Here is a 45,358-nt window from a genome sequence, read left to right on the forward strand (position 1 = left end):
AGCAAGAAATTATGCAGTTCAGTTTGCGGGATCATACAAGCCAAATAGTTTAAATCATTCTATTAGTTTATTGCCGAATGTTAGAAGATTAGTTGGAGAATTAGAACTTGAGCTTATGCAAGCTCGCGTCTTTTTATATCAAATTGCGAAAAAGTACGATGAGGCAGAGGATAAACTATCATTGCAAGCCGAACTAGCAGCAGTGAAATATGCTGTAACAAATGCGGCAATATCTATTGTAGATAAAGCAATGCGCATCGTAGGAGCAAAAAGTTTATCAGAAAAAAATCCGCTTCATCGTTACTATTTAAACGTCAGAGCAGGATTGCACAATCCGCCGATGGATGATGCAACACTATCTATGTTAGCGGATGCGGCGTTTCGGTCGTAGTTTTTTTAACTTACATTTTATTGTTTATGGACAATATAGTTGTTTTGAAAGCACGTGTTTGATTAGTAATCGAACACGTGCTTTTTATGTGTACGACGTACCAAATTGAGATGTAGATTTTTAGTATAAATGGTTATCATGATTTTGTAAGTGTTCCTTGATGGAAAAATATTTGCGAAGTTCCATCTATCAGTTTCCAAATGGAACTTCGCAAAGTATTCTGCATTCTAGTTTCATCTCTTACAAGATATGTCGCCAACACAGTATCCTTCGATAAAGGGTATATTTCAAAATTAGAAAGAGTCATTTCTCTCACACTAAGTCCGTCTCCACCAACAGAATCCTTCTTATACCAAACGTTTCCCGAACTTCCAAACTCAAAAAAGTCGTCTGTAAGTAATTTGTCCAGTTCTGCTGGATTTGTACGAGTTTTAGGTTCTAATAGTTTTTCCTCCAGTTCACATAAATGCTTTTTTAATTCAGAGTGCTTTTTCACGTGATCATCCCCATATATTAATTATCGTACAACAACTAAATTGCTCTTTTTAACTAACGGAAAGAATTTTGACTAGTTAGATAATTGGTTGCGTATTATTATAATGCCAGTTTGAAAGCTTTGTAAACATTTGTTATATTTAATCCCAAATTAAAGGTCTTTCCAAGTTTATCATTCGTAAATATTGTAAAAATTGACCAGCATGGACCGCATCATGATAGGCAATTCGTAATAGCATGTCGCCTAAATATCTTTGATAGCCAACATCGCTTCGATCAATAAGGGTTGAATCTAGCTCAGCTATGCTTATGGATTGAACATATTCTATAAAGTCAGTAAAGTACGATTGTGCCAATTCAATTTCTTTTTTTACACAAGTAATTGGCTCGTCATCATACGGGAAATGTATATCATTTATTGAGCCGTTGTTTTTTAAAATCATATGATAATAAAAAGTTGAGCTCCATACATGACGAATCATCTCACCAAAGGACATAGCTTCATGATCAGGCTTCCAATTAAGAAAATTATCGGGAAGAGAATTCCATAATTTTTCTGAGCGCCTTCTCGTTTCTTTCAAATTTAATATACTAAGATCAATTGCATTCATAATACATTCTCCTTTACTATTAAACTTAAAATAATTGTATCAGTTTAATAGTTAGGGTATCATCGAAATATGAATGTATATCCGAATATCTCATATATAGCTAAACTAATTGCTGAACCTACAAGAGCAATTATCTTAGATTGTCTAATGAATAATCAGGCACTACCTGCTAGCGAATTGGCTTATATGGCAAAGGTGTCACATCCAACGATTAGTTCTCATCTTTCTAAATTAGTAGAGGGGAATCTACTTACAGTTGAACAACATGGTAGACATCGTTACTATCGACTTGCTAATCAAGAGGTAGCAGAAGTTCTTGAAAAGTTAGGAACAATTGCACCATCAGTCCAAGTTCGGTCTTTAAAACAATCGGATCAATTAAAACAAATTCGTTATGCTCGAACTTGCTATGATCATCTTGCAGGCAGACTCGGTGTAGAGATAACTGAAAAATTACTACATAGGGAATTTATAATTTTAAAGGAAGGAGAATACATTGTAACGGAACAAGGTAAGCAATGGTTTCTGAATTTTGGAATAAATATTGAAACGGCAGATATAAAGAGAAGGGTATTTGCAAAACCTTGTCTTGATTGGAGTGAACGACGCTACCATATTTCTGGTTGGTTAGGATCTGCGATAGCAAAACTATTTTTTGAACAGGAATGGATTACAAAAACGGATAAGAATAGAGCCGTCCATCTTACAAAAAAAGGTATGAAGTTATTGAAAGACCAATTAGGCATTGACATGGAAAATAAAAAAGTCCATCAAAATGCAGTGCCTCCTATCGAGTAAACAGTATTAAATAACCTGAGTTCTATATTTATATAGACTCAGGTTATTTGATTTGTTTTAAAATCTTTGATGATATTTGCATATGGCAACTTTAACCTCATTTGCTTTACGGAAAGAGGTTAAATGAAAACATAGTAGTTTGAGGCAGTTCTATTAAATTATTAATCATATTCATTGAAAATTAAGCGTAAGAATATAGTAAATGAAGGGAGATATAAAATGAATAAAATTAAACTGAAAGTATTAAATGTAAGATATGTAGTGATATGTATTTTATTCACTATTATATGTATCCTCACTTCATTCTTCATTTCTAGTAATTCCAGCGTATTTAAATCATTTTATATGAATCAGTTATTAGGAACGAATTCTACTAAAGGTCTTATGTATATGATAGGAAGTGAGAATCGTTATTTTGCAGAAGAATTTCATAAAGAAAAAGGACGAGCGTCTTTGGAATCTTTTTTACTGTCACTTTCTACAAACATTAATGTAAATGATCTCCGAAGTTTATTAACTAGAGAACTTCCTAATATGAATCAATTTTATTCGGAAATATTAATTGCTGGGGAAGGAACAGATTATACGAACATTCCTGAAGAATCCAGTATTCCTTTAGATAACATTAAAGATAAAGGTACTGCTATTAAACACCCAAAGAGTGGGAAAGAAAACAATTCTACTGGTGAAAATTCAAATACACAAAATAACGGTGAAAATAAAGTTTTTATTTATCATACACATAGTTGGGAAGCGTTTATTCCTCTCATTCCAGGTGCTACGATACCCGATGATGCTTCCAGTACAAATAATGAAGTGAATATTACGTTTGTTGGAAACTATTTAAAACAAAAGTTAGAAGAAAAAGGAATAGGTGTTTCACATGATACGACAAATATGAGGGATTTTCTGCGAAATAAAAATTTAAATTGGGCCCAATCTTACAAAGGATCCCGTCAAATATTACAAGATAAATTAGCACAAGATAAAAATATTATGTTTCCAATGGACCTTCATAGAGACGATGCACGAAAAAATATTACAACAAAAAATATTAACGGAAAGAATTATGCTCGGCTTTATTTTATTTTAGGACGAGAAAATCCTAACTATGAAAAAAATAAAAAAATAGTAACGGCAATAAATTCATATTTAGATGAGAAGTATTACGGTTTAAGCCGAGGGATTTTTATTAAAGATCGTAAAAGCGGTAACGGAGTATATAATCAAGACCTTTCTCCAAATGCATTACTTATTGAAATGGGAGGGGTAGATAATACACCAGAAGAATTGTATGCGTCAGTTGACGCATTAGTAGAGGCATTTAGCCACTATTATAATGAAGTAACTAAGAAAAATAACTAAATGTATAGGGGAAACCTAGTATTTTTGTAAAATAAAAAGGAGTGACACCTAGTCAGAAGTTCTAGGGGTTACTCCTTTTTTAGTAGAATATAATATTAACAATGAAGGCAATCAATAAAAAAAATCTTTCTTTTCATTCTTCTTTTTACAGTTTTATAGGAGAATGCTATGTTTCTTATTTCAGCTACTGTATAATAAGAAAAAAGCACGAAAAGAGGTCATCTAATGCTAGAGGTTATTGCAACATGTTTAGAAGATGTGAAACGAATTGAACGAGCTGGCGGGAAGCGAATTGAATTAATTACATCTTATACAGAAGGCGGTTTAACGCCGAGTTATGCATTTATTAAAAAAGCGGTAGAAGCAGTACATATACCGATTCACGTTATGATTCGTCCGCATGCGAAGTCTTTTACATATACGGAAGAAGAAATTGAAATGATGAAGGAAGATATTATCATTGCGCAGAAGTTAGGTGCAGCTGGTGTTGTATTAGGTGTATTAAACGAACGAAATGAAGTGGATGAAGAGAAATTAGCGAATTTACTATCTGTTGTAGATGGAATAAATGTAACGTATCACCGAGCGATAGATGATATAGAGAATCCAGTAGAAGCGATGAAAACTTTAAAGAAGTTTCATAAAGTGACTCACGTTTTAACTTCAGGTGGACAAGGAAATATAGTAGAGAATATTCCGGTGCTTGCAGAAATGCAAAAGGTAAGCGATGGTCAAATTCAGCTTGTTGCTGGAGCTGGCGTGACGAAAGAAAATATAAAGCGATTGCTAGATGAAACTGGAATTTCGCAAGCTCATGTCGGTACAGCGGTAAGAGAAGGGAAATCATGTTTTTCTGAAATTGATCTTAATTTAGTGCAAGAATTAGTTCAAATCATACAATAAACACGTAAGAAAGAGGAGAAACGATGAAGGAAAATACGAAGAAAGAATTATTCTCATGGGCTAAAACGATAGGATTTACACTAGTATTAATCGCTATTATTCGCGGTGTTTTATTTACACCTTCATTAGTACAAGGTGAATCGATGATGCCTACTTTAGAAAATAACGAACGAGTTCTTGTGAATAAGATTGGTTATAGTATAAGTGGATTAGATCGCTTTGATATTATCGTCTTCCACGGAAAAGAAGGATACGATTTAGTAAAACGAGTAATTGGCTTACCAGGCGATACAGTGGAGTATAAAAACGATGTTTTATATGTAAACGGAACAGCGATGGAAGAACCGTATTTAAAAGAGTTTAAAGAAAAAGCAGCAGGTCGTGTATTAACTCCAGACTTTACGTTAGAACAAATCACTGGAAAAACGAAAGTGCCAGCAGGCCAAGTGTTTGTTTTAGGAGATAATCGTGAAGTTTCGAAAGACGGTCGAATGTTCGGATTTATTTCAGAAGATGAAATTGTCGGAAAAGGCCAAGCTGTTTTCTGGCCGTTGAAACAAGTAAGAGCGCTATAAAGAAGTATGAAATATAATACCCTATAGAATAGACACCCGAAAAAAATCTATTTTATAGGGTGTTTTTTGTATAATAAATCAATTGAAAATAAAAGACTATTAAGAAGCAAGCAAGAAAAGGTTTGTCTCCTTGATCATATATATTACGAGTAGGTGATTTTGTGGAAAAAGAAAGAAAATATGCTATTATGGCAGATGGCAGTCAAATTTATTACGAGAAAAGCGGACGAGGTTTTCCACTATTTTTGTTACATGGGAATAGTGGCAGCGGGAAATATTTCTCTAAGCAGGTGCCTGAATTGGAAAAGTATTTTCAAATATTCTTAGTCGATAGCCGTGGGCATGGGCGTTCGACTAACGTCTCCAAAAATTTAAACTTCCCACTAATGGTCGATGATTTGAAAACAATAATGCTTTTAGAAAACATTCGGAAAGCAGACTTTCTCGGGTTTAGCGATGGAGCCAACTTAGCAATGATGTTTACTACTTCGTATCCAGAATACGTTCATCGACTCGTTTTAAATGCAGGAAACACAAAAACAAGTGGAGTTCGTTTTTTAGTGTTAGCAGCTATTTATGCATTGTATGGTTTTGTTTTCATTCCGTCCTTATTTAGTAAGAAAATACAGCAGAAACTATCCATTCTCAGTTTGTTACTCCATGATATTGGTGTCTCAGAATTAGATTTAAAACAAATAAGTTGCCCGAATTTAATATTGGTTGGGGAGCATGACATTATAAAACGCAAACATTCCATATACTTAGCAAAGACAATTCCAAATGCTTCATTTGTCTCAGTTTCTGGACAGGGACATACATTTGCACGAAAAAATCCCCAACAATTCAACCAAGAAATTTTAAAGTTTTTGAAAGAAAAGTCAAGTTGAGGACTGAAAAATTTACTCAGACGTTAACTGTATATAAAGTTGAAAAGATACTTAAAGATGGTCAGTACAAGCCTAGATTTATTCTAGAATATTTGTAAATAAACTAGAGGTAACAGATCTTGTCATGAAAGAAGCGAAAAAGTATACTGACAAATTAAATGGAATTTAAAAAAGATGACTTCTGGGAATACAGAAATCATCTTTTTTTGTCCTACTTATTTAAATGTTAGGTTTTGCTATAACTTGAACTTTTGAAAGAGAACCATCATTATTTCTAAATTTTATTTTGTATTCACCTTCAGGAAGCCAATCACTCCAATTTATATTAAATTCATTGATTGCTTGTTCCCCAGTTTTTAAAGTTCCGTCAATCATCCAAGCACCTTTAGCGTTATATAAAGTGTAACTAAAAGGAGAATCGCCTATATTTTTTACAAAAAGGTTTAATTCATCACCGTGAGAGTAGTTAAAGCTAGAAATACTTGATCCGAAAAAATGAATTTCTTCGTTCGCTATTTTATGATATTGGGCAACTGTAGCGGTTGCATGAGTATCTTCATTCGTCGCAAATGTTACATTATAACCTATACAAAAAAATAACATAATAGCAAGAATTACTAGCAACTTTTTCAAAAGAAAAACTCCTTATATGTTGTTTTACATATATAATGATAATTGAAATATGTTGGATATGTAATAGTTTGATGTGAAAATTTACAAATGCATTTAATTATTTACGTTTTTTAAACTACTGACAAATATATCGGTTCATGAGATTGAAAAAAATATTGATAGAATTGAAAGAATATTTTATAATTTTAAATTATATGTTTGTTTCGAAAAACGGAATTTAAGTTCCGAAATTCGGAACAAGAGGGAGATAGAATGAGTATAAATAAAACGGCAGTTAAGACAATGGATATTTTAGAGTTGTTTTATGAGCATGAAGAGCTAAGTTTAACAGATATGGTTCAGATTACGAGTATGCCGAAAACATCTGTTTATCGTTTAATTGGCTCGTTAGAAGAAATGGAGTTTTTACAAAAAAACGAGAAGGGGAAGTATCGTCTAGGAGTCGTTTTTTTACGGTTCGGTCAACTTGTTTCACAAAGATTATCCGTAAGAAATATTGCGATTCCATATATGAAAGAGCTTAGAAATAGTTTAGGACAGGCAGTTAATTTAATTATTCAAGATGGTAATGACGCGATTTATGTGGAAAAGATGGAAGGTGTTCAGCCTGTACGCGTGTATACAGCTGTTGGAAGAAGAGCACCGCTTTATGCTGGCGCATGTCCGAGGATTTTACTTTCGTATTTCTCTGAGGAAGAGAAACGGAAATACGTAGAGGAAACGGATTTAAAACAGTTTGCAGATGGAACAATCGTGGATAAGAAACAATTGCTAGAAGTGTTACAAGTGGCGAAAAAGGAAGGACATACAATTAGCTACTCTGAGTTAGAAAATTATACAGCGGCTATAGCAGCGCCCATTTTCGCAAGCGATGGAACGGTTGTAGCAGGTATTAGTATTTCGGGATTAGCAATTGAGTATAACGAAAGTAACATTGCATATTTTATTGCGAAGGTGAAAGAAACAGCACATCGAATTTCGAAAGAACTCGGCTTTTTGGCATAGAAAGAGGGAGTAGGATGAAATTTTCTGCGTTAGGGGATCAAGCAATTATTGTTACATTTGGTGAAGAAATTGGGATGGAGACATACGAAAAAGTGCAGCGATTATTTCAAGCGTTGAGACGACACCCGTTTACAGGAATGGTTGAGTGTGTACCATCTTTCACTTCATTAGCGGTCTACTACAATGTATATGAAGTATGGAAGCGAAATGGGAGAAGTGAAGGATCATATCATTACGTTTGCCGGTATATACAGGAGCTTTGTAATTCGTATCAAGAAGAATTAAATCAGGATATGGAACATATTTCTATACCTGTTTGCTACGGGGGGGAATATGGACCTGATTTAGAAGAGGTCGCACATTATAGAGGATTACGAGCGGAGGATGTCATTCGCATACATAGTGAAATAACATATTTTGTATATATGTTAGGTTTTACACCAGGATTCCCGTATTTAGGAGGGCTATCAAAAGAGCTAGAAACACCTAGAAAAGAAACACCACGGTTACAAATTGCTCCTGGTTCGGTAGGTATTGGCGGAAATCAAACAGGTATATATCCGCTTGAAACACCGGGTGGATGGAATATTATTGGCCGAACACCAATCTCCTTATTTAATCCAGAAGAAGAAACACCAACATATATTCAAAGCGGTATGTATTTACGATTTATCCCAATAACGAAGGAAGAGTATGTATCACTTGAGGGGGCTAAAGAATGGATGTAGAAGTTTTACATGCAGGAATGTTTACAACAGTCCAAGATTTAGGGCGAGCTCATTATCAACAATACGGTGTACCAGTTGGCGGGGCCATGGATCAAAGTGCACTTCGGATGATCAATATGTTAGTCGGTAATGAAGAGAATGAAGCTGGACTCGAAATGACAATTATGGGGCCTAAATTGTTAATAAAGAAAACGACTTTGCTTGCGATTGGCGGAGCAAATATGGAGCCGTTACTGAATGGGAAGCGAATTCCATTATGGCGTCCATTTTAGCGGAAGAAGGTAGTATGCTTTGTTTTGGGAAAGTGAAAAGCGGTTGCAGAACGTATGTGACTTTTGCAGGTGGTATACAGATTGATCGCATAATGGGAAGCAAAAGTACTTACATACGTGCTGCGATTGGTGGTATGGAAGGAAGAATGCTGAAAAAGGGAGATTATTTTCAAATTGGAACGCACACAGAAATGGCGAGTCATTGCATTCAAAACTTACAAAACGATGAGCGAAACAAAACGAAATGGACAATTAGCAAAAGCGTACTGCCAAAGTATAAGAAGTATCCTAAGCTGCGTGTCATAACTAACTTTGAATATGATCAATTTACAGAAGAAAGTATAAAGGCATTTTTTACGAAAGAGTATAAAGTATCTAATTACGCTGACCGTATGGGTTATAGAGTTGAAGGAGAAGTTTTAAATAGAGTGGAAGAAAAAGAGATTTTATCGAGTCCCGTTACATTCGGAACGATTCAAGTGCCAAACGGTGGACAGCCGATTATATTAATGGCAGATAGGCAAACGACAGGTGGCTATCCGAGAATGGGAAATATCATTTCAGTAGATTTACCTCTTCTTGCTCAGCTAAAACCAGGGGACTATGTTTCATTTGAGAAAATTACGCTTGAAGAAGCGGAACAATTGTACATAGAACAAGAAGTAAATATGAATCTATTAAAAAAATTCATCGCTTTACGAAGCTGACATTGGGAGGGAAAACATCGTGACGACAATCGATTTAAACTGTGATTTAGGAGAAAGTTTTGGAGCTTATAAAATGGGGAATGATGATGAAATTCTTCCGTTCGTGTCCTCTATAAACGTTGCTTGTGGTTTTCATGCGGGAGATCCGACTGTAATGAGGAAAACGGTCGAAAAGGCACTGCAGCATAACGTAGCAATTGGCGCGCATCCTGGTTTTCCTGATTTAATTGGATTTGGAAGAAGAAACATGAATGTTTCAGCAAGTGAAGTATACGATTACGTTTTATATCAAATCGGCGCATTAGATGCTTTTGTGAAAGCGGCAGGCGGGAAAATGCATCATGTAAAACCGCACGGTGCCCTATATAATATGGCGGCGACAAATCCGGAAATTGCAGATGCAATCACGAAGGCAATTTATCATAGTAATCCCAATCTATTACTTTACGGATTAGCAAATAGCGAGGCGTCTATACAGGCTGCGGAAAAATATAATGTAACTCTCGTACAAGAAGCTTTTGCAGATCGTACGTATAAGCAAGATGGAACGTTAACGAGCCGGACAGAAGAAAATGCGCTCATAAAAAATGAAGACGAAGCGATAAAGCAAGTGCTTCAAATGGTGAAAGAAGGGTATGTAAACGCGGTGAGCGGAGAGAAAGTAGCGGTTCAAGCGAAAACAATTTGTTTACATGGTGATGGAGAAAAAGCAGTCCAATTTGCGAGAAAAATATACAGAACATTCGAACTTAATGGTATTTCTATTTGTGCACCGAAATAAAAAAATGAGGGGAAGTGTTGGAATTGGTGAAATTAATCGGGATATTACTTGTTGCGGTGGGCTTTTTATTTAGATTGAATACACTTTTAGTAGTTATGGTTGCAGGTATTGTTACGGGTATGGTTTCGGGATTAAGCTTTTATGATGTGATCAGCATGTTCGGTAAGTTTTTCATAGAAAATAGATATATGTCTATGCCAATTATATTAACTTTACCGGTAATCGGAATTTTAGAGCGTTACGGTTTAAAAGAAAGAGCAGAAGCACTTATAACGAAATCAAAAGGTGCAACAACTGGAAGAGTATTAATGTCATATTTTACGATAAGAGAATCATCAGCAGCACTGGGGCTGAACATTGGTGGTCATGCACAAACGGTAAGACCGCTCGTTGCACCGATGGCAGAAGGGGCTGCGCAAGGGAAATATGGTAAGCTCCCTGAAAAGTTAAGAGAAAAAATTAAAGCGAATGCAGCAGCTGCGGAAAATACAGCATGGTTTTTCGGAGAGGATATATTTATCGCGACTGGTGCTATTTGATTAATGAAAGGATTCTTCGATTCAGTAGGTATGCATGTCGGTGTATGGGATATGGCGCTTTGGGGCATTCCAACTGCAATATCAGCACTTATCGTAAGCTGGATCAGATTTAGAAGATTTGATAAATATATAGCGAAAACGATGGCATCAAAAGAAAAAGAAGAGAAGGAGGCAATATAAAATGAACATCATCACAATGGATACAATTTATTACGTATTAGGAATAATCGTTGCTTTTATCGCCGTTCGTATTGCATTTGATCGTCAACATCCAAATCGATTTGGTTCTAGCTCATTTTGGGCGCTATTTGCAGTTACCTTTTTATTCGGAAATGTAATCCCTTCGTTTTATGTTGGCTGTATCGTGCTCACTATGGTCGTGTTAGCTTCATTAAATAAAGTAACAAAATCAGAGGAGAAAGAAGTTCCAGTACAAGAACGTGTGAAACATGCGGAGAAATTAAAAAATAAAATTTTTATGCCTGCACTATTAATTCCTATTTTTACAATTATCGGTACGTTAACGTTAGGGAAGATTAAATGGGGGAATGTATCCCTTGTTGATCCGGATAAAGTCACATTAGTTGCATTAGCACTTGGGGCACTACTTGCATTCATTGCGGCGATGCGTATTACGAAATCGAAAATAACAACGCCTGTTCAAGAAGGAAGCAGACTATTACAAGCTGTTGGCTGGGCTGTTATTTTACCGCAAATGTTAGCAGCACTTGGCGGTATTTTCGCAAAGTCTGGCGTTGGACAAGTCGTTTCTGATTTAGTCGGACAAGTATTACCGACAGAATATCCGTTCGTTGCTGTTATGGCATATTGTTTAGGAATGATGCTCTTTACAGTCGTAATGGGAAATGCATTTGCAGCGTTTGCCGTTATTACTGGCGGAATTGGCTTACCTTTAATTGTTCAAATGCACGGAGGAAACCCGGCAATTATGGCCGCGCTCGGTATGTTTGCTGGATATTGCGGAACGCTACTTACTCCAATGGCAGCAAACTTTAATATCGTTCCGGCAATGCTTTTAGAGCTAAAAGATAAAAATGCAGTTATTAAAGCGCAAGTACCAATTGCTCTTTCAATCTTTATTATAAATATGTTTATTATGTACGGTCTTGTATATCGTTTCTAATTAGGAGAGAAAACTATGAAAACAGTATTACTAACAGGGTTCGACCCGTTCGGCGGAGAAAGCATTAATCCAGCTTGGGAAGTCGCAAAAAGTTTGCATGAAAAAACAGTGGGAGAATATAAGATTATTAGTAAACAAGTACCAACTGTATTCCAAAAATCAATCAGCGTATTAAAAGAGTATATAGAAGAACTAAACCCTGAAATGATTATATGTATTGGACAAGCTGGAGGCAGACCAGATATTACGATAGAGCGTGTCGCAATTAACGTTGATGATGCAAGAATTGCTGACAATGAAGGGAATCAGCCGGTAGATGTACCGGTTGTAGAAGAAGGACCAGCTGCCTATTGGTCTACACTTCCGATGAAAGCAATTGTAAAAAGACTGCAAAAAGAAGGTATACCAGCTTCTGTTTCACAAACAGCAGGTACATTCGTTTGTAATCATTTATTCTACGGTCTCATGCATGAACTAGAGAAACAGGATAAGAAAATAAAAGGCGGATTTATTCATATTCCGTTCTTACCAGAACAAGCGAGTAACTATCCAGGCCAACCGAGTATGTCACTTTCTACGATTAGTAAAGGAATAGAATTGGCAGTTGAGGTAACGACGACAGTTGAGGTGGATATTGTTGAAATTGGGGGTACGACGCATTAAATAAATCGAATCGTACGACACCTCCTGTAAACAACTGGTATAATAAGTATAGGAAAATACATAGAGGTGATTTTTGTGCAACAATTTGAAGAAGTACGTTCAATTTTAGAAAAAGCGAAGAAAATTACAGTGTTAACAGGTGCAGGAGCAAGTACGGAAAGTGGTATTCCCGATTTCCGTTCAGCAAATGGATTGTATGCTGATGCGAATGTGGAGATGTATTTATCAAGAGGATATTATAATAGAAGCCCGAAAGAATTTTGGAAGCATTATAAAGAAATATTTCAAATTAATACGTTTCATCAATATAAACCAAATCGTGGCCATCGCTTTTTAGCTGAATTAGAAGAACAAGGGAAAGATATTACGATTTTAACGCAAAATATTGACGGTTTACATCAACTAGGCGGTAGTAAGCATGTCATTGATTTACATGGAACACTTCAAACAGCACATTGTCCGAAGTGTAAAGTGGGCTATGATTTGCAGTATATGATTGATCATGAAGTGCCTCGCTGCGAGAAGTGTAATTTCATTTTAAATCCAGACGTTGTTTTATACGGGGATACATTGCCGCAATATCAAAATGCGATAAAACGTTTATATGAAACAGATGTGCTTATCGTTATGGGAACTTCATTAAAAGTACAACCCGTCGCTTCATTCCCGCAAATCGCAAAGAGGGAAATAGGGGCAACGACAATTTTAGTAAATGAAGAGTTAACAGGGCAAGAATATAACTTTGATTTTGTTTTTCAAAATAAGATTGGTGAGTTTGTTAAAGGGTTATCTTCAATGAAATAAGTTATCAAAAAAACTGAGGTATTCACCTCAGTTTTTTATTTGAATAATTACTGTTTTAAGCCACATGAAAACAGGTCGATAATGTAGTAACCACATCTCTATAATTTATAAAAAAGTGTTTCGTAGGTAAAACAGCAGAGTAAGAAGTAATATTATCTTAAGCGAATATACAATCGTCATAAAGTAAGCTAATGTGTAGCGGTTGTAAAGGTTCAATTTCGTTTTGTTTTAAGTATAAAACTAAGTCGTTATAAAGTTGCGTACTATACTCACTTACAGACCATTCTAATGAATGCTGACCTACTATGCTAGTCCACCATACTTTAAAACTATACAGCATTTCTTTAAAGGATTCCTCATTACAGAATTGAGTGTCAAAAAGCTTCTCGTAAAAGATATTATTTTCCTCATAAAAAAATTGTAAATCATATCGGTCGTTAGCAATTTGTTTACGAAGTATATGCCATAATTCTTTGAAATGATCTTCAAAGTCAGTAGAGAAATTTAATTGTCTTGCTATGTAAGGAAACCGCAAATTTTCTTTGTTCTCATGTTGGTTAAGATAAATGTTTTGAATATAAATCATAAAGTTTAAACAATATGACGTATTAGTATGAATTGTGAATGAACCTTTCATTTCATTTTCTCCTTAGTAATGCCTTTTATTGTTAGTATACAGAGAAATGTAAATGAATGGTATAAAAAAACAATTGTATACACTCTTTCTGTTAGAAGAAAATTCATGTTATGCCGAATTAAGGGAATGGTAATAAATAGGATATAAAATTAAAATACTGAAAATTAAATCTTTTATTTCTTTAGTAATTAATATAAAATTCTATATATATCATATAAATAAATTTGATACATAATGATTTTGCGTAGAAATGTTAATAGAATGAAGCGAGGGAGCGAAATGAGACAGAAAAAGGAGCAGAAGAAACAATCGAAAAAGAAAAAGACGCATATTCCATTTCGATTAAATGTACTATTTTTTATCGTCTTTCTTTTATTTTCAGCTATTATAATTCAATTAGGTAAAGTACAAATCATTGATGGAGAAACGTATAGAAATGAAGTGAATAAAAAGGAAGATGTAACGGTAAGCACTCCTGTTCCTAGGGGGAAAATGTTTGATCGGCAAGGTCAAGTGATTGTAAATAATAAACCACTACGAACCGTTACATATACGAAAATGAAAGGAGTAGATTCGAAAGAAGTTTTACAAGTAGCAAGAAATTTAGCTCAGCTTATTGAAATGTCGCCAGAAGATATAAATAAGTTGACGGAAACAGATAAAAAAGATTTTTGGATGCAGTTAAATGAAAAACGAGCAGCAGAAAAAGTAACGAAAGAAGATGAGAGTGCATTTAGGAAGCAAGAGATAGAGGGGAAAGAATTAGATAAAAAGGTTGAAGAGTTGCGCCGTGAAAGAATTACGCCAGAAGAATTAAGCGAACTATCAAAAGAGGATCTAGAAGTACTAGCAATTAAAAGTAGGATGAATGCAGGATATAAAATGACGCCGCAAATTGTTAAAAAAGATGTAAGTCAAAATGAATATGCAATCGTAAGTGAAAGATTGGCAATTTTGCCAGGAGTGGATACGACAGTGGATTGGGAACGTGAATACCCAAATGATAAAATACTTCGTTCTATCCTTGGTAGCGTTTCTACTGAAAATGAGGGTTTGCCGAGAGAACAGTTAGATTATTATTTAGTGCGTGATTATAACCGAAATGATCGCATTGGTAAGAGTTATATCGAGAAACAGTACGAAGATGCATTACATGGAACGAAAGAACAGTCTAGAAATATTACGGATAAAGCGGGAAATATTATTCGGACAGAAAAAGTGACTGAAGGAAAAAGTGGAAATAATTTAATGTTAACAGTGGATATGGAGTTACAGAAAAAAGTAGAGGAAAGCCTTGAAAAGAATTTACGAGCATTTCATTCGGCAGAGCCAATGATGGATCGTGCGTTCGTTGTAATGATGAACCCGAAAAATGGGCAAATATTATCAATAGGTGGAAAGAAAATTGTAAATAAAGATGGCGGTATGCAAATAGAAGACTTTGCTTTAGGAACGATGACAAGTTCTTATGAGTTAGGGTCAACTGTGAAAGGGGCTACGTTATTAGCCGGATATCAAACTGAAACAATTAAGCCGTATACGCATTTCTTTGATGCACCAATGTATTTTAAAGGAAGTGCTAAGCCAAAGAAATCGTGGAAAGACTTTGGTGACATTGATGATTTAAGAGCTTTACAAGTTTCATCGAATGTTTACATGTTTAACACTGCTTTAAAAATGGCAGGTGTAAATTATGTACCAAACAATCCGTTAGACATTAAACGAGAGACATTTAATAAAATGCGTTACTACTTTAGACAGTTCGGATTAGGTGTACCGACTGGAATTGACTTACCGAATGAATCGATTGGTCAAATGGGGAGAACTGATAACATACCGGGTTTCTTACTTGATTATGCGATTGGACAGTACGATACATATACGCCGCTGCAACTTGCTCAATATATTTCAACAATTGCAAACGGCGGTTACCGAATGAAACCACAAATTGTACAAGAAGTGAGAGAGCAACCACATAAACCAGAGGATGTTGGAAAAGTTGTTCGGTCTATTGAACCAGTTATTTTAAATCGAGTGGATATGGACACTTCATATATTAATCATGTAAAAGAAGGATTTAGAAGAGTTTTTCAAGAAACTGACGGGACAGGTACTGCAACGTTTAAAGGGTTACCGTATAAACCAGCGGGAAAAACAGGAACAGCTGAAACTGTATATGGTGGAGAAAGTGATATTGGAAGAGATGAAAACTATAACCGAAAAAAATGTTATAATTTAACTCTTGCCGGTTATGCACCATATGATGCAGATCCGGAAGTTGCTTTTTCAGTTGTTGTACCTTGGGTGAATGATGACAAATCAGGAATTAATTCCGCGATTGGTAAAGAGATTTTGGATGCGTATTTTGAATTGAAAGCGAAAAGAACGGGTGGAAATCCAATCCCAGTAGAACAACAGAACAAGGCCCAGTAAAAATAGTATCACTGCATGGAGACTTATTGTGCAGTGATCTATTTTTTGAGTTAAAAAGCGTTTAAATAAGGTGGGAATGGATATGAAGCAGGAGATTAAAAGAGGCTGGGGGAAATACATACTCTTCGTGTTTGTTTTGGTAGTAGCCTATCATTCTTTTACTTTATGTAAAGTGGAAGGGAAATCGATGCAACCAACTTTATATGAAGAAGACTACGTATTTGTAAATAAAGCAGCAGTACATTTTTCTAATCTAGAGCACGGAGAAATTGTCATTATAAAGGAAGAGGATGAGTCGAAATATTATGTAAAACGAGTAATAGGACTTCCTGGTGACGTAATTAACATAACGAATGGATCAGTATATGTGAATGATAAAAAGCAAGAAGAACCGTATACAAATAAAGATTTATTCAATAATACGCAAGTGTTTTACAACTTTCAAAAGACAAAAATCCCGCCAAATAAGTTATTTGTAATGGGAGATAATCGTGAACTTAGTAGAGATAGTCGAAATGGCTTAGGATATATTGAAGAAGATAACATAATAGGCAAAGTGGAATTTGTATATTATCCGTTTTCAAAAATGAAGATTATAGAATAAGTGGGGTTTTGTATAACCCCACTTATTAAAGTTTCACTTTACCCCGCATTAACGGGCAGTAAGACCCACACCTCAAAATTCAGCAGTGCAAAGGAGTTAGGTGGGAGATCAACTGCCCGTAAAAGCCCGATTGGTTCAACTAATAATAAGTCGGGGAATGAACAAAACTCCGCTTATTAAAGTTTCACTTTATCTTCTTTAAAAAACCTTTTGGATTAAATGAAATGAAAAACTTATGTTTAGATTCATCGATTATGAAGTTGTTATTTTTAGTTAAAAACTCTTCTACAGCTTCCATCGGACCTGGCCCCCAATCGGGAGAAACAGGATTTCCATTAATAGATGTATCCTCTACAATAATATAACTACCAGTAGTAACGATAGATTTATAAAGTAAAAGTTCTTTTGCGACATGCTCTTTACTATGATCTGAATCTAAAATAACTAAAATCACATCATCAGGTTTGCGCATACTTAAAATGGTTTGGACGGCCTGTACAGAAACAGAAGAAGCTGTTACATACGTAATTCGGTCATGGGATGGACGATTTGGTTGAGGGAATATATCAATAGTAAGTACATGACCTTTTCCAATTAAATCTAATATAGAAGCTAAATACAATGCACTACCACCATAACAAGTACCACATTCAATAATTAAATCGGGTTTTAATTCGTAAACAATTTCTTGATACAAAAAAAGATCAGTGGGAAGTTTGAGAATGGGGACACCAAGCCAATGTGTATCATATAACCAGACTCGACTATCGTAATATTGTTTTAAAAACTCGCTACTTATGTTATCGATTTTGAACACTCCTTTCTGAAACGAAAGTTGTACAATATAATATGTGAAATATAATTATAAGGAGAATGTTTTTTAATAAAAATGAGCAAAATACCTCATTAAAAACCAATTGTTTATATAATAAAAAACTTAATTCAGTAAGTTCTAATCAAAATGCAATTTAAATATGTAGATGAGGGGAAAAGGAACCTATGTATAAGTACACAATTTGCTTCGTTAGAAAAGGAAATGAAATACTCTTATTAAATAGAAATAAAAAGCCGAATATGGGAATGTGGAATGGTGTTGGTGGAAAAATAGAAGAGAATGAGACGCCATACGAAGGGATTATTAGAGAAACGCTTGAGGAAACGGGAATAGAGCTTCCAAGTGTAACGTATAAGGGGAATGTTATTTTTAAAGATAAAGACGAGTCTTGGGATGGTGAGGGAATGTATGTATTCCTTGCTGATTTACCAGATGGAGTACAAATGAATACACCATTAAGTACGGCGGAAGGATTATTAGAATGGAAAGAAATTGATTGGATATTGAATCATGATAATAGAGGTGTAGTTAGCAATTTACAAAAATACTTACCGATAATATTAAAAGAAGAAAATAAGTTAGAGCATATATTCACATATGATAATCGGAATATTATTAACTACACAACTGCATGTTTGTCAGAAGATGATGCGAACAAACGGTATGAAAAACAACTTATTTCTCAATAGAAAAATATGAAAACATTCAATCTTATATTCTAGTAGATAATACTTTTATAGAGCAATCAGCATTTTTATGTTGATTGCTCTCATTATATATGCGAGGTGAGGATATGTTTCGGAAATATATTTCATTAGGCATCATCATCATATGTACGATGCTCCTTTTTGTAGCTTGTTCTGAAAGTGATAAAGAACTGAATAAAGCTTTTGAGGCAGCTAAAGCGAATCTAGCAATAGAAGGTATGATTATTACAAAAGAAATGGAAAAAATTATTAAAGCGAAGGTAACAGGAAAGATAACGCACGAGCAACTTATTACATTAGCTGATGCGATTGCGAGACGCGAACTTACTTAATGATCTAGAAGCTACCACAAACTTTTGCTAAATAAACGGGAAAAAAGAGATGGTAGATCTAACTCTCAGACTGTAGACAAACTATTTTTGGAGAGTTCAGATGCTAAAAAATAGTTTGTCTCTTGCTTTATGGCTAATTTATCCAACAATATATATATGTAGTACGTTCTATGCTACAATTTACTATAAGTGAGGAAGGAAGGTGTCTTATGAAAATATCTGTTTATGTTGCAAGTGCATTTAGCAAGGATCATAAAGGCGGAAATAAAGCAGGAGTGGTATTTATGGAGAATACATTGACCACTACTCAAAAAATGGCAATAGCCAAACAACTGGGCTATGCGGAAACCGCATTTATATCAGAATCTGAAATTGCTGATTATAAAATTGAGTATTTTACACCAAAAGAGGAAGTTGATTTATGTGGTCATGCCACAATTGGCTCTTTCGCGATACTGATGCATGTAAATAAACTTTTCAAGAATCGCTATACGATTGAAACGAACAGCGGTGTTCTTACTATTACCATAAAAGATGACATCATATTCATGGAACAAAACGAACCGATATTCTATGATGTTATATCTCCAAATGAGTTTATCGACTGCTTTGACATTAAAGATATAGACAATACATACCCAATTCAAATTGTCTCCACGGGCTTAAAAGATATTTTAATTCCTATAAAAAGCGAAACACAATTACATACAATGCAACCTAATTTTGAAAAAATTAAAGAAATCAGCAAGTATTATAATGTTGTCGGGATGCATCTATATACTTTTAATGACAATCGAATTATATGCAGAAACTTTGCTCCGCTATACGACATTAATGAAGAAGCAGCGACTGGAACTTCAAATGGTGCATTAGCTTGTTACCTTTATGAACAGCGCTACTTACAAAAAGAAGTCTATGTATTTGAACAAGGTTATTCTTTACACTCGCCTTCCGAAATATTAGTTAAATTAGCAACCGATAGCGAGAATAAAATAGAAAAAGTTTATGTTGGTGGCAAAGGCTATTACTGTGAAACGAAGTGTTTAAATATAGAAAATATTGAGTGAAAATAAAAAAAGAGATGGTAGATCCATCTCTTTTTCATATGCTCCATGATTAACTGCGAATCGCTTTAATCATAAAACGATGTTGCTTCACATCAAAATAACCTTTTTGTAAGATGATTTCATGTATACGATATAATTCCTCATAGTAACCTTCGACAGTAAAATCAGGAATTTGCCACGGAATCGCTTTTAAATAATAGACGATAGCGCCAATGTCGTAAAAGCGTTGAAAAGGGAATTCTTCTTTTTCTTCTAAAATAGTAAATCCATTTTGCTTTAACTCAATGCATGCTGCTTCAAGCGACCAACTTGTAAATTCGCTATTTAGCGGTGCGTTAAACTGCTCATTAAGTTCCGCACAATCAAGGCCGCCAACTTGTTGGGTAAGAAATGTTCCATTTGTAGAAAGTATTCTTTTTACTTCAGAAGCAGCATATGATTCATGTTGATTTATGATTAAATCAAACTGACCATTTTGAAATGGTAAAGCAGTATCATCTGTTACCTCTATAACTGTAACCCCTAAAGGTTCTAATTTCTTTCGAGCGATTGGCACGTTTGGAGCATAGCCCTCAGTAGCATAAATAGTTGACGGGAACGGTTGTAACATAGATAAAAACTCTCCACCGCCAGTACCCATATCGAGCATTGATTCTGCATGCTGCATAAGCTGGAAAGCAGTGCTGCCGTACGACCACGATAAAGGCTGGCTCTTCATTCGACCCGTTTCTGAAATGAATGAGAAATCCCAACCGCTAAAATTTGTATTAGCACTTTCTAATAAAGTTAAAAATAATGGATCACGTTTCATAATTGTATCCTCCTATTTTGTAAGTAAATGTTATGATGAGAAAAGAAAAAAAGGAGGACCTCTTATTAAAGTGGAACGGTTTTACGTTTCGTGTTCGAATAGATTCATATACATTCGCTCCTTGTGAGAATGGTGATTTATATATTCGGGATAATCGAGTGAAAATCCTTTGAAATTATGGGGGAAGGTAGTTGTTTAATGGGAAACTGGATGGAGTATACAGACGAGGAGTACGACCAAATTTGGGACAGGATAGATAGTAAGCTAAAGTTTTCACCAAGTGATTCTATATTTCCATCATTTAAAGTGCCAAGTCCTTTTGTAACATATGATATTTCTCATTACTTTGGGGAGTCGATAAACGATCTGGAAAGTAAAGCGTTACAAGCTTTTAAAAAAAATACAGCATCGAATGAATATATCATGGCACTGGATTGGCAACATGAGTGTTATTGGGTGAATCCACATTTAGAGTTTGAAAGAAATGAATTTAATGAGTGGATTATACCTGTATTTCCAAATGGAGATTACTATTTCTTTATTCAGAAAGACTTTAAGTGGGGCTATTTAGGCCACCCTTGGGAGAAGAGTATAACGATATTTGGAAAAGAACTTATAGAAAGCTTTGAACGAAATAAGCCGGAAATGTTTCGAAATATTTTAAGGCAAGGGTAATGTTTGAAAGAGAAAAAGTCCTTATACTTCATTTTTGAAGTATAAGGACTTTTTCTCCCTTTCGGCAATTCATCTCCATCTGATTTGTGTTACGGGCGAAACCCAACAATTCAGGTGGAGATGAATTGCTGTCAGAAGGTAGACTGAACTCTTTTGTTTCGTTTGTAATAAATTTCCCGGGGCGAATATTTATTTCTTTTTATCTTACGATATAATCTATCCTAGATAAGGAGGGAACAGATTGTAAGACAACGAAATTGAATAATGATCATCATTCGGCTACTTGAACCAAAGGGAATTACGATGAAGAACATGTTCACATTTTGTTGCGTTTCGTTCCAAATATTGATTTGTCAAAAGCAATGAACTCTCTAAGAAAGGTGGTGAAAACAATGGCTAGAAAGAAAGCAGTGAAAGTATTACGTAAACAAAAGAAAAGAGAAACCATGCAACGATTCACGCAGAAACAAAATATCGGACGGGCTTGCCTTACCGCAAAAGAATTTCGTTTACTTCAGCGCATGTCACATAGTTCAAAAGCGTTGCGAAATGTTGGATTGTATACGATGAAACAAAGTTACCTGAATAATAACAAGATGGCTACTGTAAAAGAAGTGGACACTGCCATGCAAGCCGATATGAATTACTGTGGCATTCAATCAAACTCTGTTCAAGCCATTTGTAGAGCCTTGTATGCAGAAGTAAAGAGCTTTTTTAAAGCCTTGGAACAGTGGAAGAAAAATCCTGAGAAGTTTACAGGTCGCCCTAAGTTTCCGAAGTATTCTCGTTCCACTGACAAACGAATCATTGAAATCTATCAAGTTCCAAAAGTGGATGATAACGGGTTTTGGATGATTCCGATGAGTGTTGCATTCAGGCAAAAATTCGGTTCCATTAAAATACGTATGCCGAAAAACTTAAGACATAAAAAAATCTCCTACATTGAGATTGTACCGAAGCAAAAAGGTCGGTTCTTTGAGGTGCATTATACATATGAAATGCACGTTTCTCAAATGAAGAAACAATCCACGACTACGAGTAACGCTTTGAGTTGCGATTTAGGTGTAGATAGATTAGTAAGTTGTATAACAAATACAGGTGATACCTTCTTAATTGATGGAAAAAAATTAAAATCCATAAACCAATATTTCAACAAAATGATATGTAATCTGCAACAGAAAAATATTGAAAACGGAATTTCAAAACGAGTTGTAACGAATAGAATGGCTGCACTTTGGCATAAACGAGAACGACAAATAAATGGTTACATTTCACAAACGATAGGCTTGTTGTTTAAAAAAGTGAAAGCATTTGGCATAGATACGATTGTCGTAGGCTATAACGTTGGTTGGAAACAAAAATCTGAGATGGGGAAAAAGAATAATCAAACATTTGTTCAAATCCCGTTTCATAAACTGATTGCAGCAATTGAGAATAAATGTGTAAAAGAAGGGATCCGATTTTTAAAACAAGAAGAAAGCTATACTTCAAAAGCTAGTTTTCTGGATAAAGATCCGATTCCAGTTTGGACTAAGGATGATAAGACGCATTATCACTTTAGTGGCAAACGAATCACTCGTGGTCTGTACCAAAGTAAAGCAGGAACATGTATCCATGCTGATATTAATGGTGCGCTGAATACATTGCAAAAATCAAGAGTTGTAGAATTGGATGACAACCTCAAAGTGAAAACGCCGATTCTATTAGAAGTGCAAAAACGTAAGGCTGTTGCCTCGTGCATAGCTTAGTGGGTGTGTCAACCATCCATGTGTATTCGACTTGTCGGGGCTTGTAGCACACGCCAGATTCATCTGAGTGGTGGCTTCTTCCATAAGGAAGAATCGCTCTTTTTCGAAAGGGTGGTGCAAGTGGGAAAACACTCGTTCGTTGCCAGTACCAACCAAAAACTTACTTGGGGTGTTACCGTAAGGTGGCATGAATGCTAGAGCGTCAACCTGTCTAGTGATAGACGAAAAGACCTAGCATTCAAACTCAAGCCCCACTGAAACGTTTTATCTCAGTGGGAGTAGTTGACCTTCTTTCGTAATATCGTTAATATGATTGGCTACTGATTTTTGGACATATTTAGACGGGTCATTCATTAATGGTTCAAGAAGTTGTAAATTGTTCTTAAAGTCACCTTTCAGAGCTCCCATTTTTTTAGCCCAAGGAAGTCTTGGTCTTGTACCTTCGGAAACTAATCTCCTAATGTGGCTGTTTTCGTCATGAATCCACTGTTGTAATATGTCTAGTGTGCCATCATGGTATGTTTCAAGAAAAGGACGAATAGCATATTCAGCAGTATTTCTTTTTGTTATTTCATACATGGCGTTAAATGAGGGTTCAAAATCGTTAAGCCCATATTTTTCAACGTATTTTGCAAAAGGCATGTACATATATCCGTTTGTAAATGTGCCTACTTCTGTTGTGTTTTCTGGCCCCAATGTTTTCAGTAAAATATGTATTGCTGCATTAAAATCTTTTTGTAATGCATCGTGTAATTCATCTGCTATTACTTCTATACGTTGCTTTAACTCTAAATTTTCAACTTTACATGTTACGGAAGATACGAAGTTTCTTTTAGAGAAATTAGGATCGTGTTTACAAATAGAATCAGCCATTATTTCTGCTAATTCTTCATTAAATAAAAATTTTAACGGAACATAATTACCCATTTTTTCACCTCATTGATCAGCTGAAAATAATTTTTATTTTTTAATCGACAACCCATAAACTAAAGTCTCACTCGGAGTCGTAATACTAAAACCTGTCGTTTTATAATCAAGTGTCACCGTATCACCAGTGTAGTCTTTCGTAAATGAATCCATTTGTACGATAAACTCAGCATCTTCATATACAACATAATCTGCATCATATGTATCCCAAATTAAATCAACATCAACGAAAATACTGCAAGAGTTTGTCATTGTTCCTCTAATGCGAATGATTTTTTTGTCTTCACGTTCTAATCTATGTATAGCTGCTTTTGCTTCATCAGTAATGCGAATGTTCATGGTATCCCAACCTTTATGTATATTTCCTTTATTATTGCAAAAACAGGAGGAATAGGGAAGGGAGAAGCATTGGAATAAAAAACGAGCAAACATATTTGTTTGCTCGTTTCACTTTATTTCAATTCACATTTATCAAGTGGAATCACTTTCGTTTTCTTCGTAAATTTATATCCTAACCATAGTACTAAGAAGAGTGGTAAACCGATGTAAGAAACGAGTACACCGTTCCAATCGATTGCTTCGCCCATGAATGCGCCGTAGTTTTGTCCTAAAATTACGATGACACAAAGTGCAAATGCGAAGATTGGACCGAACGGGAACCATTTTGCTCTATATGGTAAGTCTTTTAAATCTTTACCTTGAGCGATATATGCTTTACGGAAACGGTAATGACTAATTGCGATTCCGACCCATGCGATAAAGCCAGACATTCCAGATGCGTTTAATAACCAAATGTATACAACACCGTCACCGAATAAGGAAGCAATGAAAGCGATACTACCAACAATTGACGTTACGATTAATGCGTTAACAGGTACACCGCGGCTATCTAATTTACCAAGAAACTTCGGTGCTTTACCTTGGCGAGCTAAGTCCCAAAGCATACGAGTTGATGCGTACATTCCAGAGTTACCAGCAGATAGTACTGCCGTTAAAATAACAGCGTTCATAACAGAAGCAGCAAAGGCAACGCCTGCTTTTTCAAAAATAAGTGTAAATGGACTTACTGTAACATCACTTGCGGCAAGGCTTTCAGTTGTATAAGGAATTAATAAACCGATAACGAGAATCGCAAGGATATAGAATAAAAGAATACGCCAAAAGATCGAGCGAATTGCTTTCGGAATGTTACGCTCTGGATCAGCAGTTTCACCAGCAGCAACTCCTAATAATTCAGTTCCTTGGAAGGAGAACCCAGCAGCCATAAATACACCGATAATTGCCATAATGCCGCCATTAAATGGCGCATCTGCAACAGTGAAGTTTTTAAAGCCAACAGATTCGCCGCCCATAATCCCGAAAATCATCATGAAGCCGACAATTAAAAAGATAATAATAGTAACTACTTTAATAAGTGCGAACCAATATTCAGATTCACCAAACCCTTTAACAGATAAATAGTTTAAAAGGAAAATAATAGCTAAACATAATCCACTCCAAATAAGAGAAGGGGTATCTGGGAACCAAAATTTCATAATTAATGTTACAGCAGCGAGTTCAGCAGCAATTGTAATGGCCCAGTTATACCAATAGTTCCATCCAAGTGCAAAGCCAAGGGACGGATCAACAAATTTTGTTGCATAAGTACTAAAAGATCCAGTAACAGGCATGTAAGCTGCGAGTTCAGCTAAGCTTGTCATTAAAAAATAAACCATAATCCCGATTGCGGCGTATGCAATTAATGCGCCACCAGGTCCAGCTGAATGGATGACACCACCGCTGGCAAGAAATAGTCCGGTACCGATTGTACCACCGAGAGAAATCATCGTAAGGTGACGAGATTTTAATCCGCGTTTTAATTCACCTTGTCCTTGTGTAGTTTGCGTTTTAGAGGTAGCTTGATTCGTTGCGCTATTCATGTTCAACACTCCTTTTCTTGTAAGATAGGAAGGAACGGGGGAGAAAAATACAAAAAACCGCCAAAGGAATTTGGCGGAACGTTTCACAAATAACCACCCCATCATACCCTTCCGTTAAGATAGCACCCCACGTTTACACGGTAATTTTGTAAACGTGACAGTTCTGTTCCTTTCGGAGACAGACCCAGCTCATAATTCCAGAGAAGAAATATAAACTTCGGCAACTTTTCCTTTCAAACGGAGTCGGTGACATTCTCTGTGTCTCGTCCGTTTTACTCATAAAAGTCGCAACCTCTACCTCATCGGATTGATGAGGATTTGATATATTGCTAAGATTTTTAATATATGGCAATTGTAATGACTTTCTGAATATATTGCAAGATATTTTGTTAGGAAAAGTCAAAAAATATCGGTTATTGTATAGGAAACGCTCGCAAAACTCCACCCGAACCAACTGTTATGTAAAAAAATAAAGAAAGAAATTGTTATACAAATGTTTCGCAAAAAATATTGAAAAACCCTCTAAAATTAAAAGAAAATTCAGAAAATATAATTCGACATAAGTATCAAAAGAGGATTATTCCTTAAATTCGTTTCAAAGAATAAGTATAAATCTGATAAATAGAATGAATATTCTATTTATTTCTGGTAAAATTGAAGTATTGTTTAATTGAAAAGGGGACATCAACATGAAATTAGAAACAGAAAGGCTCTATATAGTACCGTGTACAGAAGAGAGGATGCACGTTGCGAGCAAGCAAGGATATGATAGTGGTCCACATATTGTAGGACATGTAGAAACTGTAAAAAAAGATAAGGAAGTATTACCTTGGGGCGCGTGGTATGTCATTCGAAAAGAAGATGACATCGTTCTAGGTGATATAGGGTTTAAAGGGAAACCAAATGAGGAACATATAGTAGAAATTGGTTACGGATTTATTGAGAAATATTGGAATAAAGGGTATGCGACAGAAGCTGTAAGAGAGCTAATAAATTGGGCTTTTCAAACAGAAGAGGTAGAAACGATTATTGCAGAGACACTTCTTGAAAATATTAGCTCGATTCGTGTATTAGAGAAACTACATATGAAGAGAATTGGCACTACAGAAACGATGATTAATTGGAAAATAGAACAATAAAAAATACCGCTCGAAGTATATCGGGCGGTATTTTTATCGTTATGGTAGCATTTGTTTTTGATCATTCGGATATCCAGCTGTCGATGCGTTAGAACGCTTGGAATGATTGCGAACAGCAATGAAAATAGAAATAATAACGACAAGACCAACTGCCACGTAAGAAAGTGAAATAATAGTTGGATCAACTTTAAATGTAGTAAGCAGTGTACGAATGTTTGTAAAGATAATAAGGCCACCAACTAATACGCCAAGTAAATGAGAAGGAACGATGCGCACTAACCATGCAGCGATCGGTGCCGCAACGATACCACCGAGCATAAGAGAAAATACCCAAACCCAGCTTACTTGTTCCCAGCCAAGAGAAATGAAAAAGCCGATTGTTGCAGCGAGTGAGACAGGAAACTCACTCGTGTCTACAGATCCGATAACTTTTCTAGCTTCATTTCCTCTTGCCAAAAGTACAGGTGTCGTAATTGGCCCCCAGCCACCACCACCAGTTGAATCAACGAATCCAGCAAATAAGCCAAGCGGAACAAGCTGTTTAGCAGACATACGCTTATTTGAAGTAACAATTTGTTTTTGAATGAGGAATCGTAATAAAATATAAACCCCTAAAGTAAATAAAAATACGGAAATGTACGGTTTAATTACATCGCCAGGTAAATTACTTAAAAAACATGCTCCAATAAATGCGCCAATTGCTCCTGGCAATGTAAGCCTGGAAACGGTATATTTATCAACGTTTCCAAATTTGAGGTGAGATGCACCAGAAGCGGCGGTTGTAACGACTTCAGCTAAATGAACAGATGCGGAAGCTACAGCCGGTGCGATACCAAACATTAATAATAGTGAGGTAGATGTTACCCCGTACGCCATTCCAAGCGCCCCATCAATCAATTGAGCGAAAAATCCAATAATAGCAAAGACAATTAATTTCTGCATAAATAATCCCCCTGTAATAATAAATGAAAAAGACACTTTTCCCGTATGAGAAAAGTGCCTTTGGTTTTTCCAATCAGCAATAATTAAATTTGTTTCATTATAATACATATTAATCGTATAAATCAACTGGGTTTTAAAGTTTTTTGAATTGAATGAAAGAAAAATAAAATATACAATAAAAGGATGGAGAGAAAGGGGAGAAAGACATGTTACGATTTGATCATCTCGTACACGCAGTACACGGTACACCGGAGGAAGCGGCGAAACAAATGCAGGAGCGTGGATTTCATACTGCACTAGGCGGAGAGCATACGACCTGGGGTACTTGGAATAGTTTATGTTATTTTGATTTATCCTATATAGAATTTTTAGCAATTCAGCATGAAGAAAAAGCGAAGAAAGCAAACAATCCATTAGTACAAGAAACTGTAGTGAAATTACAAGACGGAGAAGGAATGCTACAAATCGCAATTCGAGCAGATGCCATTGAAGACCTAGCAGTTAAGTTTAGTAAGCAAGGTTTACATACGATAGGACCATTTGAAGGGAAACGTATGAGAAAAGATGGCCGCCTTTTAGAATGGAAAATGTTATTTGTAAAGCAAGAGGAAAACGGACCGAAATTACCATTCTTTATACAATGGAATGAAACGGATGAAGAAAGAAGAAACGATTTACGTAACATAGGGACGATCACTGAACATAAAAACAAAGTACAACAAATTGAAACGATCCATTACGCAGTGAAAAATGTTCGAGAAACAGTACGGAAATGGAAAGAAGTAATGGGGCTAACTGCAAGCCAGGTCGTTAAAAATGAAGAATGGAATGCAGAGTGCCAAAGCGTATCATTTGGAGATGTTCATGTGCAGTTTTGTGAACCAAAAGGAGAAGGGTTAGTACTAGAACGTTTGAATCATCATGGCGAATATCCATTTGCAGTGGAGTGTAATGGGGAAAATAAACGAGAGCATGAAGTGTTAAGTAGTTTGTACATATATTGATAGAGGTGAACATAGTGGAAGAAATACTTAGAGAGATAGAGAGAAAACTAGAATGGCCTCGTATTACAAAGTGTACAGCTATTTCAAAAGGTTTTTCACATGAAGAGAAATATAAAATAGAATTAGAAAATAGAGTGACATATTTTGTAAAAATATGTGATGCTGTTCATTTTGAACGTAAACAAGAAGAATATACGTATATGAAACAATTAGAGTTATTACATATTCCTACGCCTAAGTTCATTCATTTTATAAAGCTGGAGGATTTAAATAAATGTATTCAAGTATTTGAATGGATCCAAGGTGTAAATGGTGAAGAAGGTTTAGGGAAACTATCGGTGGAAGAACAGTATTATGCAGGAAGAAAAGCAGGAGAAGTATTAAAGAGAATCCACTCAATTGAAAGAGAAAGTGCAAGTAATAAATGGGAAACGGTTCGATGGAATAAATACGAAAGATACGTAGAAGCGTTAGCAAACTATGAAATAGACTTCCTTGATTTGAAGCCAGTATTAAGTTTTGTAGGGGAGCATAAACAATTATTGAAAAATCGCCCAATCACATTTTTACACGATGACTTCCATCCAGCAAATAGTATGATTCATAATAAAGAGTTTATCGTTATCGATTTTGGTGGATATGATTTTGGCGATCCAATACATGATTTTTATAACGTAGCGATCTTTACTACAAGAATAAGTAAACCATTTGCGGTTGGACAAGTTCACGGTTATTGTGGAGGAGAACCGTCACTTCACTTTTGGCAGCTGTACTCATTATATGCAGCAATGACATTCCCAGCTGATATCGTATGGACAAACCGAAGCACGCCACATTTAGTAGATGATATGAAGGAAAGATTGAACGGAATTTTAGAAGATCATAACAATTTTTCATCCTATATTCCAAAATGGTATCAATCACAACATGAGGATATAATAAACAATAAGTAATGGAGGGATTCATATGGATAAAATAGCGGTAATTTCAGATATTCACGGTAATATTCCAGCTTTAGAATCTGTGCTGCAAGATATTAAATTAAGAGGAATTGAGCGCATCATTTGTCTTGGAGATTTAGTCGGAAAAGGCCCTCATTCTAGCGAAGTGATTAAAATCATTCGTAAAGAATGTGATGGAGTTGTAATGGGAAACTGGGATGATTTCATTACAAAACCGACTGAATTTGAAGCCTTAAAATGGCATCAAAAACAATTATCAGAAGAACAAAATGACTATTTAAGAAGCTTACCATTTTCAATCGAATTTTTTATGAGCGGCAAACTGATTCGTATGTTCCACGCTTCACCGAGAAGTTTATATGAAAGAATTCAACCACATGCCTCAAGAGAAGAGCGTATTAGTATGTTCGAAAATAGTGAGCTCACAGAGAATATAGAAGGGGAAAGAAAACCCGATGTCGTTTGCTACGGTGATGTTCACCAAGCGTTCGTTCAAAATTTCAGAGGTAAAACGTTATGTAATGCAGGTAGTGTAGGCAATCCACTTGAAATTACACAAGCTTCCTATTTAATATTTGAAGGAACATACAATGAAAAAGAAGCCGCAAGCTTTTCCATTCAACTCGTACGTGTACCGTATGATATTGAATTAGCTATCAGGCTAGCAGAAGAACTCGATATGCCAGAAATTGAAGAATACAAACAAGAATTACGGACTGCTTTATATCGAGGGTTTAAGGGAAAGTAAGCTAATCATAATATATCGACGATTTTTTCGATATATCGACTTACCGACAAATAATGACATGGATTGTTACTTGTAATTATGTTATGTAAACTAACTGTGGGAGGAAATATCATGAACCGAATACAACGCATGAAAGAAATTGCAGATCATATTTTAAAATTAAATTTAACACATCCAATAAGAGTTGGAGTAAGTGGTATTACAGCTTCAGGAAAAACAACATTGGCAAGCGAACTAGCATAATCCGAAAGAGTGTGCGGATGTTGTATTTTGGAATAGTAATTTTGATGATCCGGTAATTGTATTTAAAGGAATCTAAAATCGTGAAATGGGAGGCTTTGGATGGATAAGAAAGATAATCTGAACGATTGGCCTGTATGGGCGAATGAGTCAGTAGAGATAGTTAATGCAAATCCTGATTGGCAAGATAAAGGCCGATGTGAAGAGCAGCAATTATATGAACTGCTTGCTCCTCTAGGTATAAGCAAAGTAATACATATAGGAAGTACATCCATACCTGGTTTACCTGCAAAACCTATCATTGATCTAATGGCTGAAATAGACTCATTTGAAAGAGTACTAGATATTTCAGCTACATTGGCCATATATAATTGGCATTATGTAAGCCCAGAATTAGATGAAAGACCTTGGAGAAGGTTCTTTGTGAAAGTTAAGAATAATAGGCGTGTAGCACACCTGCATTTAATGGTTAAAGGAACTGAGCGATGGGACCATCAACTTTTATTTCGTAACCGCTTACGAGAAAATCCACAATTAGTTTATGATTATTCAAATCTGAAACAAGATTTAGCTAAAAGATATAACCAAGATAGAGAAGCATACACAAAAGCTAAAACAGAGTTTATTAAACAAGTTCTAAAATGATGCAACCTTTTATTGTAACTACGTTTGAATATAAAAGAAAAAACATACTGTATTTTATAACTTAAACTGACATGAAATGCATGTAAACAAAGTGAGAGACTGCGATGTTCTAATGTATTTCCTTTTATTTATCAGGATAAATTTTATATAATTGAATCAAGTTCATATAAGGATAGGCAATTACAGGGGATAAGGCGAAAATATGTTAATAAAGTAAAAAGGGGACAGGAAATATAATGAATGAAGTACTAGAACTAAAAGAAGAACTACTACAAATTAAAAATAATAATTATGCTGTACCAGAAGATGTAGATGCATATCCATATGCGCAGTGGATGCTAGATTATATCGGTTCACCTGATGCTGAATTACGTGATGATTTAATTTATAGTACGCTTCACACATGGATTACGAATGATGTATTTAGACAAAAAGAATTACGAGGGTTAATGTTACAAGCGATTAGTCCTGATTATTTATTTTATAAAATTGGTGAAAAGGGAACAGACTCTGTATTTAAACGTGCATTCTCCGTATTAATTCCACCACTTATTTTATCTGTTCATGAAAGAGAACCATTGTTATCTGAAGAACAATTGTACAGTGTGGCAGAACAAGTGTTGGAATATGTATATTTAGAAGAAGATGTAAGAGGTTACGTAGAAGGAAAAGGTTGGGCACATTCTACAGCACACGCTGCTGATGCACTCGATGCGTTAGCACGTACTATACAAAATCGTGAGTTTTCATATGCAATATTAGCTGCTGTTCGTCAGAAGGTTCGATTAAGTGATTACGTGTATGTGCACTTTGAAGATGAGAGATTAGTAAAGCCAATTATGTCGTTACGCAACCAAAATATTTTAACTGGAGAAGAGTGGAGCAATTGGCTACATAGCATAGCAACTGTTGAAGACATTCGACATCCGCAGCATGCTATTTTAGTACAAAATATTAGAACTTTCCTAAGAAGTTTTTATTTCAGAGTTTTAGAGACAGAAGGTAGTACAGCCTTTACAGATGATATATTGGAGACTTTGAAGGATTTGCGTAGGTATTAAAAATGGTCCGTCCTTAGAAACAATGAATAGATATTAATTTTGAAAATTTATTAGAAATTTATTTTTATATTGTACCCTTTCAATATAGATTGAAAGGGGTGTCAAATGAAAAAATTATTAAAGTCAGTGAAAATAATATTTTTAATGTGTATTAGTATGATTTTCTTTGGAACAGGCGCTGTATTTATATATCATAACTATCAATTAAAAATGGAATCGAAATTAATGAACAATGAAGGCGAACTTGTTAATTTCGATAATAAAAAAGTGAATGTTTATAATGAGGGGAGCGGGGAGGATACGTTTGTATTTATGGCCGGATCTGGAATTGCCGCTCCTGTTTATGAATTGAAAGGCTTATATAGTAAATTTTCGAAAGAAAACAAGATTTCTGTAATTGAGAGAGCGGGTTATGGATACAGTGATGTTTTTCAAGATGATAGAGATATTGATACGATATTAGAACAAACGAGAGAAGCGCTTTTACGAAGTGGAAATAAACCACCTTACATTTTAGTACCACACTCTCTATCGGGTATAGAGGCTATTTATTGGGCACAAAAATATCCAAGTGAAGTAAAAGGGATTATTGCGTTAGATATTGGTTTACCTAAACAGTACGTAACTAATAAAATAGGTATGGTTGATTCATTAAAAATAAAAGGGATGAATATTTTAACGAAAATTGGTTTTCAGAGATTAGCTCCCTCTATTACTTATAATCCCGAAGTCATTCGTCAATCCTTTTTAAACGAACAGGAAAAAGATATTTATAAAGCGCTTACGTATAAGAGGGCTTTTAATGATGATATGAAGCAAGAACTTTTACAAAGCTACAATAACGGTAAAAAATCAAATTCTTTATCGATACCAAAAGAAACACCTATGTTATTTATAGATGCGATTGCTAGGCAATATAAAGATTCGAAGTATACAAAGCAAAAAAACGAAGATTATAAGGAGTTTGCTAGCAAGTTATTAATAGCTGATGTAAAAATAATTGAAGGTACACATAGTATTTATTTATATGCTTCTGATGAAATATACAAAGTTGCTATGGATTTTATTAAGAATAAAGTAGTGAAGAACTAAGCAATTGTTATTTTAGCGATGAAAGGTCTACATGATGAAAGTATATAACATATTAATTGTTGAAGACGATTTGATTATAGGAGACTTATTACAAAAAATTTTACAGCGTGAGGAGTATAATGTGTGCTGGGAGAGAGAGGGAAGGAAAGTTCTTGATATAATTCATGAAATAGATTTAGTCGTAATGGATGTTATGTTACCAGGCGAAGATGGTTATCAAATTACAAAGAAAATAAAAAATCTAGGATTAAATATTCTAATTATATTTCTATCAGCTAGGAATGATATGGATAGTAAACTAAAAGGTTTGACCATTGGAGAAGAATACATGATAAAACCTTTTGATCCTAGAGAGTTATTGTTAAGGATTCAGAAAATGTTAGATAATCAATATGGTACGTTCACGCAAATTAACCATTTATTTATAGATGCAAAATATAAAAGAGTTTTTATTAATAATTTGCGTAATGAAGTTGCTTTTACAGCAATTGAACGTAAAATATTCTTCTATTTGTATGAAAATAGAGATAGAATTTTATCTAAAGAACACTTCTATGATTACCTATGGCAACTCGAAGATAGAAATCAAAATATCATGAACGTACATATAAAGAAAATCAGAACCAAAATTGATGATAAAACAGGTGATATTATTCAGAACATATATGGAGAAGGGTATAGATTAAATACCTATATGAAGAAATGAACTTAAAGAAAAAATATCAGTTACTATTATTCTCCGCCATTATTAGCGTACCGCTGTTATTATTGTCAATTAGTATCTTTGTATCAGTTATTTATAATGTTGTCTTTAAAACTAAAAATCAGGACATTCCTTTTCACGAATCCTATGCATATCCTACGATGTTAATCATATTTTTATTATCACTATTAATATTAGCTTTTGTATTTTCAAAATCGATTAACACAGTATTAAATAAAATTAATGTATTAAATCAAACGATTCGAGATTTAGCTAGTGATAAAAAAATCCCTAATATAATAAATGTTAAAAGCGATGATGAAATGGGAGAGCTGATTAAATCAGTGAACTTGCTTATAGAAAGAACAACTTATCGAGAATTAGAACTACAACAACAGGAACAAATAAAAAAGGAACTATTAAATAAATTACGGCATGATATTAATACACCCTTAACAGCGGTCAGATTACAATTATATTATTTAGAAGGTGAGTACAAGGATCAAGCACCAGTACTTGAATCAATGTATGAGCAGATACAATATATAAGTGATTTAACTAACGAATTTAATATTCAATCTACAGAAACCTTAGAGAATACTTATATTGTGAATGATGAAGTTAATATACATAATTTAATAGAAAATATGATTAAAAAATGGAGCTATTTGTATAGCATTCATAAAATTGAATTCGTATATAATCCACAAGATAAAGAGTTGATATGGAATAGTAATGAGTTATGGATGCAAAGGTTATTTGATAATATTTTTCAAAATGTCCTTAAACATTCTAAAGCTAAAAAACTCAAAATTATTATAGATGAAGATATTGTTTCCTTTAGAGATAATGGGATTGGGTTTGATATAAACAGTAAAGGTACGGGACTTGGTTTGAAAAATATTGAAGATATATCAAAGATGTTCGATGTAAAATACACTTTACAATCAAATAGTGGGGGTACTATGTTTTCATTTGAAAATACTAAAGTTTAGAGCAAATTACATAAAACCACCATCTCCCAACCATACTAATAAAATGTGTTGGAGGTGAATGTTATGGACGAAAAAGACTTTGAAAAAGTTTATAATGATTACTTACATCAAGGAGAAGGGCAAGCTCAATTTGAAGTAGACCATGAAGTCAATTCAGGAGCAGAACAAATTGTTGCCGTCCGTAAAAATAATGATGGTGATTTAATAGCGTTTAAAACAAGTAGCGGAAGAGAGTTAGATTATATGGCTGCACTTAGTGAAGCGAAATCAGGGAAGTTAGCTCATGTGGACGTATTTCATAAGTATGGTAGAGATATTATACGTAGTGAACCTGATGGAATAAAGGAAAATAACTTAGATAATTTACCTTCATTTTAAAAGGGTAAACCTCAAGAAGAGAATGTTCATTTCGATATTCTCTTCTTTGTTTTGCGAAGTTTTCCTTGCAAATAGACGGTTCATTTTTAAAGTGCAATCATACTTTTAAAGAGCGCTCTAAATTTCTCTTTATCTTCTGCTGTAAATGGTTTTGGTCCCTTTGTACGCTTACCGCTTTTTCGAACCATTGCACTTAAATACCGTGTTTGTAACAATTGTTCAATGTTATCATTCGTATACTTATAGCCTTTATGGTGTAGCACGATACAGCCTTTTGCTAAAGCGAGCGAAGCAAGACCGTAATCTTGTGTTACTATTAAATCTTCTTTTTGAGCTAATTGCATAATTCGGTAATCTGCAGCATCTGCTCCGGAATCAACATAAATTGTTTCCACACCTTTAGGCTGCTGAGCATTAGAATAATGAGAAAAGCTAGTAACGAGGGTTACAGGGATTTCTGCATTCGTAGCTTCAAAAATAATTACATCTTTTACAGGACAAGCATCTGCATCAACGTAAATGTTCATTTTTATCACTCCTATAACTAGGTTCGTGTTGATAATAATGGCAGATTTTTCTTTTGTCAAACGATAAAGCTTTATGTAAAGTCATTTTCCACAAATTAAAATAGCTTCTCGCAAACGAGAAATACCTTCCTCAATTTGATCAATATCCACTTTTCCATAAGATAAACGAATATAACCATCTTTCGCGCCGAAAATACTACCAGGCATAAATGCAATTTCTTGTTTTAAACTTTGCATAATAAGTTGTTTTTCGTTTATCGGTTCTTTTAATTTTCCCCATATGTATATACCGCCGGTCGGGTTTGAAAAAGAGATTTTATCGTGAAGTTGCTCATTTAAGGCGCGAACGATAACGTCTCTTTTTTCTGCTAATTGTTTTCGTAACGGTACGATATGAGATTGAAATGGTACTGTTTCGAAAAATTGTTGCATAAGCCACTGTGGGAAAATACTCATACCTAATTCCATTTGGTGTCTTGCGTCGGATAACCTTTCTACTACAGACTGCGGGGCGACAAGCCAGCCGACTCGTAAACCTGGTGCAATCATTTTAGATAAGGAATGTACATAAATGACAGTTCCGTTTTCATCAATAGATTTCAAAGTAGGGCAAGGTTGTTTTTTTTCTAGCGCAAGTAAACTGGACGGATCATCTTCAACAATTGCAATTCGTAAGTCTGCGCAAAGTGATAACAGTTTTTTTCTACGGTTTGGATGCAGCATTGTTCCTGTAGGATTTTGGAAATTTGGATTTAAAAAGATCATTTTAATACGATGTTTTCTATATAACTCTTGCACATCATCTGGATTAATACCGTGTTCATCGACAGGTAACGGGAAAATACGAATACCTGCTGATTGGAATAACGGTAAGGAATAACAGTGTGAAGGACTTTCGAAAGCAACTGCATCACCGGGATTTAATAAACATTGAACGATAAGGTGAAGTGCTTGCTGTGCGCCAGATGTAATCATAATGGATTGTTCAGTCGCTTCAACTTTTAAATATTCCTTCATATATTTTACGACCGCTTGTCTTAGCGGAAGATAGCCTTGCGGATGATCGTAACTTAATGAATGCGTTAACGGTTGTTCTCGTAAAATCGTTTGTAGTTGATCGTGAGGATAGAGGTTACAACCGAGCTCTCCATTTGCAAAATCTATAATGTTTTCATTTTGTTGTACTTCCGCCCGAATATGGCGAAGTAACGGCAAGTTTGGTAAAAAAGTGCCACCTTCTACGAAATTTCTCCAATTCGGCGTTAATGTTGGAGAAACGCCCCACATATGTGTACTTACACGTGTCCCTTTACCAGTCGTACTTTCCACAATCCCCATAGCACGTAGTTCATTATAAGCAGTCGTTACCGTACTTCGGTTTACATTTAACTGCATAGCTAATTTCCGTTCAGAAGGGAGGAAGCTACCAGGTGGAAGTTCTCCGTATGTAATACGCTTTTCAATAAAGTCAACAACTTGCTGATAAATAGGGATTTTACTGTCGTTATCTAGCTTCCATTCCATACAAACGCCTCCGTATCTCTTAACTACATCAAGTATAACAAATTGGCTGGGTAAAAAAACAGCCAATTGGACGGTGTTATATCCAGCCAATTTTACTATGCTAAATATGGAAGGGGAGATTCGGATGAAACGATGGCAAATGGAATGGCTCCTAGTATCAGTAGCATTAGTATGGGGAGCAAATTATACAATTGGAAAATATGGCGTGGCATATATGTCATCCATTCAATTTAATAGTTTACGATTTTTAGTAGCATCTCCGGTATTATTACTTATTACATTTATGATGGAACGTTCATTACGTATTGAAAGAAAAGATTGGTTACGATTAGTAGCAGTCGGTATTGTTGGTACGGCGATGTATCAAACGATGTTTATGCTATCTGTGAAATATACTTCAGCAACGAACGCCTCATTATTAATTGCGATGTCACCTATATTTACAGGGATATTAGCAGTATTACACAAACAAGAACGTTTTTCGATGAAAGTACAAATTGGTTCAATAATAGCGTTTATTGGTGCAGCATTCGTTTTATTAACAGGACATACAGGAGGAGCTACTTATGAATATGCGTGGCTCGGAAATGTAATTGGATTAGTCGCAGCAATTGCGTGGGGATGGTATCCAATATTAGCGCAACCTCTTATTACAAAATACTCCGCAATGAGAGTCACATCATGGTCTACTTTAATTGGGATAGTACCACTTGTTATATACTGTTTATTCAACGTAAATTCTTTAACGTGGCCAGTAGATACGCCAAGCTGGGGATCACTAGCATATTCAATCATCTTTGCAACCATCTTCGGACTAGCAATGTGGTATGTCGGTATTAGTCAAATAGGTTCAACAAAAGTAATGGTTTATATGTATCTCGTACCATTATTCGCAGTTATCTTTGCAGCAGTAACAATTGGGGAGCAAATTAATATGATGCAACTCGTTGGCGGACTTATTATCTTTGTGGGTCTATATGTTGTAAAAAAAGGCGGAATGAAAAAGCCAGCTCTCAATTTGAAAAAAGTAAGTTAACAGTAAAAAGGATCTCTTTCATATAGAAGGAGATCCTTTTTGTTTTCGTAATAAAAGGGTTTGTTCAACGGCCCATTTTTGATGATCGTGAAGGAGAAGTTCGACAGCAAGTAAAGGAGACATTCACCTTAGAACATGATCATCCTCACAGTTTTCAGTTTGTTTCTGCACCATGTTCGCAATATAAAAGAACCCGTCATTTAAATAATATATATCTTCCTTTTCTGCATAAAAATATCGAGCCGCATTACCAATATATTGATTAATTTCAATTGCCCATCCTAATTCCTCTAGTAGTTCACGGTGCAAACACTCTTCTTTTGTTTCATTACCTTCCATACCACCACCAGGTAAAAAGTAACGGTCTCCTTTTTGGATAACAGCAATCATTGAAGAAGATGAATGGAAAATAATCGCATAACAACTAGGTCTTAATACATAATGAGCTGTAGATTTTTTCAAGCCAAACGTAAGTTTTGAAATCATAAAACACGACCTTTCTCTATAAAATACATAAAAGAGATATTAAGGTAAATAAAGAATGGTATAAGTATAATCTTAATAGATTGGAGTGGTAACAACATGATAAATCGAAAATGTTCAAGGTGTAAAGAGATAACAGGTACGCTGCACGGTGGTAAAAAAATTAAGGAAGAATTTTTATGTGAAGATTGTCTTCAAAAAGGAATTGAGAGCGGGGAAATCGAATTATCACAAGTGGAGCAAGAAAAAACTTCGTATCTTTCTATAAAAATATTAAAAATAATGAGTGTTATTTATTTAATAGTATCTATTATAACCCCTTTTTCTGCTGGAGCATTTATACAGGATCCAGGGCTTGGTGGAATATCCTTTTCAATAACAGGTGCAGTTGGTGTTATGATAATTGGATTGATATTCCAGTCTGTTCTTGTATTTTGCGGGATATGGGTATTCATCCTATTAGTAGAAACAGTCATTAAAATATATGAAAAAATGAAGTGAGTGAGAGGGAGAAACATATGCGAGTTAGAAACATCCAAGGGGAAGATTATGTAAAGATTAATTCTGTTTTAAATGATTGGTGGGGCGGGAGAGATATGTCTGCTATGTTGCCAAAACTGTTCTTCGTTCATTTTCAAGAAACGAGTTTTATCATTGAAGAAGATGGCGAGACGTTAGGTTTTTTATGTGGATTTTTTTCACAAACATATAAAGATGAAGCATACGTTCATTTTATCGGTGTAAATCCGAAGTATAGAAGAAGAGGAATCGCATCAACATTGTATTCTTATTTCTTTGATGCCGCTCGTGCAAATAACCGTAAAGTTGTAAAAGCAATTACGTCACCAATTAACAAAAAGTCGATACAGTTTCATCAAGAAATCGGTTTTCGGATTGAGGCTGGGGACGATGAGGTAGAGGGTGTATCGGTACATACAAATTATGATGGGAACGGCGGTAGTAGAGTATTATTTTTAAAAAATGTATAAAAGTAGGCTAGCTTAACGTTAGCCTTTTTGTTGTGAGGAGATAATAATATGGAGAGTAAACAAAGTAGAAATGAATACATACGACGCATTTACAAAGTACAAGATTATATAGAATCACACATAGATGATTCACTTTCAATTGAAGAGCTGGCGGATGTAGCAGGATTTTCAAAGTTTCATTTTCATCGTATTTTTAAGGGGATAGTAGAGGAGCCATTATCACGGTATGTAAACCGATTAAAATTAGAAAGAGCAACAAATTTACTTACATACCGTTTGGATATGACAATTACACATATTGCGTATCACTTCGGATTTACAGATTCCGCAGTTTTCTCCCGTACATTTAAAAATTATTACGGAGTAAGTCCGTCGCAATATCGAAACGATAATAGCAAGAATTGCAAAGACGTAAGGAGAGCTTCTCAATACAATGAGTGTAAGAAGGTTCGAGGAAATGTTGAAATTGTAACAGTGGACGATATAAACGTCGCATACATAAGACATATCGGTACATATGAAGAGTTAACGATAGCTTTTCCAAAAATGATAGAGAAATTATTTCATTACGCAGCGGAGGAAAACTATTATGTATTTGAGAATACGAAAGTATTAACCATTTACCACGACCATCATGAATTTACTGAGGACAACCATTTAAGAACTAGTTTATGTATAACAATTCCGGATGAATCCGCAGTAGAAACGAGCGACATTGGAATAATGGTAATACCTTCTGGAAAGTATGCGGTAGGTCATTTTGAAATATTCCAAGATGAATATAAAGGAGCATGGGATTTCTTATACGGTGAGTGGCTTCCCAATAGCGGATATAAACCGAGAGATTCATATCCTTTTGAAATGTATAAAAATGACCCAAGGCAGCACCCAGAAAATAAACATATAGTTGATATATATGTACCTATCGAACCTTTTTAATCATTGATTAAGGGGGAAGAACAATGCAAACTGCTGAAAAGCTAGAGTGTATTATAAAAGAAGAATACAAAAATAGTAATGGTATGTTAGTAGTACAGAAAGGTAATGTTATTTTTGAAAACTATTATAACGGTCACGGTCCAAATGATGCATTTCATATAGCGTCAGTTACAAAAACGATAATCTCTGCTTTAATTGGGATATGTATAGATAAGGGCTATATAAAAAACGTTGATCAAAAAATAATAGAATTTTTCCCAGACTATAATTGTAATTCATCTGAAATAACAGTGCGGCATCTACTTACTATGACAGCTCCATACCCTTATGCAGATTGGCAGGAACCGCTAGAAGAATTATGTACGCAAGAGGATTGGGTACAGTATACACTTAATAGAATGGGGAATGGCGGAGAAATCGGATCTTTTAAATACTCATCTGCAGGAGCTCATGTACTATCAGCAATTATTACGAGCGCAACAGGAAAAGGTGCCCGTGAATTTGCGAATGAATACTTATTTCAGCCACTCGGCATGAGAGAAATTCCAAACTACAATATGAAAGCATTTGGATTTGATGACTTATTCGGAAAAGATGTAAAGGGATGGGTTCATGATCCAAATGGTATTTCGATAGGCGGCTGGGGACTAACGTTAACAGTTAAAGATATGGCTAAGTTTGGACAGCTATATTTGAATGAAGGTATTCATAATGGAAAACAGATACTATCAAAATCATTGATAAAAGAATCGACAACAATGAACCAAAATCAATACGGTTACTTATGGTGGTTACGAGAAGAGGATGGAATCTTTTCATACTGTGCAATGGGCGATGGTGGGAATGTGGTTTGCTGCGTACCAGAGAAGGAACTGGTGGTGGCGATTGCTTCTGAGGTTATACCGAATGCAGGAGATAGATGGGAGTTAATTAAAGAGTGCATATTTCCTTATTTAAAAGATTAATATGGTTATTTTTATAAAAATAAGAATGAAAGTTTTAGTTAAACTTGTTTTGTTCTTCATGATAGAAAAAAGTGTTGTATTAACCAAGTTGAGCAACTAAGATTAGAAAACTTCAACACCTATACGATTATTGAATAATTGCAAGGTGTTGAAGTACTTTATAATTTGTTTAGGTACTCTTAACTATTTTTTAACTTTTTGATGTATTAGATACATCATGCCAAACACAATTACCAGCAAGATAAATTTAATTAATTCCATTAGGCTAATATCCCATTTTGTTTCTACTCCATCTGTTAAATAAAATACATTGAACATGCCATGTAAAATTGCAGGTGTTATCACAGAACGGCTATACTCTCTTGTATACGTCAAAATTATAGATAATATAAATAATAACGAGAGATAGCTTAATATTCCTACAAACCATAATTCATAGTTTTTATAAAGGATTGATACTGGTAAATGCCATAAAGACCAAAGTGATGCAGTAATGATTGCTGTTTGTTTTAATGAATATTTTTTTCGTAAATGGTAATGGAAATTTCCACGCCATATGATTTCTTCTAAAAATGCAGATAAAGCAGCAATTGTAAGGCCAATGAGTAGGAGAAGTCCCAATTCATTATAATGATTAAATAAGAATTTTATATTATAAATATAAAAATAGAGATGTAGACATAGCCCTAGAATTATTGGGATTAAAATGGAGAAAATCAAAGTTCTTATTTTTGGACGTGAAATTCCAAATGTATGAACTATTTTTTGTTTCTTATATAATTTCTGATATAAAATAGCAGCTAAAAGCGGAATAACCATCGTAAACCCCAAGTAATTACGACCATTTTCTATGTTCAGTAAGATTATATATACAAGCGATGTAAGGCAATACATACATAATGTTGAATGATAAACTATGTTTCTATTTATATTTTTCACCTACTTACATGTATAAGTGATTAATCAAATATCCGATATTTTAATTATATATGAAATGGAAATTACATATGTTGAACTTGTAGAAAAAGTTAGACTAACCCCGTAACTTTTATGAGCAAAAAATCGTTTAACAAAAGAAAGGATTTTCAATCACGAATGGGGGAGAACAATGAAGATTCTAATTCTAGGTGGTACACGATTTTTAGGAAGAGCTTTTGTAGAAGAGGCTTTAAAAAGAGGGCATGAAGTTACATTGTTTAATCGCGGAACGAATAAAGAAATTTTTCCTGAAGTAGAGCAGTTAATTGGTGACAGAAATGATGATGTTTCAAGTTTAGAAAATCGAAAATGGGACGTTGTCGTAGATACGTGTGGATTTTCTCCGCATCACATTAGAAATGTTGGAGAAGCCTTACGGGATAATATAAAGCATTATATATTTATTTCAAGTCTTTCCGTATATAAAGATTGGATTCCGCCTCATATAAAAGAAGATTATATATTACAACCCGAACCAACGGGTGATCAAATAAAGACTGTGGAGAATGGTGAAGTTTCTCCTTATGAGTATTACGGTGCGCTGAAAGTATTGTGTGAAAAAGAAGCAGAGAAGTATTGGCCAGGGCGTGTTTTACACGTAAGAGCAGGACTTCTTTCAGGGATGTTTGATTATACAGATCGGCTTCCATACTGGATTGGGCGTGTAGCAAAGGGAGGAGAAGTGTTAGTTCCAGGAAGAAAAGACCGTCCAGTGCAGATAGTTGATATAAAAGACGTGGCAAACTGGGGAATAAACATGGCAGAAAACAATAAAGCAGGTACATTCAATGTAACAGGTCCAAGTTATGAATTGACGATGGAAGAGCTATTAAATACTTGTAAAAAGGTTACGAATAGTGATGCTGCATTCGTTTGGGTAGATGAATCGTTTTTGAATGAATATAAGGTGCAGCCTTGGACAGAGATGCCACTATGGCTTCCTGAAACATTTTCATTAGAAGGTGAGACGAAGCCGTGGAAAGGTGGTTTTTCTATTAGTATTGAAAGTGCTGTTAAAGAAGGACTTACTTTTAGAAGGTTAGAACATACAGTTACAGATGTGTATGAGTGGATAAAGAGTGTGGATGAATGGGAATTAAAAGCAGGTATTTCAATTGAAAGAGAAAAGGAGCTGTTAGATAAGTGGAATGACACAAAGCAAGTGTAAATAAGAATTCTATGAAAACAGGACTCTGTCTATTGGTTAAACAGAGTCTTAATATTTATCTACCATTCAAACGGTTCTTCCCCATATATTTCCCATAACCTAGGAAACATCTTTTTCAAACCTTCTTTGTCATCTTCAGTCCAGTCAAACTCAATATCTATATCGTCGAATTTTTCATTGGACAAGACGTGATAAAGCGTAAAGTAAGTATATCCTTGTAATGATAAAAAATAAGTGAAATTATCGGAAAGTTCAAAACTTATTGAATGAAATAGAGAAATTTAGTAACCTTATTTGTACAGCACATACATAATAGTTTTATAGCGATTTTTAAATAAAGTATAGGGGGAAATCGGTGTGGATCTAACATTTAAAGTTGAAGAAGCATGTTTTAACTACCGCGTCGGAGCAATTTGTAAACATACTCATTCTGCAAGGTGACGGTGAAGATTTTTGGTATGTACCAGGCGGAAGAGTGAAAATGCTAGAAAATAGTGAAGATGCATTAAAACGAGAGCTTGCAGAAGAAGTGGGTGTTCCTATTAAAGTGAAGAGATTAATATGGTCAGTAGAAAATTTCTTCACCCTTTCTGAGCGAAAGTTTCATGAAATTAGTTTTTACTATGAAGTAGAGCTGAAACAATTACCTGCAAATGGGGCGGATCAATATATTCTGAATGAAGAGGGTAGAACATATATGTTTAAGTGGGTACCGATAGAAGAATTAGATACATATAACTTACAGCCAGCGTTTATAAAAGATAAAGGTAACTACTCAGCTTCCTCACGGAAGCTTTTTTAATTTTACTAGTTTCATATGCCTCTCATTTGTAAATACTGAGTA

General features: G+C 34.9%; 47 protein-coding genes, 7 pseudogenes and 1 riboswitch (1 of these 55 running past the window's edge). Of the genes and pseudogenes, 39 read left to right on the forward strand and 15 right to left on the reverse strand.

The genetic code is table 11. From position 1 onward, the window contains the following. Nucleotides 1-391, forward strand: the final stretch of a protein-coding gene (locus JDS99_RS12805; protein WP_199695178.1) for an acyl-CoA dehydrogenase family protein. Its footprint begins 758 nt before the window's first position; 391 of the gene's 1,149 nt are visible here — the last part of the coding sequence; its start codon lies off the left edge, out of view; it ends in the stop codon at nt 389-391. Between the two features lie 136 nt (nt 392-527). On the opposite strand, the gene JDS99_RS12810 is transcribed toward JDS99_RS12805, so the two are convergent. Continuing rightward, entirely contained in the window at nt 528-887 is a 360-nt protein-coding gene (locus JDS99_RS12810; RefSeq protein ID WP_199695179.1) for a DUF4440 domain-containing protein, read from the reverse strand. Between the two features lie 139 nt (nt 888-1,026). After that, nucleotides 1,027-1,497 (reverse strand): DinB family protein, encoded by a 471-nt coding sequence (locus JDS99_RS12815; RefSeq protein WP_075307790.1) that lies wholly within the window; start codon nt 1,495-1,497, stop codon nt 1,027-1,029. A gap of 69 nt (nt 1,498-1,566) precedes the next feature. On the opposite strand from JDS99_RS12815, the gene JDS99_RS12820 reads away from it, so the two are divergent. The 5 genes from JDS99_RS12820 (at nt 1,567) to JDS99_RS12840 (ending at nt 6,025) form a co-directional block, all read left to right on the forward strand. Continuing rightward, a complete protein-coding gene (locus JDS99_RS12820; RefSeq protein ID WP_088063884.1) occupies nt 1,567-2,295 on the forward strand; it encodes an ArsR/SmtB family transcription factor in 729 nt (242 codons plus the stop codon). A 219-nt stretch (nt 2,296-2,514) separates the two neighbouring features. After that, nucleotides 2,515-3,660, forward strand: a complete 1,146-nt coding sequence (locus JDS99_RS12825; RefSeq protein ID WP_088609233.1) for a stage II sporulation protein P — start codon at nt 2,515-2,517, stop codon at nt 3,658-3,660. A gap of 225 nt (nt 3,661-3,885) precedes the next feature. Beyond that, nucleotides 3,886-4,563, forward strand: coding sequence for a copper homeostasis protein CutC (locus tag JDS99_RS12830; protein ID WP_098858052.1), 678 nt, complete (start codon nt 3,886-3,888; stop codon nt 4,561-4,563). Nucleotides 4,564-4,586: 23 nt separating this feature from the next. After that, the gene (lepB, locus tag JDS99_RS12835; RefSeq protein WP_199695180.1) at nt 4,587-5,138 is read left to right on the forward strand and encodes a signal peptidase I; all 552 of its coding nucleotides are present in this window, start codon (nt 4,587-4,589) and stop codon (nt 5,136-5,138) included. Nucleotides 5,139-5,299: 161 nt separating this feature from the next. Next, nucleotides 5,300-6,025 carry an alpha/beta fold hydrolase gene (locus JDS99_RS12840; protein ID WP_345943229.1) on the forward strand — a complete coding sequence of 242 codons (726 nt, stop codon included), beginning with the start codon at nt 5,300-5,302 and terminating at the stop codon, nt 6,023-6,025. A gap of 219 nt (nt 6,026-6,244) precedes the next feature. Here JDS99_RS12840 and JDS99_RS12845 read toward each other — a convergent pair whose 3' ends face one another. Further along, nucleotides 6,245-6,658, reverse strand: a complete 414-nt coding sequence (locus tag JDS99_RS12845; protein WP_199695181.1) for a hypothetical protein — start codon at nt 6,656-6,658, stop codon at nt 6,245-6,247. A gap of 252 nt (nt 6,659-6,910) precedes the next feature. Between JDS99_RS12845 and JDS99_RS12850 the strand changes: the two genes are divergently transcribed. The 8 genes and pseudogenes from JDS99_RS12850 (at nt 6,911) to JDS99_RS12885 (ending at nt 13,301) form a co-directional block, all read left to right on the forward strand. Next, nucleotides 6,911-7,663, forward strand: a complete 753-nt coding sequence (locus tag JDS99_RS12850) for an IclR family transcriptional regulator (protein WP_199695182.1) — start codon at nt 6,911-6,913, stop codon at nt 7,661-7,663. Between the two features lie 14 nt (nt 7,664-7,677). Further along, nucleotides 7,678-8,391 (forward strand): 5-oxoprolinase subunit PxpB, encoded by a 714-nt coding sequence (gene pxpB / locus JDS99_RS12855; protein ID WP_199695183.1) that lies wholly within the window; start codon nt 7,678-7,680, stop codon nt 8,389-8,391. Beyond that, nucleotides 8,382-9,370 (forward strand): annotated as a pseudogene (locus tag JDS99_RS12860) (5-oxoprolinase subunit C family protein). Before pxpB ends, JDS99_RS12860 begins: the two are co-directional and overlap by 10 nt. A gap of 19 nt (nt 9,371-9,389) precedes the next feature. Further along, entirely contained in the window at nt 9,390-10,151 is a 762-nt protein-coding gene (gene pxpA / locus JDS99_RS12865) for a 5-oxoprolinase subunit PxpA (RefSeq protein ID WP_199695184.1), read from the forward strand. Nucleotides 10,152-10,174: 23 nt separating this feature from the next. After that, a pseudogene (locus JDS99_RS12870) lies at nt 10,175-10,870 on the forward strand (DUF969 domain-containing protein). 1 nt (nt 10,871) lies between these two features. Continuing rightward, complete coding sequence (locus JDS99_RS12875) at nt 10,872-11,834, forward strand: DUF979 domain-containing protein (RefSeq protein ID WP_088063875.1); 963 nt, start codon at nt 10,872-10,874, stop codon at nt 11,832-11,834. A gap of 15 nt (nt 11,835-11,849) precedes the next feature. Then, entirely contained in the window at nt 11,850-12,497 is a 648-nt protein-coding gene (gene pcp / locus JDS99_RS12880) for a pyroglutamyl-peptidase I (protein ID WP_098815326.1), read from the forward strand. Nucleotides 12,498-12,563: 66 nt separating this feature from the next. Beyond that, nucleotides 12,564-13,301 carry an NAD-dependent protein deacylase gene (locus JDS99_RS12885; RefSeq protein ID WP_199695185.1) on the forward strand — a complete coding sequence of 246 codons (738 nt, stop codon included), beginning with the start codon at nt 12,564-12,566 and terminating at the stop codon, nt 13,299-13,301. A gap of 55 nt (nt 13,302-13,356) precedes the next feature. Here the strand turns inward: JDS99_RS12885 and JDS99_RS12890 are convergent. Continuing rightward, nucleotides 13,357-13,938, reverse strand: a pseudogene (locus tag JDS99_RS12890) (hypothetical protein). Nucleotides 13,939-14,217: 279 nt separating this feature from the next. On the opposite strand from JDS99_RS12890, the gene JDS99_RS12895 reads away from it, so the two are divergent. After that, entirely contained in the window at nt 14,218-16,371 is a 2,154-nt protein-coding gene (locus JDS99_RS12895; RefSeq protein WP_199695186.1) for a peptidoglycan D,D-transpeptidase FtsI family protein, read from the forward strand. Nucleotides 16,372-16,453: 82 nt separating this feature from the next. After that, nucleotides 16,454-16,975 (forward strand): signal peptidase I, encoded by a 522-nt coding sequence (lepB, locus tag JDS99_RS12900; RefSeq protein WP_000806886.1) that lies wholly within the window; start codon nt 16,454-16,456, stop codon nt 16,973-16,975. A gap of 184 nt (nt 16,976-17,159) precedes the next feature. On the opposite strand, the gene JDS99_RS12905 is transcribed toward lepB (JDS99_RS12900), so the two are convergent. After that, entirely contained in the window at nt 17,160-17,792 is a 633-nt protein-coding gene (locus JDS99_RS12905; protein WP_149212701.1) for a cephalosporin hydroxylase family protein, read from the reverse strand. Nucleotides 17,793-17,974: 182 nt separating this feature from the next. On the opposite strand from JDS99_RS12905, the gene JDS99_RS12910 reads away from it, so the two are divergent. From JDS99_RS12910 to JDS99_RS12920, 3 genes are all read left to right on the forward strand, one after another. Further along, complete coding sequence (locus JDS99_RS12910) at nt 17,975-18,499, forward strand: NUDIX hydrolase (RefSeq protein WP_149212702.1); 525 nt, start codon at nt 17,975-17,977, stop codon at nt 18,497-18,499. Nucleotides 18,500-18,648: 149 nt separating this feature from the next. Continuing rightward, nucleotides 18,649-18,849 carry an antitoxin VbhA family protein gene (locus JDS99_RS12915; RefSeq protein WP_199695197.1) on the forward strand — a complete coding sequence of 67 codons (201 nt, stop codon included), beginning with the start codon at nt 18,649-18,651 and terminating at the stop codon, nt 18,847-18,849. 209 nt (nt 18,850-19,058) lie between these two features. Further along, entirely contained in the window at nt 19,059-19,916 is an 858-nt protein-coding gene (locus tag JDS99_RS12920) for a PhzF family phenazine biosynthesis protein (RefSeq protein WP_097907971.1), read from the forward strand. Between the two features lie 49 nt (nt 19,917-19,965). Here JDS99_RS12920 and JDS99_RS12925 read toward each other — a convergent pair whose 3' ends face one another. Next, the gene (locus tag JDS99_RS12925; protein WP_199695187.1) at nt 19,966-20,727 is read right to left on the reverse strand and encodes a class I SAM-dependent methyltransferase; all 762 of its coding nucleotides are present in this window, start codon (nt 20,725-20,727) and stop codon (nt 19,966-19,968) included. A 198-nt stretch (nt 20,728-20,925) separates the two neighbouring features. Here JDS99_RS12925 and JDS99_RS12930 point away from each other — a divergent pair, with 198 nt between their 5' ends. Together JDS99_RS12930 and JDS99_RS12935 are read left to right on the forward strand one after the other, a co-directional pair. Next, the gene (locus JDS99_RS12930) at nt 20,926-21,402 is read left to right on the forward strand and encodes a DUF2716 domain-containing protein (protein WP_199695188.1); all 477 of its coding nucleotides are present in this window, start codon (nt 20,926-20,928) and stop codon (nt 21,400-21,402) included. 392 nt (nt 21,403-21,794) lie between these two features. Further along, nucleotides 21,795-23,150 (forward strand): RNA-guided endonuclease TnpB family protein, encoded by a 1,356-nt coding sequence (locus JDS99_RS12935; protein WP_199695189.1) that lies wholly within the window; start codon nt 21,795-21,797, stop codon nt 23,148-23,150. Nucleotides 23,151-23,426: 276 nt separating this feature from the next. On the opposite strand, the pseudogene JDS99_RS12940 reads toward JDS99_RS12935, so the two are convergent. The 3 genes and pseudogenes from JDS99_RS12940 to JDS99_RS12950 all read right to left on the reverse strand — a co-directional run. Continuing rightward, a pseudogene (locus JDS99_RS12940) lies at nt 23,427-24,077 on the reverse strand (DNA alkylation repair protein); the annotation flags it as partial. Nucleotides 24,078-24,110: 33 nt separating this feature from the next. After that, on the reverse strand, nt 24,111-24,416 hold the full coding sequence (locus JDS99_RS12945; protein ID WP_149212707.1) for an iron-sulfur cluster biosynthesis family protein: 306 nt from the start codon (nt 24,414-24,416) through the stop codon (nt 24,111-24,113). Nucleotides 24,417-24,529: 113 nt separating this feature from the next. Further along, nucleotides 24,530-25,996, reverse strand: coding sequence for an amino acid permease (locus JDS99_RS12950; protein WP_001083377.1), 1,467 nt, complete (start codon nt 25,994-25,996; stop codon nt 24,530-24,532). A 112-nt stretch (nt 25,997-26,108) separates the two neighbouring features. Beyond that, nucleotides 26,109-26,301, reverse strand: a riboswitch (Lysine riboswitch). Between the two features lie 384 nt (nt 26,302-26,685). Here JDS99_RS12950 and JDS99_RS12955 point away from each other — a divergent pair. Next, entirely contained in the window at nt 26,686-27,135 is a 450-nt protein-coding gene (locus tag JDS99_RS12955) for a GNAT family N-acetyltransferase (RefSeq protein WP_048547765.1), read from the forward strand. Between the two features lie 39 nt (nt 27,136-27,174). On the opposite strand, the gene JDS99_RS12960 is transcribed toward JDS99_RS12955, so the two are convergent. Next, nucleotides 27,175-28,185 (reverse strand): sulfite exporter TauE/SafE family protein, encoded by a 1,011-nt coding sequence (locus JDS99_RS12960; RefSeq protein WP_137036310.1) that lies wholly within the window; start codon nt 28,183-28,185, stop codon nt 27,175-27,177. A 98-nt stretch (nt 28,186-28,283) separates the two neighbouring features. On the opposite strand from JDS99_RS12960, the gene JDS99_RS12965 reads away from it, so the two are divergent. From JDS99_RS12965 to JDS99_RS13010, 10 genes are all read left to right on the forward strand, one after another. After that, entirely contained in the window at nt 28,284-29,081 is a 798-nt protein-coding gene (locus tag JDS99_RS12965) for a VOC family protein (protein ID WP_199695190.1), read from the forward strand. Between the two features lie 14 nt (nt 29,082-29,095). Continuing rightward, nucleotides 29,096-30,034, forward strand: a complete 939-nt coding sequence (locus JDS99_RS12970) for an aminoglycoside phosphotransferase family protein (protein ID WP_088609212.1) — start codon at nt 29,096-29,098, stop codon at nt 30,032-30,034. Nucleotides 30,035-30,047: 13 nt separating this feature from the next. Continuing rightward, complete coding sequence (locus JDS99_RS12975; protein ID WP_060487251.1) at nt 30,048-30,791, forward strand: metallophosphoesterase family protein; 744 nt, start codon at nt 30,048-30,050, stop codon at nt 30,789-30,791. Between the two features lie 111 nt (nt 30,792-30,902). Continuing rightward, nucleotides 30,903-31,034, forward strand: coding sequence for a hypothetical protein (locus JDS99_RS32375; RefSeq protein ID WP_255450039.1), 132 nt, complete (start codon nt 30,903-30,905; stop codon nt 31,032-31,034). Between the two features lie 99 nt (nt 31,035-31,133). Then, entirely contained in the window at nt 31,134-31,676 is a 543-nt protein-coding gene (locus JDS99_RS12985; protein ID WP_097858964.1) for a GrpB family protein, read from the forward strand. 236 nt (nt 31,677-31,912) lie between these two features. After that, nucleotides 31,913-32,737: a DUF2785 domain-containing protein gene (locus JDS99_RS12990; protein WP_199695191.1), complete on the forward strand. Its 825-nt coding sequence runs from the start codon at nt 31,913-31,915 to the stop codon at nt 32,735-32,737. Between the two features lie 105 nt (nt 32,738-32,842). After that, nucleotides 32,843-33,829, forward strand: a complete 987-nt coding sequence (locus JDS99_RS12995) for an alpha/beta fold hydrolase (RefSeq protein WP_199695192.1) — start codon at nt 32,843-32,845, stop codon at nt 33,827-33,829. A 34-nt stretch (nt 33,830-33,863) separates the two neighbouring features. Further along, nucleotides 33,864-34,535: a response regulator transcription factor gene (locus tag JDS99_RS13000; protein WP_199695198.1), complete on the forward strand. Its 672-nt coding sequence runs from the start codon at nt 33,864-33,866 to the stop codon at nt 34,533-34,535. Next, nucleotides 34,532-35,527: a sensor histidine kinase gene (locus JDS99_RS13005; RefSeq protein ID WP_147787772.1), complete on the forward strand. Its 996-nt coding sequence runs from the start codon at nt 34,532-34,534 to the stop codon at nt 35,525-35,527. Before JDS99_RS13000 ends, JDS99_RS13005 begins: the two co-directional genes overlap by 4 nt. Nucleotides 35,528-35,590: 63 nt before the next feature. Then, the gene (locus tag JDS99_RS13010; RefSeq protein ID WP_147787771.1) at nt 35,591-35,905 is read left to right on the forward strand and encodes a DUF3892 domain-containing protein; all 315 of its coding nucleotides are present in this window, start codon (nt 35,591-35,593) and stop codon (nt 35,903-35,905) included. Nucleotides 35,906-35,991: 86 nt separating this feature from the next. Here JDS99_RS13010 and JDS99_RS13015 read toward each other — a convergent pair whose 3' ends face one another. Together JDS99_RS13015 and pdxR are read right to left on the reverse strand one after the other, a co-directional pair. Then, on the reverse strand, nt 35,992-36,432 hold the full coding sequence (locus JDS99_RS13015) for a YaiI/YqxD family protein (RefSeq protein WP_088609204.1): 441 nt from the start codon (nt 36,430-36,432) through the stop codon (nt 35,992-35,994). A gap of 81 nt (nt 36,433-36,513) precedes the next feature. Beyond that, nucleotides 36,514-37,956, reverse strand: coding sequence for a MocR-like pyridoxine biosynthesis transcription factor PdxR (pdxR, locus tag JDS99_RS13020; RefSeq protein ID WP_147787770.1), 1,443 nt, complete (start codon nt 37,954-37,956; stop codon nt 36,514-36,516). Between the two features lie 124 nt (nt 37,957-38,080). Between pdxR and JDS99_RS13025 the strand changes: the two genes are divergently transcribed. After that, nucleotides 38,081-38,992: a DMT family transporter gene (locus tag JDS99_RS13025; RefSeq protein ID WP_088063852.1), complete on the forward strand. Its 912-nt coding sequence runs from the start codon at nt 38,081-38,083 to the stop codon at nt 38,990-38,992. A gap of 18 nt (nt 38,993-39,010) precedes the next feature. Here the strand turns inward: JDS99_RS13025 and JDS99_RS13030 are convergent. Beyond that, a pseudogene (locus JDS99_RS13030) lies at nt 39,011-39,478 on the reverse strand (NUDIX hydrolase). Between the two features lie 96 nt (nt 39,479-39,574). Between JDS99_RS13030 and JDS99_RS13035 the strand changes: the two are divergent. From JDS99_RS13035 to JDS99_RS13050, 4 genes are read left to right on the forward strand one after another with little or no spacing between them, the layout of a single operon-like run. Further along, on the forward strand, nt 39,575-39,976 hold the full coding sequence (locus JDS99_RS13035) for a DUF3980 domain-containing protein (RefSeq protein ID WP_088063851.1): 402 nt from the start codon (nt 39,575-39,577) through the stop codon (nt 39,974-39,976). A gap of 17 nt (nt 39,977-39,993) precedes the next feature. Continuing rightward, entirely contained in the window at nt 39,994-40,464 is a 471-nt protein-coding gene (locus JDS99_RS13040) for a GNAT family N-acetyltransferase (protein ID WP_060487240.1), read from the forward strand. Nucleotides 40,465-40,512: 48 nt separating this feature from the next. After that, nucleotides 40,513-41,403, forward strand: a complete 891-nt coding sequence (locus JDS99_RS13045; protein WP_088063850.1) for an AraC family transcriptional regulator — start codon at nt 40,513-40,515, stop codon at nt 41,401-41,403. Nucleotides 41,404-41,426: 23 nt separating this feature from the next. Further along, a complete protein-coding gene (locus tag JDS99_RS13050) occupies nt 41,427-42,368 on the forward strand; it encodes a serine hydrolase domain-containing protein (protein ID WP_199695193.1) in 942 nt (313 codons plus the stop codon). A 183-nt stretch (nt 42,369-42,551) separates the two neighbouring features. Here JDS99_RS13050 and JDS99_RS13055 read toward each other — a convergent pair whose 3' ends face one another. Beyond that, nucleotides 42,552-43,307: a CPBP family glutamic-type intramembrane protease gene (locus JDS99_RS13055; RefSeq protein ID WP_199695194.1), complete on the reverse strand. Its 756-nt coding sequence runs from the start codon at nt 43,305-43,307 to the stop codon at nt 42,552-42,554. 169 nt (nt 43,308-43,476) lie between these two features. On the opposite strand from JDS99_RS13055, the gene JDS99_RS13060 reads away from it, so the two are divergent. Beyond that, a complete protein-coding gene (locus tag JDS99_RS13060; RefSeq protein WP_199695195.1) occupies nt 43,477-44,514 on the forward strand; it encodes an SDR family oxidoreductase in 1,038 nt (345 codons plus the stop codon). A gap of 59 nt (nt 44,515-44,573) precedes the next feature. On the opposite strand, the pseudogene JDS99_RS32765 reads toward JDS99_RS13060, so the two are convergent. Then, nucleotides 44,574-44,723 (reverse strand): annotated as a pseudogene (locus tag JDS99_RS32765) (DUF4240 domain-containing protein); the annotation flags it as partial. Nucleotides 44,724-44,871: 148 nt separating this feature from the next. Between JDS99_RS32765 and JDS99_RS13065 the strand changes: the two are divergent. Next, nucleotides 44,872-45,316, forward strand: a pseudogene (locus JDS99_RS13065) (NUDIX hydrolase). Nucleotides 45,317-45,358: the final 42 nt, after the last annotated feature.

The organism is Bacillus cereus group sp. N6, from assembly GCF_016483705.1.
GTDB classification, from domain to species: Bacteria; Bacillota; Bacilli; order Bacillales; family Bacillaceae_G; genus Bacillus_A; species Bacillus_A wiedmannii.

Excerpts from the sequence above, each read along its gene's own strand:
- JDS99_RS12965 (WP_199695190.1), top strand. The coding sequence starts at position 28,284 with ATGTTACGATTTGATCATCTCGTACACGCAGTACACGGTACACCGGAG.
- JDS99_RS13035 (WP_088063851.1), top strand. The coding sequence starts at position 39,575 with ATGATAAATCGAAAATGTTCAAGGTGTAAAGAGATAACAGGTACGCTG.
- JDS99_RS12950 (WP_001083377.1), bottom strand. The coding sequence starts at position 25,996 with ATGAATAGCGCAACGAATCAAGCTACCTCTAAAACGCAAACTACACAA.
- JDS99_RS12895 (WP_199695186.1), top strand. The coding sequence starts at position 14,218 with ATGAGACAGAAAAAGGAGCAGAAGAAACAATCGAAAAAGAAAAAGACG.
- pdxR (WP_147787770.1), bottom strand. The coding sequence starts at position 37,956 with ATGGAATGGAAGCTAGATAACGACAGTAAAATCCCTATTTATCAGCAA.
- JDS99_RS12850 (WP_199695182.1), top strand. The coding sequence starts at position 6,911 with ATGAGTATAAATAAAACGGCAGTTAAGACAATGGATATTTTAGAGTTG.
- JDS99_RS12930 (WP_199695188.1), top strand. The coding sequence starts at position 20,926 with ATGGGAAACTGGATGGAGTATACAGACGAGGAGTACGACCAAATTTGG.
- JDS99_RS12925 (WP_199695187.1), bottom strand. The coding sequence starts at position 20,727 with ATGAAACGTGATCCATTATTTTTAACTTTATTAGAAAGTGCTAATACA.
- JDS99_RS13005 (WP_147787772.1), top strand. The coding sequence starts at position 34,532 with ATGAACTTAAAGAAAAAATATCAGTTACTATTATTCTCCGCCATTATT.
- JDS99_RS13045 (WP_088063850.1), top strand. The coding sequence starts at position 40,513 with ATGGAGAGTAAACAAAGTAGAAATGAATACATACGACGCATTTACAAA.
- JDS99_RS12935 (WP_199695189.1), top strand. The coding sequence starts at position 21,795 with ATGGCTAGAAAGAAAGCAGTGAAAGTATTACGTAAACAAAAGAAAAGA.
- JDS99_RS12985 (WP_097858964.1), top strand. The coding sequence starts at position 31,134 with ATGGATAAGAAAGATAATCTGAACGATTGGCCTGTATGGGCGAATGAG.
- JDS99_RS12990 (WP_199695191.1), top strand. The coding sequence starts at position 31,913 with ATGAATGAAGTACTAGAACTAAAAGAAGAACTACTACAAATTAAAAAT.
- JDS99_RS13040 (WP_060487240.1), top strand. The coding sequence starts at position 39,994 with ATGCGAGTTAGAAACATCCAAGGGGAAGATTATGTAAAGATTAATTCT.
- JDS99_RS12825 (WP_088609233.1), top strand. The coding sequence starts at position 2,515 with ATGAATAAAATTAAACTGAAAGTATTAAATGTAAGATATGTAGTGATA.
- JDS99_RS12910 (WP_149212702.1), top strand. The coding sequence starts at position 17,975 with ATGTATAAGTACACAATTTGCTTCGTTAGAAAAGGAAATGAAATACTC.
- lepB (WP_000806886.1), top strand. The coding sequence starts at position 16,454 with ATGAAGCAGGAGATTAAAAGAGGCTGGGGGAAATACATACTCTTCGTG.
- JDS99_RS12820 (WP_088063884.1), top strand. The coding sequence starts at position 1,567 with ATGAATGTATATCCGAATATCTCATATATAGCTAAACTAATTGCTGAA.
- JDS99_RS12920 (WP_097907971.1), top strand. The coding sequence starts at position 19,059 with ATGAAAATATCTGTTTATGTTGCAAGTGCATTTAGCAAGGATCATAAA.
- JDS99_RS12815 (WP_075307790.1), bottom strand. The coding sequence starts at position 1,497 with ATGAATGCAATTGATCTTAGTATATTAAATTTGAAAGAAACGAGAAGG.
- JDS99_RS12830 (WP_098858052.1), top strand. The coding sequence starts at position 3,886 with ATGCTAGAGGTTATTGCAACATGTTTAGAAGATGTGAAACGAATTGAA.
- JDS99_RS12995 (WP_199695192.1), top strand. The coding sequence starts at position 32,843 with ATGAAAAAATTATTAAAGTCAGTGAAAATAATATTTTTAATGTGTATT.
- JDS99_RS12960 (WP_137036310.1), bottom strand. The coding sequence starts at position 28,185 with ATGTATTATAATGAAACAAATTTAATTATTGCTGATTGGAAAAACCAA.
- JDS99_RS13060 (WP_199695195.1), top strand. The coding sequence starts at position 43,477 with ATGAAGATTCTAATTCTAGGTGGTACACGATTTTTAGGAAGAGCTTTT.
- JDS99_RS13000 (WP_199695198.1), top strand. The coding sequence starts at position 33,864 with ATGAAAGTATATAACATATTAATTGTTGAAGACGATTTGATTATAGGA.
- JDS99_RS12945 (WP_149212707.1), bottom strand. The coding sequence starts at position 24,416 with ATGAACATTCGCATTACTGATGAAGCAAAAGCAGCTATACATAGATTA.
- JDS99_RS12915 (WP_199695197.1), top strand. The coding sequence starts at position 18,649 with ATGCTCCTTTTTGTAGCTTGTTCTGAAAGTGATAAAGAACTGAATAAA.
- JDS99_RS13050 (WP_199695193.1), top strand. The coding sequence starts at position 41,427 with ATGCAAACTGCTGAAAAGCTAGAGTGTATTATAAAAGAAGAATACAAA.
- pxpB (WP_199695183.1), top strand. The coding sequence starts at position 7,678 with ATGAAATTTTCTGCGTTAGGGGATCAAGCAATTATTGTTACATTTGGT.
- lepB (WP_199695180.1), top strand. The coding sequence starts at position 4,587 with ATGAAGGAAAATACGAAGAAAGAATTATTCTCATGGGCTAAAACGATA.
- pcp (WP_098815326.1), top strand. The coding sequence starts at position 11,850 with ATGAAAACAGTATTACTAACAGGGTTCGACCCGTTCGGCGGAGAAAGC.
- JDS99_RS13015 (WP_088609204.1), bottom strand. The coding sequence starts at position 36,432 with ATGAACATTTACGTTGATGCAGATGCTTGTCCTGTAAAAGATGTAATT.
- JDS99_RS32375 (WP_255450039.1), top strand. The coding sequence starts at position 30,903 with ATGAACCGAATACAACGCATGAAAGAAATTGCAGATCATATTTTAAAA.
- JDS99_RS12875 (WP_088063875.1), top strand. The coding sequence starts at position 10,872 with ATGAACATCATCACAATGGATACAATTTATTACGTATTAGGAATAATC.
- JDS99_RS12955 (WP_048547765.1), top strand. The coding sequence starts at position 26,686 with ATGAAATTAGAAACAGAAAGGCTCTATATAGTACCGTGTACAGAAGAG.
- JDS99_RS13010 (WP_147787771.1), top strand. The coding sequence starts at position 35,591 with ATGGACGAAAAAGACTTTGAAAAAGTTTATAATGATTACTTACATCAA.
- JDS99_RS12975 (WP_060487251.1), top strand. The coding sequence starts at position 30,048 with ATGGATAAAATAGCGGTAATTTCAGATATTCACGGTAATATTCCAGCT.
- JDS99_RS13025 (WP_088063852.1), top strand. The coding sequence starts at position 38,081 with ATGAAACGATGGCAAATGGAATGGCTCCTAGTATCAGTAGCATTAGTA.